This window comes from Microbacterium sp. RG1, assembly GCF_005347485.1.
GTDB classification, from domain to species: domain Bacteria; phylum Actinomycetota; class Actinomycetes; order Actinomycetales; family Microbacteriaceae; genus Microbacterium; species Microbacterium binotii_A.
In genome coordinates, this window is sequence record NZ_CP034121.1 from 570,390 (window position 1) to 625,272 (window position 54,883).

At 70.1% G+C, this 54,883-nt stretch carries 59 protein-coding genes (2 of these 59 only partly in view); 38 read left to right on the top strand and 21 right to left on the bottom strand.

From position 1 onward, the window contains the following. The 5 genes from EHF32_RS02630 to EHF32_RS02650 form a co-directional block, all read right to left on the bottom strand. Positions 1 to 81: the beginning of a response regulator transcription factor gene (locus EHF32_RS02630; protein WP_137416679.1), read on the bottom strand. 573 nt of this gene lie to the left of the window's left edge; 81 of the gene's 654 nt are visible here — the first part of the coding sequence; its start codon is at positions 79 to 81; its stop codon lies beyond the left edge, outside the window. Continuing rightward, positions 78 to 1,187: a sensor histidine kinase gene (locus EHF32_RS02635; protein ID WP_137416680.1), complete on the bottom strand. Its 1,110-nt coding sequence runs from the start codon at positions 1,185 to 1,187 to the stop codon at positions 78 to 80. The genes EHF32_RS02630 and EHF32_RS02635 overlap by 4 nt, the downstream gene beginning before the upstream one ends. Beyond that, positions 1,184 to 1,726: a hypothetical protein gene (locus EHF32_RS02640; RefSeq protein ID WP_192900682.1), complete on the bottom strand. Its 543-nt coding sequence runs from the start codon at positions 1,724 to 1,726 to the stop codon at positions 1,184 to 1,186. Before EHF32_RS02640 ends, EHF32_RS02635 begins: the two co-directional genes overlap by 4 nt. A gap of 72 nt (positions 1,727 to 1,798) precedes the next feature. Next, on the bottom strand, positions 1,799 to 2,551 hold the full coding sequence (locus tag EHF32_RS02645) for an ABC transporter permease (protein WP_137416681.1): 753 nt from the start codon (positions 2,549 to 2,551) through the stop codon (positions 1,799 to 1,801). 1 nt (position 2,552) lies between these two features. Then, positions 2,553 to 3,476, bottom strand: coding sequence for an ATP-binding cassette domain-containing protein (locus EHF32_RS02650; RefSeq protein WP_137416682.1), 924 nt, complete (start codon positions 3,474 to 3,476; stop codon positions 2,553 to 2,555). 82 nt (positions 3,477 to 3,558) lie between these two features. Here EHF32_RS02650 and EHF32_RS02655 point away from each other — a divergent pair, with 82 nt between their 5' ends. The 5 genes from EHF32_RS02655 (at position 3,559) to EHF32_RS02670 (ending at position 8,735) form a co-directional block, all read left to right on the top strand. Beyond that, positions 3,559 to 4,221: a TetR/AcrR family transcriptional regulator gene (locus tag EHF32_RS02655; RefSeq protein WP_161594054.1), complete on the top strand. Its 663-nt coding sequence runs from the start codon at positions 3,559 to 3,561 to the stop codon at positions 4,219 to 4,221. Continuing rightward, entirely contained in the window at positions 4,211 to 4,726 is a 516-nt protein-coding gene (locus EHF32_RS15710; protein ID WP_161594055.1) for a hypothetical protein, read from the top strand. The genes EHF32_RS02655 and EHF32_RS15710 overlap by 11 nt, the downstream gene beginning before the upstream one ends. A gap of 49 nt (positions 4,727 to 4,775) precedes the next feature. Beyond that, on the top strand, positions 4,776 to 5,897 hold the full coding sequence (locus EHF32_RS02660) for a VanZ family protein (protein WP_161594056.1): 1,122 nt from the start codon (positions 4,776 to 4,778) through the stop codon (positions 5,895 to 5,897). Between the two features lie 145 nt (positions 5,898 to 6,042). Then, the gene (locus EHF32_RS02665) at positions 6,043 to 7,659 is read left to right on the top strand and encodes a sensor histidine kinase (protein WP_137416685.1); all 1,617 of its coding nucleotides are present in this window, start codon (positions 6,043 to 6,045) and stop codon (positions 7,657 to 7,659) included. 95 nt (positions 7,660 to 7,754) lie between these two features. Next, positions 7,755 to 8,735 (top strand): phosphotransferase family protein, encoded by a 981-nt coding sequence (locus tag EHF32_RS02670; RefSeq protein ID WP_238343827.1) that lies wholly within the window; start codon positions 7,755 to 7,757, stop codon positions 8,733 to 8,735. A 42-nt stretch (positions 8,736 to 8,777) separates the two neighbouring features. Here the strand turns inward: EHF32_RS02670 and EHF32_RS02675 are convergent, their stop codons facing one another. From EHF32_RS02675 to EHF32_RS02685, 3 genes are read right to left on the bottom strand one after another with little or no spacing between them, the layout of a single operon-like run. After that, a complete protein-coding gene (locus EHF32_RS02675; protein WP_137416687.1) occupies positions 8,778 to 9,647 on the bottom strand; it encodes an alpha/beta fold hydrolase in 870 nt (289 codons plus the stop codon). Next, positions 9,644 to 9,868: a putative acetyltransferase gene (locus EHF32_RS02680; RefSeq protein ID WP_137416688.1), complete on the bottom strand. Its 225-nt coding sequence runs from the start codon at positions 9,866 to 9,868 to the stop codon at positions 9,644 to 9,646. Before EHF32_RS02680 ends, EHF32_RS02675 begins: the two co-directional genes overlap by 4 nt. Then, positions 9,862 to 11,343, bottom strand: a complete 1,482-nt coding sequence (locus EHF32_RS02685; RefSeq protein ID WP_137416689.1) for an SDR family oxidoreductase — start codon at positions 11,341 to 11,343, stop codon at positions 9,862 to 9,864. Before EHF32_RS02685 ends, EHF32_RS02680 begins: the two co-directional genes overlap by 7 nt. A gap of 47 nt (positions 11,344 to 11,390) precedes the next feature. Here EHF32_RS02685 and EHF32_RS02690 point away from each other — a divergent pair, with 47 nt between their 5' ends. Continuing rightward, the gene (locus tag EHF32_RS02690; RefSeq protein ID WP_137416690.1) at positions 11,391 to 11,789 is read left to right on the top strand and encodes an NUDIX hydrolase; all 399 of its coding nucleotides are present in this window, start codon (positions 11,391 to 11,393) and stop codon (positions 11,787 to 11,789) included. Positions 11,790 to 11,835: 46 nt separating this feature from the next. Here the strand turns inward: EHF32_RS02690 and gnd are convergent, their stop codons facing one another. Further along, a complete protein-coding gene (gene gnd / locus EHF32_RS02695) occupies positions 11,836 to 12,897 on the bottom strand; it encodes a phosphogluconate dehydrogenase (NAD(+)-dependent, decarboxylating) (protein WP_137416691.1) in 1,062 nt (353 codons plus the stop codon). A 104-nt stretch (positions 12,898 to 13,001) separates the two neighbouring features. Further along, the gene (locus EHF32_RS02700) at positions 13,002 to 13,436 is read right to left on the bottom strand and encodes a ribonucleotide reductase stimulatory protein (RefSeq protein WP_137416692.1); all 435 of its coding nucleotides are present in this window, start codon (positions 13,434 to 13,436) and stop codon (positions 13,002 to 13,004) included. Between the two features lie 82 nt (positions 13,437 to 13,518). On the opposite strand from EHF32_RS02700, the gene EHF32_RS02705 reads away from it, so the two are divergent. Together EHF32_RS02705 and EHF32_RS02710 are read left to right on the top strand one after the other, a co-directional pair. Further along, entirely contained in the window at positions 13,519 to 14,190 is a 672-nt protein-coding gene (locus tag EHF32_RS02705; protein WP_137416693.1) for a GTP cyclohydrolase II, read from the top strand. A gap of 59 nt (positions 14,191 to 14,249) precedes the next feature. Next, positions 14,250 to 14,678, top strand: coding sequence for a MarR family winged helix-turn-helix transcriptional regulator (locus tag EHF32_RS02710; RefSeq protein WP_238343774.1), 429 nt, complete (start codon positions 14,250 to 14,252; stop codon positions 14,676 to 14,678). Here the strand turns inward: EHF32_RS02710 and EHF32_RS02715 are convergent. Beyond that, a complete protein-coding gene (locus EHF32_RS02715) occupies positions 14,675 to 15,229 on the bottom strand; it encodes a hypothetical protein (protein ID WP_137416695.1) in 555 nt (184 codons plus the stop codon). The genes EHF32_RS02710 and EHF32_RS02715 overlap by 4 nt on opposite strands. After that, the gene (locus EHF32_RS02720) at positions 15,226 to 15,687 is read right to left on the bottom strand and encodes a hypothetical protein (protein ID WP_137416696.1); all 462 of its coding nucleotides are present in this window, start codon (positions 15,685 to 15,687) and stop codon (positions 15,226 to 15,228) included. The genes EHF32_RS02715 and EHF32_RS02720 overlap by 4 nt, the downstream gene beginning before the upstream one ends. 83 nt (positions 15,688 to 15,770) lie before the next feature. Here EHF32_RS02720 and EHF32_RS02725 point away from each other — a divergent pair, with 83 nt between their 5' ends. The 7 genes from EHF32_RS02725 to EHF32_RS02755 all read left to right on the top strand — a co-directional run bounded on the left by EHF32_RS02725 (position 15,771) and on the right by EHF32_RS02755 (position 20,885). Then, the gene (locus tag EHF32_RS02725; protein ID WP_137416697.1) at positions 15,771 to 16,796 is read left to right on the top strand and encodes an FUSC family protein; all 1,026 of its coding nucleotides are present in this window, start codon (positions 15,771 to 15,773) and stop codon (positions 16,794 to 16,796) included. Between the two features lie 10 nt (positions 16,797 to 16,806). After that, a complete protein-coding gene (locus tag EHF32_RS02730; RefSeq protein ID WP_137416698.1) occupies positions 16,807 to 17,799 on the top strand; it encodes an aldo/keto reductase in 993 nt (330 codons plus the stop codon). Next, on the top strand, positions 17,796 to 18,203 hold the full coding sequence (locus tag EHF32_RS02735; protein ID WP_161594057.1) for a DUF2809 domain-containing protein: 408 nt from the start codon (positions 17,796 to 17,798) through the stop codon (positions 18,201 to 18,203). Before EHF32_RS02730 ends, EHF32_RS02735 begins: the two co-directional genes overlap by 4 nt. Before the next feature lie 11 nt (positions 18,204 to 18,214). Then, positions 18,215 to 18,994, top strand: coding sequence for a glycosyltransferase family A protein (locus EHF32_RS02740; protein WP_238343775.1), 780 nt, complete (start codon positions 18,215 to 18,217; stop codon positions 18,992 to 18,994). Further along, positions 18,994 to 19,293 (top strand): DUF1905 domain-containing protein, encoded by a 300-nt coding sequence (locus tag EHF32_RS02745; RefSeq protein ID WP_137416700.1) that lies wholly within the window; start codon positions 18,994 to 18,996, stop codon positions 19,291 to 19,293. Before EHF32_RS02740 ends, EHF32_RS02745 begins: the two co-directional genes overlap by 1 nt. A gap of 1 nt (position 19,294) precedes the next feature. After that, positions 19,295 to 19,774, top strand: coding sequence for a prepilin peptidase (locus EHF32_RS02750; RefSeq protein WP_137416701.1), 480 nt, complete (start codon positions 19,295 to 19,297; stop codon positions 19,772 to 19,774). Between the two features lie 61 nt (positions 19,775 to 19,835). Further along, positions 19,836 to 20,885 carry a YihY/virulence factor BrkB family protein gene (locus tag EHF32_RS02755; RefSeq protein ID WP_137416702.1) on the top strand — a complete coding sequence of 350 codons (1,050 nt, stop codon included), beginning with the start codon at positions 19,836 to 19,838 and terminating at the stop codon, positions 20,883 to 20,885. Here the strand turns inward: EHF32_RS02755 and EHF32_RS02760 are convergent. Beyond that, complete coding sequence (locus EHF32_RS02760) at positions 20,873 to 21,604, bottom strand: glutamine amidotransferase (RefSeq protein WP_137416703.1); 732 nt, start codon at positions 21,602 to 21,604, stop codon at positions 20,873 to 20,875. The two genes, EHF32_RS02755 and EHF32_RS02760, sit on opposite strands and share 13 nt — an antisense overlap. A gap of 66 nt (positions 21,605 to 21,670) precedes the next feature. Between EHF32_RS02760 and EHF32_RS02765 the strand changes: the two genes are divergently transcribed. Both EHF32_RS02765 and EHF32_RS02770 read left to right on the top strand, forming a co-directional pair. Next, positions 21,671 to 21,889, top strand: a complete 219-nt coding sequence (locus tag EHF32_RS02765; protein WP_137416704.1) for a response regulator — start codon at positions 21,671 to 21,673, stop codon at positions 21,887 to 21,889. Next, positions 21,886 to 22,512 (top strand): CYTH domain-containing protein, encoded by a 627-nt coding sequence (locus EHF32_RS02770; protein WP_137416705.1) that lies wholly within the window; start codon positions 21,886 to 21,888, stop codon positions 22,510 to 22,512. Before EHF32_RS02765 ends, EHF32_RS02770 begins: the two co-directional genes overlap by 4 nt. Before the next feature lie 59 nt (positions 22,513 to 22,571). On the opposite strand, the gene lpdA is transcribed toward EHF32_RS02770, so the two are convergent. Both lpdA and EHF32_RS02780 read right to left on the bottom strand, forming a co-directional pair. Beyond that, a complete protein-coding gene (gene lpdA, locus EHF32_RS02775; RefSeq protein WP_137416706.1) occupies positions 22,572 to 23,972 on the bottom strand; it encodes a dihydrolipoyl dehydrogenase in 1,401 nt (466 codons plus the stop codon). Between the two features lie 9 nt (positions 23,973 to 23,981). After that, positions 23,982 to 24,647 (bottom strand): copper resistance CopC family protein, encoded by a 666-nt coding sequence (locus EHF32_RS02780; protein ID WP_238343776.1) that lies wholly within the window; start codon positions 24,645 to 24,647, stop codon positions 23,982 to 23,984. Positions 24,648 to 24,795: 148 nt separating this feature from the next. Between EHF32_RS02780 and EHF32_RS02785 the strand changes: the two genes are divergently transcribed. The 3 genes from EHF32_RS02785 to EHF32_RS02795 all read left to right on the top strand — a co-directional run bounded on the left by EHF32_RS02785 (position 24,796) and on the right by EHF32_RS02795 (position 26,619). Continuing rightward, entirely contained in the window at positions 24,796 to 25,284 is a 489-nt protein-coding gene (locus EHF32_RS02785; RefSeq protein ID WP_137416707.1) for an FHA domain-containing protein, read from the top strand. Further along, positions 25,284 to 25,976, top strand: coding sequence for a transcriptional regulator FtsR (ftsR, locus tag EHF32_RS02790; RefSeq protein WP_137416708.1), 693 nt, complete (start codon positions 25,284 to 25,286; stop codon positions 25,974 to 25,976). Before EHF32_RS02785 ends, ftsR begins: the two co-directional genes overlap by 1 nt. A 97-nt stretch (positions 25,977 to 26,073) precedes the next feature. Next, a complete protein-coding gene (locus EHF32_RS02795; RefSeq protein WP_137416709.1) occupies positions 26,074 to 26,619 on the top strand; it encodes a MerR family transcriptional regulator in 546 nt (181 codons plus the stop codon). A 93-nt stretch (positions 26,620 to 26,712) separates the two neighbouring features. Here EHF32_RS02795 and EHF32_RS02800 read toward each other — a convergent pair whose 3' ends face one another. Beyond that, entirely contained in the window at positions 26,713 to 27,525 is an 813-nt protein-coding gene (locus EHF32_RS02800; RefSeq protein ID WP_137416710.1) for a ParA family protein, read from the bottom strand. 111 nt (positions 27,526 to 27,636) lie between these two features. Here EHF32_RS02800 and EHF32_RS02805 point away from each other — a divergent pair, with 111 nt between their 5' ends. The 3 genes from EHF32_RS02805 to def are packed head-to-tail and all read left to right on the top strand — an operon-like array spanning position 27,637 to position 33,051. After that, positions 27,637 to 31,044 carry a pyruvate carboxylase gene (locus EHF32_RS02805; RefSeq protein ID WP_137416711.1) on the top strand — a complete coding sequence of 1,136 codons (3,408 nt, stop codon included), beginning with the start codon at positions 27,637 to 27,639 and terminating at the stop codon, positions 31,042 to 31,044. 49 nt (positions 31,045 to 31,093) lie between these two features. Further along, the gene (locus EHF32_RS02810; protein WP_137416712.1) at positions 31,094 to 32,563 is read left to right on the top strand and encodes a MinD/ParA family ATP-binding protein; all 1,470 of its coding nucleotides are present in this window, start codon (positions 31,094 to 31,096) and stop codon (positions 32,561 to 32,563) included. After that, a complete protein-coding gene (def, locus tag EHF32_RS02815; protein WP_137416713.1) occupies positions 32,560 to 33,051 on the top strand; it encodes a peptide deformylase in 492 nt (163 codons plus the stop codon). Before EHF32_RS02810 ends, def begins: the two co-directional genes overlap by 4 nt. A gap of 54 nt (positions 33,052 to 33,105) precedes the next feature. On the opposite strand, the gene EHF32_RS02820 is transcribed toward def, so the two are convergent. Next, entirely contained in the window at positions 33,106 to 34,941 is a 1,836-nt protein-coding gene (locus EHF32_RS02820) for an AMP-dependent synthetase/ligase (protein WP_137416714.1), read from the bottom strand. A 171-nt stretch (positions 34,942 to 35,112) separates the two neighbouring features. Here EHF32_RS02820 and EHF32_RS02825 point away from each other — a divergent pair, with 171 nt between their 5' ends. The 3 genes from EHF32_RS02825 to EHF32_RS02835 are packed head-to-tail and all read left to right on the top strand — an operon-like array spanning position 35,113 to position 38,130. Then, positions 35,113 to 36,063, top strand: coding sequence for an ROK family glucokinase (locus tag EHF32_RS02825; protein WP_137416715.1), 951 nt, complete (start codon positions 35,113 to 35,115; stop codon positions 36,061 to 36,063). A gap of 2 nt (positions 36,064 to 36,065) precedes the next feature. Next, positions 36,066 to 36,788 (top strand): lysophospholipid acyltransferase family protein, encoded by a 723-nt coding sequence (locus EHF32_RS02830; RefSeq protein ID WP_137416716.1) that lies wholly within the window; start codon positions 36,066 to 36,068, stop codon positions 36,786 to 36,788. Between the two features lie 4 nt (positions 36,789 to 36,792). Further along, the gene (locus tag EHF32_RS02835; RefSeq protein WP_137416717.1) at positions 36,793 to 38,130 is read left to right on the top strand and encodes a class II 3-deoxy-7-phosphoheptulonate synthase; all 1,338 of its coding nucleotides are present in this window, start codon (positions 36,793 to 36,795) and stop codon (positions 38,128 to 38,130) included. A gap of 64 nt (positions 38,131 to 38,194) precedes the next feature. Here EHF32_RS02835 and pknB read toward each other — a convergent pair whose 3' ends face one another. Together pknB and EHF32_RS02845 are read right to left on the bottom strand one after the other, a co-directional pair. Then, a complete protein-coding gene (gene pknB / locus EHF32_RS02840) occupies positions 38,195 to 40,126 on the bottom strand; it encodes a Stk1 family PASTA domain-containing Ser/Thr kinase (protein ID WP_137416718.1) in 1,932 nt (643 codons plus the stop codon). A 68-nt stretch (positions 40,127 to 40,194) separates the two neighbouring features. Then, a complete protein-coding gene (locus tag EHF32_RS02845) occupies positions 40,195 to 41,151 on the bottom strand; it encodes a LysM peptidoglycan-binding domain-containing protein (RefSeq protein WP_137416719.1) in 957 nt (318 codons plus the stop codon). 153 nt (positions 41,152 to 41,304) lie between these two features. Between EHF32_RS02845 and EHF32_RS02850 the strand changes: the two genes are divergently transcribed. Next, positions 41,305 to 41,649 (top strand): Rv2175c family DNA-binding protein, encoded by a 345-nt coding sequence (locus EHF32_RS02850; protein ID WP_137416720.1) that lies wholly within the window; start codon positions 41,305 to 41,307, stop codon positions 41,647 to 41,649. 12 nt (positions 41,650 to 41,661) lie between these two features. Here the strand turns inward: EHF32_RS02850 and EHF32_RS02855 are convergent, their stop codons facing one another. Continuing rightward, positions 41,662 to 42,750 (bottom strand): polyprenyl synthetase family protein, encoded by a 1,089-nt coding sequence (locus EHF32_RS02855; protein ID WP_192900683.1) that lies wholly within the window; start codon positions 42,748 to 42,750, stop codon positions 41,662 to 41,664. A gap of 65 nt (positions 42,751 to 42,815) precedes the next feature. Between EHF32_RS02855 and EHF32_RS02860 the strand changes: the two genes are divergently transcribed. From EHF32_RS02860 to EHF32_RS02905, 10 genes are all read left to right on the top strand, one after another. After that, a complete protein-coding gene (locus EHF32_RS02860; RefSeq protein ID WP_137416721.1) occupies positions 42,816 to 43,181 on the top strand; it encodes a DUF3040 domain-containing protein in 366 nt (121 codons plus the stop codon). Between the two features lie 165 nt (positions 43,182 to 43,346). After that, complete coding sequence (mraZ, locus tag EHF32_RS02865) at positions 43,347 to 43,778, top strand: division/cell wall cluster transcriptional repressor MraZ (RefSeq protein WP_137416722.1); 432 nt, start codon at positions 43,347 to 43,349, stop codon at positions 43,776 to 43,778. A gap of 100 nt (positions 43,779 to 43,878) precedes the next feature. Continuing rightward, positions 43,879 to 44,832, top strand: a complete 954-nt coding sequence (gene rsmH, locus EHF32_RS02870) for a 16S rRNA (cytosine(1402)-N(4))-methyltransferase RsmH (RefSeq protein WP_137416723.1) — start codon at positions 43,879 to 43,881, stop codon at positions 44,830 to 44,832. After that, positions 44,829 to 45,437: a hypothetical protein gene (locus EHF32_RS02875; protein ID WP_137416724.1), complete on the top strand. Its 609-nt coding sequence runs from the start codon at positions 44,829 to 44,831 to the stop codon at positions 45,435 to 45,437. Before rsmH ends, EHF32_RS02875 begins: the two co-directional genes overlap by 4 nt. Before the next feature lie 4 nt (positions 45,438 to 45,441). Next, complete coding sequence (locus EHF32_RS02880; RefSeq protein WP_137416725.1) at positions 45,442 to 47,223, top strand: peptidoglycan D,D-transpeptidase FtsI family protein; 1,782 nt, start codon at positions 45,442 to 45,444, stop codon at positions 47,221 to 47,223. A 17-nt stretch (positions 47,224 to 47,240) separates the two neighbouring features. After that, positions 47,241 to 48,653: a UDP-N-acetylmuramoyl-tripeptide--D-alanyl-D-alanine ligase gene (locus tag EHF32_RS02885; protein WP_137416726.1), complete on the top strand. Its 1,413-nt coding sequence runs from the start codon at positions 47,241 to 47,243 to the stop codon at positions 48,651 to 48,653. Continuing rightward, positions 48,650 to 49,759, top strand: a complete 1,110-nt coding sequence (gene mraY, locus EHF32_RS02890) for a phospho-N-acetylmuramoyl-pentapeptide-transferase (protein WP_137416727.1) — start codon at positions 48,650 to 48,652, stop codon at positions 49,757 to 49,759. Before EHF32_RS02885 ends, mraY begins: the two co-directional genes overlap by 4 nt. Beyond that, on the top strand, positions 49,741 to 51,300 hold the full coding sequence (gene murD, locus EHF32_RS02895) for a UDP-N-acetylmuramoyl-L-alanine--D-glutamate ligase (RefSeq protein ID WP_137416728.1): 1,560 nt from the start codon (positions 49,741 to 49,743) through the stop codon (positions 51,298 to 51,300). The genes mraY and murD overlap by 19 nt, the downstream gene beginning before the upstream one ends. Beyond that, the gene (gene ftsW, locus EHF32_RS02900) at positions 51,251 to 52,495 is read left to right on the top strand and encodes a putative lipid II flippase FtsW (RefSeq protein WP_137416729.1); all 1,245 of its coding nucleotides are present in this window, start codon (positions 51,251 to 51,253) and stop codon (positions 52,493 to 52,495) included. Before murD ends, ftsW begins: the two co-directional genes overlap by 50 nt. Next, entirely contained in the window at positions 52,492 to 53,562 is a 1,071-nt protein-coding gene (locus EHF32_RS02905) for a UDP-N-acetylglucosamine--N-acetylmuramyl-(pentapeptide) pyrophosphoryl-undecaprenol N-acetylglucosamine transferase (RefSeq protein WP_137416730.1), read from the top strand. Before ftsW ends, EHF32_RS02905 begins: the two co-directional genes overlap by 4 nt. A 7-nt stretch (positions 53,563 to 53,569) precedes the next feature. Here the strand turns inward: EHF32_RS02905 and EHF32_RS02910 are convergent, their stop codons facing one another. After that, positions 53,570 to 53,935, bottom strand: a complete 366-nt coding sequence (locus tag EHF32_RS02910) for a GntR family transcriptional regulator (RefSeq protein WP_137416731.1) — start codon at positions 53,933 to 53,935, stop codon at positions 53,570 to 53,572. Positions 53,936 to 54,039: 104 nt separating this feature from the next. On the opposite strand from EHF32_RS02910, the gene murC reads away from it, so the two are divergent. Continuing rightward, positions 54,040 to 54,883: the 5' portion of a UDP-N-acetylmuramate--L-alanine ligase gene (gene murC, locus EHF32_RS02915; RefSeq protein WP_137416732.1), read on the top strand. Its footprint extends 563 nt past the window's final position; the window shows 844 of its 1,407 coding nt (coding positions 1–844); it begins with the start codon at positions 54,040 to 54,042; the stop codon falls past the right edge of the window.

Genomic DNA, 54,883 nt, shown 5'->3' on the forward strand with positions numbered 1-54,883 from the left:
CAGGCCGAGGATCGTCACGAGACCGTCCCTCACGATCGCCTGGTCATCGGCGACGAGCACTCTGATGGGCTGAGGATTCACCGGCGCACCTCCATCCGCACCTGGAAGCGCGATCCGTCCTGGCCGATGTCGACCCGACCGCCTCGAGGGAGCGCGTCGACGCGCTCACGCATCCCGCGCAAGCCGAACCCGCCCGGGGAAGCCCCGCTCGCGGTGGCCACGTCATTGGCGACCGCCAGCAGCACGCGATCGGTGCTCCATCGGATGCGGACATCGACCGGATGCCCGGGAGCATGGCGCCGCGCGTTGCTGAGGGCTTCCTGCGCGGCCCGCACCAGGGCCGCCGCCTGAGCGTCGGACGTCTCCCACGGTGTTCCGTCCGTCTCGAAGGTCGCGGATCCGCCGAGCGAGCGATGCGTGCGAAGCAGTTCTTCGACGGCATCCATGACCTCGCCGGGTCGCTCGTGTCCATCGCGTTCGGCACCGCTGCGCAACGCCGCGACCGCCCGCCTCGCCTCGTCCAGACCCTCGCCCGCCAGCCGTCGGGCGCTCCGCGAGCGTACGAGCGCGGCATCCGTTTCCCCGCGCTCGATGAGCGCCTCGGTCGCGTCGAGCTGCAGGACGAGTCCGCCGAGCGTGTGCGCGAGGACGTCGTGCAGATCGCGGGCGAGGGCTGCCCGAGCGGCCTGCTCCGCGGCCTCCTGCTGCTGCTGTCGTAATGTCGCCTCCTGCCGGAGGAGGCGGCGCGTCTGGCGCCGGCTCGCACCGGCCAGCGAGGCGATGACGATGCCGCCGCCGAAGGCCAGCAGGGTGGGCACGCCGGGTGCCTGCCCGATCGAGCCGACCGCCATCAACGCCGGCGCTGCGATGGAGCCCGCGATCGCGGCCCACGCAGGCACGGCGTCATCGGCCCACAGCAGGAGCACGGCGACCACGACGGGGGTGAAGGTGATCCCTCCGGTGGGGATGACGGCGACGGATGCGGCCGCAAGCGCGACGCCCGCGAGTGCTGCGGCTGCTCGCTCGGTGCCGCGCAGCAGCGCCCCGCCCAGCCAGGCGAGCACCGCGAGCACCCCGATCCACGTCCACACGTCGACCGGACGCGGAGCGGCGAACAGCCAGAACGTCACCAGGGCCGCCCCGACCAGATGCAGCGCCGCCCTCGCCGACCCGCGCCCCGTGTTCATGACCCCATCATGGACCGCGCGGTCGGTGCCGCAGTATCCGAGCCGCCGCCGACGAGTCGTCGCGTCCGAGACTCGAGCACCAGCACCCGCATCGCCCGGTTGGCGGCGAGCAGGAGCAGGATGGCCCCCGTGGAGGAGGCGACGAACGCGCCGTTCGCCGCCGCGGCGAGATCGATCCCGACCCGGCTGACGATCACGATCAGCCACAGCGCCATGCCCCACCATCCGGTTCGGGACTCGAGCGATGCGCCCTCCGTTCGGACGGAGGGTTGCGCGACGATGGGGCGGATGCGGGCGATGCGCCCCATGGCCGCGCCGACGCCGAGAGAGATCGCCGCCTCGACCGTCAACGCGATGACGTCGAGGGTCGTGATGCGATCGACGGTCTGGGCGAGGACGACGGCCCCGGCGATGCCGAGCAGGATCGGCATCCGCCACATCCGGCCGGAGCGGATGGGGCGCCACGTTGACTGGCGGTACCCCAACCAGACGATGAGGGCGAGAAGGAGCAGGGCGTTCAGGATGGTGGAGAGGGTCATGACGCCAGCGTCGTCGCACGCGCGGCGCTGGACGACCACCCACGGGTGGAAGCCGGGTGGAGATCGTGTGCGTCAGGCGTCGCGCACGCGAAGCGTCGTCACGGCCGCCGCCGTCATCCAGACGGTGAACACGGCCATCACCGCCAGGCCGAGAAGTGGCGGGATGCCGGAGCCGGCCACCGTGTACGACGCCTGCCCCGCGGTCGTCGGCCACAAGGTTCCAGCGAACCGACCCACGATTCCCGGAAGACCCGGTGCGAGCGCGGGTACCAAGAGTGCGACGGACACGACGATCGCCAGCGCGCCCGAGGAGCTGCGGGTGAGAGTGCCGAACGCCAGTCCGAGCACGGCCGACAGGACGAGATAGACGATGGCGCACGCGAGGGCGCGCACGGTGTCGCCGTCGTTCGTGCTCGCTGTCGGCAGGCCGGTCGCGGCGAGCGCCGCCTGACCCGCGGTGAAGCTCGCCGCCACTGTGGTGACGGCCACGACCGCGGTGATGGAGGCCGTCACGAGAGCCTTCGCGGTGAACAGTCGGGTGCGCCGTGGCGCGATGGCGAGGGTGCTGGTGATTTGCCCCGACGCGTACTCGCTGGTGACGGCTTGCGCCCCGAGCATCGCCATGAGCAGCTGCCCGACGAGGATCCCCTTGAAGCTGACGCCGACAGGGTCGAAGTCTGCGGGCAGCTCTCTCTGCCAGTCGGCGCTCAATCCGCTGATGCCCAGCAGGCTCACGAGTGCGGTGACGACGATCGTGGCCGCGGCGAGGAGCCAGGTGCTTCGCACGCTCCGCGTCTTGATCCACTCCGATGCGAACAGGTTCATCTCAGGCCGCCTTCCGGTCGAGGGTGGTCATGCGCAGGAAGGCGTCCTCGAGGGAGTCGCGTACGAGAGTCAGTTCGGACACCTCTACGCCTGCGGTGGCGGCGAGGTGGCCGACCTGATCGGGCGAGGCGTCGCGCACGCGGAGCGCGTCGGGATGCGCCGGATCCGGAGCCGTCGACAGGCGCGCGCTCCTGAGGGCCCGGGTGAGACCCGCGGCGTCCGGTGTGCGCACACGCACCCAGGCCGTCGTCCGGGAGTCGATGAACGACGTCAGCGGCTCGTCGGCGATGAGCGTCCCGCGATGGATGACGATCAGATGGTCGGCTGTCACTTCCATCTCGCCCATGAGGTGGCTCGAGAAGAGCACCGTGCGCCCCTCGGCGGCGAGTCGGCGCATGAGTGCGCGCGCCCAGCGGATGCCCTCGGGGTCGAGTCCATTGAGCGGTTCGTCGAAGATCACAATCCCCGGATCTCCGATCAGGGCCGTCGCGATTCCCAGGCGCTGCTTCATGCCCAACGAGAACTCTCCGGCGGGTCGGCCGCCGGCGTCGGCGAGTCCGACCATCTCGAGGGTCTCGTCGACGCGCGATCGAGGAATGCCGGCGGCGCGGGCCGCCGCCCAGAGGTGTTCGCGGGCGGAACGCCGCGGGTGGACGGAGCGCGCATCGAGCATCGCGCCCACCACACGCGCGGGGTGCGGCAGCTCGGCCGCGCGGAGACCGCCGATGGTCGCTGCCCCGGAGGACGGACGATCCAGCCCGAGGAACATGCGCAGGGTGGTGGACTTGCCGGCGCCGTTCGGGCCGAGGAAGCCGGTCACGACGCCCGGCCTTACCTCGAACGACAGGCCGTCGACGGCGGTGATCGCGCCGTGGCGCTTGGTGAGGGCGTATGCCTGGAGCGAGAGAGGAGAGCTGATGGCCATGAATCGCACACTACACCGTGTGGTGTAGTTGCTACACCGACCGGTGTAGAGTTGACGGCGTCGTCACAGGAAGGGGATGCCGATGCCCGACGTGCAGGTCAAGCCGGTCCGGGAGGGGCAGGCGCACAAACGCTCCGCGATCCTGACCGCCGCCCGCGAACTCTTCGTGCGGGACGGCGTCGAGCGCACCAGCATGGATGCGGTGGCGGCGCGGGCGGGCGTGTCCAAGCGCACCGTGTACGACTATTACGGCGACAAACGGCGACTCCTCCTGGGCGTCGTGGAACAGGCCGGGGAGGCGGCTCTGATCACGCTCCGCCGGCTGATCGAGCGTCATCTTCCACCGGTGCTCACCGACGCCGACCGCGCCGCGACCGAGCGCGCGCTCGTCTCCTTCGCCCTCGACCTCGGCCGCTCACAGCTCGCCGCCTCCGACTACGCCGCCGCCGTGCGGCTCATCACCGAGAACGAGGCGCTGCTTCCGGAGCTCGACGATCACCCGCTGGAGACCGCGCACAACCGGGCGCTCGCCGAACGCCTCGACCTGCTGTCGCGAGCCGGCCTCCTCGAGGCCCCGGATCCCGAACTCGCCGCCGATCACTTCCATGCGCTGACGACCCTCCGGGTTCTGAACGAGCCCGGACGACGACGTGCTCAGCTCGACCGCGTGGACCGGATCATGATCGACGGCGCGCACGCCTTCCTGCGCGCCTATGCGCCCAGCGGGGGCGGACATGACCGATGACCGAGAGGATGACGCTCAGATCCGCGTCAGGCGCGCCGCATCCCTCAAGGAACGGATCTACGTGGCCTTCACCGCCCTCGCGGTGATCATCGCGCTGCGTGCCCATGATGAGCATCCGGATGCGGCTCTCGCGCTCGGTACGCTCGCGATCACCGTCGCCGCGACCGTCTGCGCGGTCTATGTCGCCGATCTGCTCAGCCACATGGTGGTGCATTCGCGGGTGCCGGGGCGATCCGAACACCGGCACATGGTGGCGAGCACTCTGGGTGCGGCGACCGTCGCGCTTCCGTCTCTCGCGTGCATCGGGCTCGCGGCGCTCGGGCTCTACGAGGCCTCGACGGGTCTGCTGGCCGCGATGCTCATCACGACAGCGACGCTCGTCGCGATCGGCCTGCTCGCGGTGCGACGGCTCGCCGTCCCCCGGATGCAGCGCATCGCGATCCTCGCCGGGGAGGCGGTGCTCGCGATCGGGGTCATCGCTCTGGAGCTGCTCTCGCACGGCTGAGTGCGACGCACGCCTGGAGGCAGCCGGCGTGGCTCCTAGGATGGATTGGATGACCGGGTGGACGTGGCAGGCGTGGTTCGGCCTCATCGGAGGCTCGCTGATCTTCTTCGCCGTCCTCGGGCCGATGCTGCTGATTCAGATCCGTCGTTACGGCCGGCTCTCGTTCCCGAGGCTCCTGGGTGCCGCGGCGACCAGCGTCTACGCGGTGGCACTCGTCGCCTACACGCTTCTGCCGCTGCCTGACGTCGCGGCGAACTGCGGGGTGAGCGGCGCCGGTATCGAGCTCATCCCCGGGCACTCCGTGGGCGACATCCTGCGAGAGACGCAGGGGCTGTCGTTCGTCTCCGCCCTGACGAGTCGTGCCACGCTCCAGGTCGCGTTGAACGTCGCGCTCTTCGTTCCGTTCGGCATCATCGCGCGTCGCTACTGGAACCGCGGACCCGTCGTGTCGATCATGCTCGGCGCCGCGCTGTCGCTGCTGATCGAGACCACCCAGTTGACCGGAATCTGGGGACTGTACGACTGCGCGTATCGCGTCGCCGACGTCGACGACCTGATCACGAACACCGCCGGTGCCGCGATCGGCGTAGCCCTGGCCCCATTCCTGCTGTCCTGGATGCCGAGCTCCGGCACGTTGCGCCGAGACCGTTCTCTGCCGCGACCCGTCACCGTGTGGCGACGGTGGTTCGGGATGGTTCTCGACGCCGTCGCCGTCAACGTGGTGAGCGGACTGCTCTCGCTGACGCTCATCGTTCCTCAGCTGGCGTTCACCGGCGGGCGTGCGCCCTCGGATGCGGCCGCGATCGCGAGTGTGGTCTTCGTCGGCGTGGGAACCGTCGCGCTCGTCGTCGTACTGCCCGCGGTCCTGGGCAGGGGAGCCTCCATCGGACAGCGGCTCGTGTGGTTGACGCCGTCGTGGCCGCCGGATCGCTCCGGCCGGTGGCGGCGACTGCACCGCGCATCGGTCGTGGCGCTGCCCTACACGATCGCCACCGTTCTCGATCAGCTGCCGCACGCGGATGCAGGAGCTCTGCAGACCGTGGTCGGTCTCATCGGCATCGTCAGCGGCGTCATCGTGCTCATCGACGTGGCGTCGGTGCCCTTCAGCCGGGGACGCCGCGGTCTGTCGTCGATTGTCGCCGGCGCCGAGCTGCGCGATGCGAGAGCCTGACCCCGGGGTTCTCGGGCGCTGTCGTGAGAGCGGTCCCGGCGGCTACCTTTGACGAGTCCCTGGTGTTTCGGGCATCCCGGAGGGGCGCCTCTCCCGTCGTGACAGGGCATCTCGTCATCGGCCCACCCGAGGAGCGCAGAACCCCATGACCGACTTCATCGTCGATCTCGTGGCCAAGTCCTTGCTGTGGCTGCAGGGGCTGGTGCTTGCGGGCCTCGTCTCGTGTCTCATCGTGTACGACGTCCAGTTCGCGCGGACGCTACCGGTCGCGCTCTGGATCCTGGTCGCGCTCCTGCTCGCGGCGGGTTGGCTCGCGGCGGTGCTGGCGCGCCGGAAGCCGCGCACCTCGGTTGTCGCCGCGACGCTGATTGTCAACGTCGGCGTGTTCGTTGGTCTGCGGCAGGAACTCCTGCCGCAGACCTCGCTCACCGTCTTCGTGGTGGCCGTGCCGTTGTTGGGCATGGCGTTGCTTCCCCGTCCCTGGCCGACGATATCGGTCTTGTTGATGGTGCTCTTCGTGGTCGTCCCGTGCGTGATCACCGGGGTATGGCCGACGACCCTCGCGGATGTGTTCTTCGACTACGGAACGCTGGTGGCGCTGGTCCTCGTCATCGTCGTCGCCGCCCTCGGTGCCCGGGCCCTGCGCCGCCACGCCGCCCGGCTCTCGGCCGCGCACCGGGCACGGGAGCAGGCCCTCTCGCGTGTCACCGATGGCAAGATGCTCGTCGATGCCGTGATCGGGACTGTGCCGACCGCCATCGCCGTCTACGACCCCGAAGGGGCGCTGCTGCTCGCCAACCCTCGCGCTCACGAAGTCGCCTGCCACGAGGGGTACGAGCTCGCAAGCCCGGCTGAGCCGATCAATTCCGGCGGCGTCTTCGCTGCCGATCGCACGACCCCGCTGCGACGCCGGGATCGGATGCTGCAGGCCGTGGTCGACGGCACCGAACTCGCACCGACGCTCGCCTGGGTCGGACCCCCGGGGCATCAGCGCGCCTACATCCGCTCGTCGTCGAAGATCGCGCGCCCGGACGGCTCTGCGCTCGGCACGCTCGTCGTCGCGGAAGACGTCACCGAGGTGCTGCACTCCGAGCAGATGCGGCATGACTTCCTGCACACCGTGTCGCACGAGTTGCGCACGCCGATGACGCCGCTGATCGGTCATCTGGACCTGCTGAGCGAGCGGGTCGCGGAGACCGACCCCGGTGCCCAGGAGCGGATCGACACCATCATGCGCAGCGTCGATCGGATCATGACGCGCGTGTCGGAGCTGCTGACCGCAGCCGACATCCGCATGGAGCTGCAGCTCAAGCCGACCGATGTCGCCGGTCTCGTCGGTGAATGCGTGCGCGACGCGCGCCCCGCCGCGGCGAAGCGCGACCTCACGATCCGTGCCGAGGTCGCCGATGCCGCAGTCGCCCTGGCGGATGCGGGCCGCATCCGCCAGGCCGTGTCGGAACTGCTCGGCAACGCCGTGAAGTTCGCCGTCGAGGGCACCGAAGTGCTCGCGCGGTGCGATCGCGTCGACGACGAGATCCGGATCCGCGTCAGCGACGAGGGCCCCGGTATGAGCGAGGTCGAACAACACCGGGCGTTCGACCGCTTCTACCGCGCACCGATGGCGCATCGAGACGCCGTGCAGGGATTCGGGCTGGGGCTGTCCGTCGTGCACAACATCGTGACCGCGCACGCGGGGGTGGCCTCGCTCGCACCAAGCGCCGCCGGCGGAACGGAAGTCACGATCCGCATCCCGGCCCTCTGACCGGCACGGCACCGTCGCGGACGCTAGCGTGAGAGGGCCGTGCGTCTCGCCGATGCCGCTCACTCCTTCCGAAAGGTCCGCCGTCCGTGACACCGATGTCGCTCACGCCCGCCCAGCTCGCCGCCCTTCTCGCACCCCTCGGCGAGATCGCGCACACCACACCGCTGACCGGCGGGATGTTCGCCACCACGACGGCGGTGGCGCTGACCGACGGCGCCCGCGTCATCGTGAAGGCGTCCCCGACCGATGTGCGCAGGCTCTGCCGTTACGAGTACGGGATCGCCGCATCCGAGGCGCTCGTCTACGGGATGCTCGCGGGGCGAGCTCCCGTGCCGGAGGTCCTGTCGACCGACTTCACCCGATCGATCGTCGACGCCGACATCGTCGTGACCCGTCACCTCCCGGGGCGTGTGTGGAACGATCTCGACCTCGACGCGGCAGCCACCGCTCGCGCGCGCCATGCCCTGGGGGCTCTGATGGCCGAGCTGCACCGCGTCCCCGCGCCCGCGTTCGGCTACCCGGCGCCGGAGACGGGCATGCGGCGCGATGACTGGCGCTCGGCGGTCACAGCCATGTTCGACGGCATCCTCCAGGATGCGGCGGAGTCCGGCACCACGCTTCCGGCGCGCCGGGTGCGGGATGTGCTCGCGCGCCACGGTCACGTCCTCGACGCGGTCACCGCTCCGGTCGTCGTGCACAACGATCTGTGGCCGGCGAACATCTTCCTCGACGACGATCTGCGCATCGTCGGCCTGATCGACGCCGAACGGACGGTCTGGGGCGATCCGCTTTTCGATCTGGTCGGGGCGAATCAGATGGCCGAGGAAGGCGCCGAGGAGCAGATCACCGCGGGCAACGTCGAGGCCGGGGGAGTGCTCGCCGATGAGCTCGCCTCCCCGACAGGGCCGCTCCGGCTCGCCCTGTACCGGCTGTACTACACGCTGATCCTCGCCACGGAGATCGACATCCGTGGGTTCGAGGGCGACGGGATTCCCGAATACCGGGCTTCGGTCGCCGGCCTGCTCGGCGACGCACTGGAGCAGCTGGAGGCGGCGGAGCCGGTCGGCGCCCTGTGAGCGGCTGATGCTCCGCGCGGATCGCGGAAGGGCGGCTCGCCCTCATCCCTCCTGCGTCAGCCCGGCCCGATCGAGCGCCCGGAAGACCTCGGCGGCCACGAGATCCGGCTGGTCGAAGGGCACATTGTGTCCCGAGCGTGGCGCCGGCACGAGACGGCCGCCGAGTAGCTGCGCCGTCGTGGCGTGCGCCCGGTTGATCTCCCGCCGCTGCGCTCGTTCGCGCAGACCGGCACGCGTGCCCGTGATCACCGTCGCGCCCATCCCGGCGAGCGCACCGCCGTGAGCGGCGTCATCGCGCAGGGCGCGCAGGGACGGTAGGAACTGGGCGAGTTCGGGAGGCATCGTCCGGTCCAGGGTGGCGAGGTCGCGACGCAGCTCCGCCCTCACCGCCGCCGGCTGCCCGCGGAGGGCGTGGCGCCGCAGGAGCGCGATGCCGGCGCGTGCCCTCAGGGAGGAGAAGCGGGGCGGACGCGATGTCATCCGTTCGGCCAGCTCGGGGGCGAAGTAGGAGGCGATGTGCTCGTCGGTCTGATCGACGAGCACGAGAGCGCGCACGTCGAGGACACGCCGCGCGGCGAGCGTGCGCACGATCGGACCTCCCCAGCTGTGCCCGACCAGGATGAGTGGCGTCGACACGGTCGTCAGCAGGGTCTCAAGATCGTCGGCGAGTCGCTCGAGCGTGCGCGGAGCCGCATCCGCATCGCTTGCGCCGATCCCTGCCCGGTCGTAGCAGATCGTCCTCGCGACGCGCGAGACGGCGGGAAGCACGCGGCCCCACGCGGCGCTCGAGAAACCCATCCCGGATTCGAAGACCACGGTCGATCGGCCCGAGCCCGCGCGTCGGAGGATGAGTGAGCGGCCGTCGGGCAGACGGAGCGTGTCCGGCGCTCCGAGCGGATGTCCGCCGCTCATGCGCCGGACGCGGGACGGCGGATGCGCGGGGCCGGTGCCGGCGGCACCGGCTTCGCGGCGACGATGTCGACGCGGCGGATGTGCTCAACGCCGCGTTTGCCGTCGACAACCACCGTCTCCTCGTCGGCGCTGAGCAGCTCGCCGAGCGCATCCGTGGCCTGCCCGGTCGGGAGCAGATAGCGCACGACGACGCGCGAGCCGGGCTCGGGGAGTCTCACCATGCGCCGGGGGCGTAGTCCTTGAGGAACACGCCGAAGAGGTCTTCGCCGGCCTCGCCGCGCACGATCGGGTCGTACACGCGCGCCGCTCCGTCGACGAGATCCAGCGGGGCGTGGAACCCTTCCTCGGCGAGGCGGACCTTCGTGGGATGCGGCCGCTCGTCCGTGATCCACCCGGTGTCGACGCTCGTCATGAGGATGCGGTCGCTCTCGAACATCTCGCGCGCGCTCGTGCGGGTCAGCATGTTGACGGCGGCCTTGGCCATGTTCGTGTGCGGATGCCCGGGGCCTTTGTAGCCGCGGTTGAACACGCCCTCCATGGCGCTGACGTTCACGATGTACGTGCGACGGGCGCTGCTGGCCGCCAGCGAGGGGCGAAGCTTCGAGATGAGCAGGAACGGCGCTGTCGTGTTGGCCAGCTGCACCTCGAGCATCTCGAGCGGATCGACGTCCTCCACCCGCTGCGTCCAGGAGTTGACGTGGTCGAGGTCGGGGATGAGCCCGCCCGCGTCGATCGCCGTGCCCGCTGCCAGGCGCTCGAGCGAGCTGGAGCCGGCCGCCATGGCCTGTTCCGTCAGCTCCTCGGCGCGGGCGGCGGCGGCCGCGAGGATCGGGTGCGCGCTCACCGAGCGTTCGAGAGCCTGCGGATGCTGGTCGTTCGTGTGCCCGAAGGTGACCAGTTCGGGAAGCGGCCCGTCGGGCAGCGGCGCCAGCTCCGCATCGACGAGCGGCTGGTAGGCGCCGGGGGAGCGTCGCACGGTCTGGGTCGCGTTGTTGATGAGGATGTCCAGCGTCCCCGCCGCCGCCACATCCTCGGCGAGTCCGATCACCTGGGCGGGGTCGCGCAGATCGATGCCCACGATCTTCAGGCGGTCGATCCAGTCCGCCGCATCCGGAAGGCTGCTGAAGCGGCGCACCGCGTCACGGGGGAAGCGCGTGGTGATCGTGGTGTGCGCGCCGTCGCGCAGCAGTCGCAGCGCGATGTACATCCCGATCTTCGCCCGGCCGCCGGTCAGCAGCGCCCGCTTGCCGGTGAGGTCGGTGCGCGCGTCGCGCTTCGCATGGCTCATCGCGGCGCATTCGGGGCAGAGCTGGTGATAGAACGCGTCGACGACCGTGTACGGCTTCTTGCAGATGTAGCAACCGCGGGCCTTGAGGAGGGTCCCGGCGGTCGGGGTCGTGGTCGACGTGCTGATCGGGATGCCGCGCGTCTCGTCGTCGATGCGATCGGGCGCGCCCGTCGCCGTCGCGTGCACCACCGCGCGGTCCGCGGCGGCGATCGCATCGCGGATCTCGCGGCGGCGCACCTTCTTGGTGGCTTTGAACATCGCCGCCGTCGCACGCCGGACCGTGACGTAGTCGGGGTGGGTCTGGTCCACCTGCGCGAGCTCCTCCAGCACACGCAGCGTGGTGGCGAGATCGTCGGGATCGATGCCGCTGGGCTGCGGATCGGTGTGGGCAGAAGTCGCGTCGGGCACACGAGATTCTACGTCGCGCGCCTGTGCGGGGCTGTTAGCGTGCCAGGGTGACCCTTGCAGAGCCCCGCCGCATCCATGTGTCCGCCGCGGTGATCCGCGACGCCGACGGCAGGCTCCTTCTCGTTCGTAAGAGCGGAACGACCGCGTTCATGCAGCCCGGCGGCAAGCCGGAGCACGGTGAGGACGCCGCCATGACGCTCGTCCGCGAGATCCGGGAAGAGCTGGGACTCCGGCTGGACGCCGCGGACCTCGAGCCGCTGGGTTCGTTCGCGGCGGCGGCCGCCAACGAACCGGGATTCGAGGTCGTCGCCGAGGTGTTCGCCGCCGACATCCGGGACCAGACGCCGGTCGCGGCGGCCGAGATCGCCGAACTGCGCTGGGTCGGGTCCGACGAGGTCGACCAACTGGAGGTCGCGCCTCTCGCGCGGAAGTACTTCCTGAGCTGAGCCTCGTCGGTCACCCGCGGCGAGCGGGCGACCGACGAGGCGAATCTCACGCCTGGGAGCTGTCGGCCTTCTGCCCTCCGGCTTCGAGCACGTCACCGGCGGGCAGCTCCTGGTGGCCGCCGAACTGCAGTCGCATCGCGGAGAGCACCTGGTTGGCGAAGTGATCCTCGCCGCGCGAGGCGAAGCGTTCGAACAGGGATGCGGCGAGCACCGGCGCGGGCACGCCGGTGTCGACGGCCGCCTTCACGGTCCAGCGTCCCTCACCCGAGTCGGACACCCGTCCGGCCAGGCCGTCGAGCGTCGGGTTCGCCTCGAGCGCCGCCGCGGTCAGATCCAGCAGCCACGACGAGATGACCGATCCACGGCGCCAGAGTTCGGACACCTTCGCGGTGTCGATGTCGAACTGGTAGAACTCGGGCTCCTCCAGCGGGGCGACCTCGGCGGAGTGGCTGGCCTCGCGCGTTCCCGCATCCGCGTTGTGGAGGATGTTGAGTCCTTCGGCGAGCGCGGCCATGATGCCGTACTCGATGCCGTTGTGCACCATCTTCACGAAGTGGCCGGCGCCGGAGGGGCCGCAGTGGAGATATCCGCGCTCCTCGGGGGCGAGCTCGCCGGAGCGTCCGGGGGTGCGCTCGACGTCGCCGACGCCGGGCGCGATCGTCTTGAGGATCGGTTCGATGTGGGCGAATGCCTCATCGGGTCCGCCGACCATGAGGCAGTAGCCGCGCTCGAGGCCGAACACGCCGCCGCTCGTGCCCACGTCGACGTAGTGGATGCCGGTGTCCTTGAGAGCAGCGGCGCGGCGGACGTCGTCGCGGTAGTTCGAGTTGCCTCCGTCGATGATGATGTCGCCGGGCTCGAGCACCTCGGCGAGCTGGTCGACGACGCCGCCCGTCAGGCCCGCGGGGATCATGAGCCACACCGTGCGCGGGGTCTGGAGCTGGGAGGCGAGCTCCGCGAGCGAACCCGCTCCCATCGCGCCCTCGGACTCGAGGCCGGCGACCGCATCCTGGTTGACGTCGTAGACCACGCAGTCGTGGCCGTCCTTCATGAGTCGGCGCACGATGTTCGCGCCCATTCGACCCAGTCCGATCATCGCGAGCTGCATGGTGTTCCTCGTTCTCTTCCGGCGAGCGCGCCGGCGGCGGCCGGCTCTATCGAGAGTCTAGGGACGCGGACGAGGGCGGGCGCCGATCGCGCGTCGAATGCGCGTCAGTCGTTCGCCGAATCGAGTGCCGCGTCGATGTCGCGCAGGATCTCGGCGCAGCGCGCGACGTCCTCGGGTGTTCCGGAGAGCTCGAACTCGAACAGGACGGGGCGCCCGCTGATCGCGGCGAGCTCCCGCGCCGCCGCCTGGTAGTGGGCACCGAAGTTCCGATTGCCCGACCCGATGATGCCGACCAGCCGGCGGCGGTTGACCGCGGAGCGCAGGAAGGCGCGTACGGGTGCGGGCAGGGTCACCTCGTCGGCGTTGCCCGCCTTGTAAGAGGGAGTCAGCAGTATCCAGCGGCCCGGAGCCTCGCCTCGCCGCACCTCCGGGTCGGCCAGGTCCCTCACGTCGCGGCCATCGCGAGCGGCCAACTGCTCGGCGAAGCGCCGTGTGAGGTTGGACACCGAGGAGTAGTAGTAGACCGGGATCTGGGCCATGTCCCCAGTGTCACCCCGGACGCGGATGCGGCTTTCTCACGGCGCCGGGAATACTCCGCCGGCCACCGGGATTGAGCACCATATGGTTGAGAATTCACACATCTCCGCGGTCCCGGTTCCGGCGGCGGAGATCCGGGTTCAGGTGCGGGTGCCGCTCCGCTTCTCGGACGGCTACGCGACAGGTGCGGACGTGCTGACGTTCGACGGGCTCGTCGACGGCAAGGAGCACCTGCTGCTCGGTCTCGGCGACTGGCGGAGTGCGCTCGAACGCAGCGCGGACGGCGGGGAGGCGCCGCTCGTGCGCCCGCACAGCGAGTGCCTGACCGGCGACGTGTTCGGCTCCGAACGGTGCGACTGCGGTCCGCAGTTGCGCGAAGCGGTCGAGCGGATCGCGGCCGACGGCGGCTTCCTGCTCTATCTCCGCCAGGAGGGGCGGGGCATCGGCCTGTACGCCAAGCTCGACGCCTACGCACTGCAGGATGCGGGCCTGGACACCTACGAGGCGAACCTGGCGCTCGGGCGGGGCGAGGACGAGCGCGACTACACCGCCGCCGCGCAGATGCTCCGGACCGTCGGAGCGGAGCGCATCCGGCTGCTCAGCAACAACCCCGACAAGGCGGCGCAGCTCGAGGACCTGGGGATCGAGGTCACCGACCGCGTGCGCACGGCTGTGCATCTGTCGGCATCGAACGCGCGCTACCTGGCTGCCAAGCGCGACCACACCGCGCACGCCATCGACCTGCCCGCGGCGTGATGGCGACGGCGGCCCGATCCGACGCGGCGCGGCCGACGCGGACGCTGACGGAGGACGAGATGACGACCTGGCTTCCGCTCATCCGGCTCGTGCAGCTCCTGCCGCAGGCACTCGATCGCCGACTGCGCGACGAAGGCGGCATCAACCACGCGCACTACGCGATCCTCGTGACCCTCGCCGGGGGTTTCGCGCAGCCGGCCACGATGACCGACCTCGCCCGCATCGCCGGTCTCAGCCGGTCACGGCTCAGCCACGCCATCGACGCCCTCGAACGCCGAGGCTGGGTCGAGCGCACCACGTGCGGCAGCGACGGGCGCACCCAGTCCGCCCGGTTGACCGACGCCGGCTGGGACATCCTGCGCCAGGCGGCACCCGCCCACGTCGAGCAGATCCGCTCGTTGGTTCTCGACCGCCTCGACGATTCGGAGCGCATTGCTCTCGCCAGGATCGCCGCGAAGCTCGTGCCCGGCGTCGAGGAGGCTCTCTAACCGCGCCGGGCGGCCTCGACGCCGCACTTCCACCCGGGCGCCGAGCAGTCGGACGGCGGATGCTCGTCGATACCGGCTCGCGTCAGGAGCCAGGCGATCAGGGAGTTCGAGTTCCACATGTCGCCGATCCCGAAGACGTCCCGGCCCCAGACATGGCGGGGCGCGTTCGCCGCATCCATGATGATCGCGTCGGTCACGACCTCACTCGTCTCGTGGATGCGGGGTGGTGTCGGGGCGAACGCGAGGTCCGGAACGGTGCCGTCGCGCCAGCAGCGGATCTCGTATCGGAAGCACACGCTCAGCCCCAGCGCCGGTAGCCCGACCGGGCCCGTTCCGACGACGCCGCGTGCTGTTCGCGGCCCGCTCCACGCCGGTGCCATCTCGATGACGGAGCGCCCCCGACGATCGGTGATCTCGATGGCGGCGTGGAGGAGGGGGCGCGGCGCGTGGCCCTCGCGTGCCGCCGTCATCCGCTCCCACGACCCGCTCGCACGGCTCACCAGCCATCCGCCCGCGCCGACCGGTATCCACCAGACGGCGAGGGTGCTCACGGCGCGCTCCGGCACGCTCTCGCCACCGCGAGCGAGACCGGGACGTGGCCGAGCGCGAGGGCGCCGCTCGCGACGGCGAGCCAGGGGGCATGGAGCCACACGGCTGTCAGGGCGAAGACCAGTACGGGGAGGACGGCCATCGGAACCGGGATCACACCCCACGGCGCGTACAGCTCGCGCTTGTCGGCGCCGCGGGTGACGAGCACCACCCACCTTCCGACGTAGAGCGAGACCAGGAGAGCCACGAGGACCGCCCACGGCCGGCTTCGCGTGCCGGAGCCCGGAGCGAGGACTGCGGCCCCGAGGCAGCCGATCTGCCCGAGCCGCTCGAGCACGGTCGACACACGGAGAGCGAGGCGGCGCGGCGGATCCGGGAGCGTGCCGGGCAGCCGCAGCAGGAGGAGGTTCGGCAGCAGGACGAGTGCCGCGACGACGATTCCGGCCACCGACACGCTCATGGCCGCACCGTATCGGCGTCTTCGCACGCGGTGGGGCGCCGGCAGCCGGGAATTGTCACCGCCGCCCGGCGTAGCCTGGAAGGATGCGTGAGCGGATGCGGGAGGCGGGTGTCCGCTTCATGACGGTGGCGCCGCACCAGGGCGAACATCGTGTCGCCGCGCGGGTCGCCGTCTCCGTTGCGGTCCCGCTGCTGGTGCTCTGGTCGATCGGCCGGCTCGACCTGAGCGTCTATGCGAGTTTCGGCGCCTTCGCATCGCTCTACGGTCGACTCGACGGCTATCGCGACCGCATCCTCATGCAACTCGCTGCGGGCGCCGTCCAGGTGACGGCTATGGTTCTCGGAACGACGCTCTCCGTCATCGACGCACCGGATGCGGTGCGCGTCGTGGTCGTCGCGGCGCTCGCCGCCGGCGTCACGCTGATCGCGCACGCGTACCGGTGGCATCCGCCGGGCGCGTTGTTCGCGGTGTTCGCCGCCGGAGCGTGCGCGACGCTCCCGGCGAGCGGGCGCACGCTCGCCGAAGGCGCGGTGGTCGGTGCCGGCGGCGCCGCGTTCGCGGTGGCGGTGACAGTACTGATCGCGCTGTTCCGCCGCGGCCTCCCAGGGGCGTCCGCGACGAAGCCGGATGCCCGGCGAAGCGTCGCCGCAGAGATGGCAGTGACGGTCGGTGTGGGTTCGGTCCTGGCCGGAATCGTCGGGCTCGCGCTGGTGGGCACCCACTGGTACTGGGCGATGGTCGCCGCCGTGGCCGCACTCGGGGGAGCGAGCACGACCGCCCGGATCGTGCGGGGCGCCCAGCGGCTGATCGGCACCTGTGTCGGCATCCTGCTGGCGGCAGCGCTTCTCATGTTGCCGCTGCCGCCGCTGGCGGTGCTCGCGGTCGCCATCGCCCTGCAGGTGTGCGCGGAGCTGTTCGTCGGACGCAACTACGGACTCGCGATGGTGTTCATCACCCCGCTCGCCCTGTTGATGATCGAACTCGCCGTGCCCGTCGACCCGGGTCCGCTCCTGCGCGACCGACTGCTGGACACGCTGCTCGGCGTGGCCGTGGGAACGGCGGTCGCTGTCGTCTCCGCGACGGTTCGCCGGCGACGGGCGGGGGCCTAGGCTGGTGCGCATGCAGCAGCGTCCGCTTGGCAACACCGGTAGATCGGTCTCCGCACTGGGACTGGGCACGTGGCAGTTGGGAGCGGACTGGGGTGACGTCGGCGAAGCCGACGCGCTGGCGGTGCTGGGAACGGCGGCGGATGCCGGCGTCACCCTCTTCGACACCGCCGACGTCTACGGCGACGGACGTTCCGAGCAGCTGATCGGCAGGTTCCTCCGCGAGCGGGGCGAGCATGGGATCACGGTCGCGACGAAGATGGGGCGGCGTCTGCCGCAGGAGAAGGCGAACTACTCGCCCGAGAACTTCCGCGCGTGGACAGAGCGTTCCCGTCGCAATCTCGGCGTCGAGACGCTCGATCTGGTGCAGCTGCACTGCCCGCCCTCCAGCGTGATCGACGACGCGTCGACCTACGACGAGTTGGACCGGCTCGTCGACGACGGTGCCATCGCGGCGTACGGCGTGTCCGTGGAGACGAGCGCCCAGGCGCTCAGCGCGATCTCCCGACCCGGGGTCACGAACGTCCAGATCATCCTCAATCCCTTCCGGCTGAAACCCCTCGACGAGGTGCTGCCCGCCGCGGCGGATGCGGGCGTCGCCGTGTTCGCGCGCGTGCCGCTGGCATCCGGTCTGCTCAGCGGCCGCTACACGAGCCAGACGCGTTTCGCGGCGAACGACCACCGCAGCTACAACCGTCAGGGCGAAGCCTTCGACCGCGGCGAGACGTTCTCCGGCGTCGACTACGAGACCGGGCTCGCCGCGGCTCACGAACTCGCCGCCGCGCTGGGGGAGGGCGTCTCGCTCCCCGCTGCGGTGCTCGCGTGGATCGCGGCGCTGCCCGGCGTCACGAGCGTCATCCCCGGCGCGCGCACGAGCGCGCAGGCGCAGTCCAACGCGGACGCCGCGACGCTCCTCGACGGCGGATTCGATCTGGACGCCTTCGACGCCGTCGTCCGCGACGTGTACGACCGACGCCTGCGGGCCGACATCCACCCGCACTGGTGACCGCCGGCCGCCGGCGTCTCGTGGCGGCGGCGGCCGCCGCGGTCACGATCGTGGTCGGGCTCGGTGTGCACCGGTTCGCGCCGGACGGCGCGGTGAGCGACGTGGCGGGAGACGCGCTGTACGCGCTGCTGGTGTACCTGCTCGCCGTCGTGGTCATCCCGCGGCGCGCCGTCTGGGTGCCGGCGCTCGTCGCCTGGGTGTGGTGCACGGCGATCGAGCTGTTCCAGCTCACCGGTCTGCCGCTCGCATGGGGTGGCGCTTGCCCGCCGATCATGCTCGTGCTCGGCACCGTGTTCGACGCCCGCGACCTCGTCGTCTACACGGCGACCGTGCTCGCCGCAGCCACGGCCGACCGGCTCCTCGGCGCGGCGCTCGGTCGAGCGCGCGCCCGGCGCGGAGCATGAGGGGTATGGGGATGCGGATCGCTGTGGTCATCCCGTGCCGCGACGACGCCGAGATGCTCGCGGCGTGTCTGCGCGCGCTCGCCCGGCAGCAGCGTCCGGCGGACCGGATCATCGTGGTCGACAACGCGAGCAGCGACGACTCCGCGGCGGTGGCGCGCTCCGCGGGCGCCGAGGTCATCGTCGAGTCCGTCGTCGGTATCTGGCCCGCCGCCGCCGCGGGGTACGACGCCGCCTCGACGGATGCCGATGTGATCGCGAGGCTGGATGCGGACTCGCGCCCCCATCCGGACTGGCTGCTGCGCATCGAGCGCGCCTTCGCCGCCGACGCGGGTCTGGGGGTGCTCACCGGGGGCGCCGAGTTCTACGGGTCCACCCGCCTCGTGCACTACCTGGGCGAGCATTGGTACATCGGCGGTGGGCGCTTCTGGGTCAACCTCTGGCTCGGCATACCGCTGGTGTTCGGATCCAACTTCGCGATGCGCACCGGCGTCTGGGCGCGCGTGCGCGACCAGGTGCGCCGCGACGATGCCCGTGTCCACGACGATCTGGACCTGACGATCCACCTCCGCCGCTCCGACGGCGTGCGCTGGGACCGGCAGTTGCGCATGCCCGTCTCCTCGCGCCCCCTCGTGCACCCGCGCGGGCTGGCAGAGCGACTGGGCAAGGTCCTCACCACCTTCGCCGCGAGCTGGCCGCGCGGTCGGTTTCGCGCCGCGGTCCGTCCGCCGGTGCGATCGCGGCGCTTGGGGAAAGGCTCCGACGTGAAGGGTTCCGGTCCTACGCTGGGCTGATGCACTTCACGTTCCGGGCTCCGCTGTTCCGCTGGGAGGCGCGCCGGGACGCCGACTGGTTCTTCGTCGCGCTGCCCCAGGATGCGAGCGAGATGATCCGCGAGGTGCCGCGTCCGCCGAGCGGCTTCGGGGCGGTGCGCGTGGCGGTCGAGGTCGCCGGCGTCTCCTGGCGCACATCCATCTTCCCGGGTGCGGCCGGCGGCACGTATCACCTGCCGGTCAAGCGCGCCGTGCGCGAGGCGGCCGCAGCGGGCGAGGGCGATGAGATCGCGGTCGAGTTGACGGTCCTGGACGCGTGAGATGAACCCCGCGGGACTCGCGCTGGCGCTCGCCTACGGCGGGCTCGCGGTCCTGAGCGTGGTGCTGGCGGTGATCGATGTGCGCACGCACCGGCTTCCGAACCCGCTCGTGCTGCCGGCGTATCCGTTCCTCCTCGCGGCGCTGGCTCTTGCGTCCGTCGGACGAGGAGACCTGGTCCCGTTCCTGCAGGCGGTCGCGGGTGGCGCGATCGCGTTCGTCTTCTACCTCCTGCTGCGTCTCGTGCAGCCGCGGGGAATGGGCGGCGGCGACGTGAAACTGGCGGGCGTGCTCGGAATCGCACTCGGGTATCTCGGCTGGGACGCGCTGCTGCTGGGGCTGTTCGCCGGGTTCCTGCTCGGAGGCCTCTTCAGCGTGGGGTTGCTGCTCTCGCGTCGCGGCACCCGCCGCACCCGCATCCCCTTCGGTCCGTGGATGCTGCTGGGCGCTTGGGTCGTCATCGGCCTCATCTCCCTGACCTAAGCATGCGCGCGACCCCTGTCAACCGAGCGGCACAGAGCTGCGCGGACGCTAGCCTGGCGCGATGAGCAGCACATCAGCCTCCCCGCAGCCGCTCCTCGCCCGCGCGACGGCCTGGGCGCTGCGCAGGACCCTGGTCCGCGCTTTCCTGCGCTACAGCGAGCGCCGCGGTGCGCAGCTCGCCGACAGCGTCACGTACCGCGCGTTGTTCAGCATCTTCGCCGCCGTGCTGCTCGGCTTCTCGATCGCCGCCCTGTGGTTGGCGGGCAATCCGGCGGCTCTGAGCTCTCTCGCGGATGCGGTGAACTCCGCGGTTCCCGGGCTCGTCGGAACCGACGGGGACGGCCTGATCGATCTCTCTGCGATAGAGGCTCCCGCAGGTCTGACGATCGCGGGCGTGATCTCGCTCGTCGGTCTGGTCGGAGCGGCGATCGGCGCGATCGGTTCGTTGCGCGTGGCCGTGCGCACGATCGCCGACACCTCCGGCGAGGACGTGTTCTTCCTGTGGGTGCTGCTGCGCAACCTCGGCCTCGCCGTCGCGATCGCCGTCCTGCTCGTGCTGTCGGCCGCGGCCACGTTCGTCGGGTCGCTGTCGGTGACGACGGTTCTGTCGTGGCTCGGGGTGGCGGAGGATTCCACCGCGGCGCAGATCGGCACCCGCACCGTCGGTGTGCTGGTCGTCTTCGTGCTCGATGCGCTCGTGGTGCTCCTGATGTTCTGGACGATGTCGGGTGTCAAGGCGCCCCGTCGCGCGCTGCTGGCGGGTGCGGCGGTGGGCGGGGCCGGGCTGACCGTGCTGCAGGAGCTGTCGGGGCTGTTCGTGGGGGGAGCGAGCTCGAATCCGCTTCTGACGTCGTTCGCTTCCATCGTCGCCCTCCTGCTGTGGGTGAACCTGTCCGCTCAGGTGATGTTGATCTCCGCATCGGTCATCGTCACGATCACGCGCGAGGCGGACGACCGCATGCGGGAGCGTTTCGGAGCATCCACCTTCGCCGAGCGCCGCCGGCAACGAGCCGAGGATGCGGCGCGCATCGCCGCCGACGAACTCCAGCGCGCCCAGGCGGCCGTCCAGGCGGAGCAGGACAAGGTCCTGGAGAAGGCTCAGCGCGCGTAACGCTCGACGAACGTCCGCAGCATCCGAGACGGATGGATGACCGGGGCCCGCCGCACGGCGGCGAGAGTTGCGTCGAGCTCGCCGTCGGCGAAGTAGCCGTAACCGGCATAGGCGCGGATGCGGGTGGAGATTCCCGCCACGTCGAGCTCGGGATGGAACTGCGTCGCATAGACGTTCGCCCCGACACGGAAGGCCTGCACCGGACACGCGGGAGAGCCGGCCAGCAGCGTCACATGCTCCGGCAACCGACGCACCGCCTCCTTGTGGCCGACGAACGCCTCGAAGGTGTCGGGCATCCCCGCGAAGAGCGGATCTTCGCGGCCCGCGACGGTGAGGGAGACCGGGACGACGGAGATCGGTTCGGAGTACGTCCGATCGATCGTCGCGCCCTGATGCACGCCGAGGGTTCCGATCCCATAGCAGGCGCCAAGGAACGGCACGTCGCGGGCGACGACGTCGTCGAGCAGGGCCGACATCTCGCGTTCCACGCGCACTTGCACCGACGACTTCCGCGCGGGCGGATCCGAGGCGTTGAAAGGGCCGCCGCCGACGATGATGCCGGAGAGCTCGTCGAGGTCGAGATGGGGCATCGGCTCCGCCTCGAGTCGCACCCGTCGGAGCTCGGCGGGTGCGAGGCCCGAGTACCGGAGCATGAGCGCGTACTCCTCGTCGGCGGGGACGTCCTCGGCCCGGGTCGCGAGCAGTACGAAGGGTTTCACGTCGGGATTCTAGGCCACCGTGCGCGCCGGGCGGGCGGCGTCGTCGCGAGGTCTAGGCTGGGCGGCATGGCTATCGCACGACTGACCGGAGGCCCCCTCGACGGGCAGGTCATCCCTCTGGAAGAAGGCGTCGACGACGCGCTCATCGTCCCCTACGGCGAGGGGCAGCTTGTCTACCAGCGTCAGGCGGCCGACGCCGACGCCGACGGCCCGCAGCAGGAGGTCTTCGCCTTCGTCGAGACGACCGAACCGGTCAATCCCGACGAAGAAGACCGCAACGAGTGAGCGCACCCCACGAGCCGACCCGCTCGGTCGAGATCGAGCGCACCTACGACGCGGACGCCGACACGCCGCTGCCCGACTGGTCGACCCTGCCCGACGTGGCGAGCGTCGATGCGGCCGAGCAGCGCGACCTCGACGCGCGGTACTTCGACACTCCCGCCCTCGACCTCGCCCGTGCGAAGGTGGCCGTCCGCCGCCGGACGGGCGGCCACGACGCCGGTTGGCACGTGAAGTCGAGCGCCCCCGAGGGCCGTCACGAATGGGGCTGGCCGATCGTCGACGAGGAGTTGATGGTGCCGGATGCGGTCGCGGACGCGGTCGCGAACTGGGCGTCGGGTCCCTTCGTGCAGATCGCCCGCATCCGCAACAACCGCACGGCGTACCTGCTCCGCGACGCCCACGGTGGAGTGGTCGCGGAGGTGGTGGACGATCGCGTGCGCGCGAGCCAGGCCGCGACGGATGCCGAGAGGGCGTGGCGGGAGTGGGAGGTGGAGCTCGGACCGGCCGCTCCGGCCGACCCCGAGTGGCGGGCGAGGTTCTTCGCCGCGGCCGACGCACTGGTCACCGCCGCGGGCGGCACGGTGTCGGCATCCGATTCCAAACTCGGTCGCGCTCTCGGGCGCTGAGCCCTGAACGCAGAAGGCGCCCTCCTCGCGGAGGGCGCCTTCTGCGTGAGATCCGAGGATCAGAAGTTGATCATGTGTCCCGCGAGGCCGTGGAACGCCTCCTGCAGCGCCTCGGACAGCGTGGGGTGCGTGTGCACGTTACGCGCCAGTTCGAGTGCGGTGAGGTCCCACTTCTGGGCCAGCGTCAGCTCCGGCAGCAGCTCCGACACGTCCGGTCCGATCATGTGGCCGCCGAGCAGTTCGAGGTGCTCCGCGTCCGCGATCAGCTTGACGAACCCGACGGGCTCGCCGAGTCCGTGCGCCTTGCCGTTGGCCATGAACGGGAACGTCGCGACCTTGATCTCGCGACCGGTCTCGCGCGCCTGCGCCTCGGTGAGGCCGAAGGATGCGACCTGCGGCGAGCAGAACGTCGCCCGGGGCATCATCCGGTAGTCGCCGAGCGCCATGGTCTCCGCCTTGCCGATCGTCTCGGCCGCAACGACACCCTGCGCCTCGGCGACGTGGGCGAGCTGCAGCTTGGCGGTGACGTCGCCGATGGCGTAGATGTGCGGCACGTTCGTGCGCATGTAGTCGTCGATCGCGATGGCGCCGCGGTCGGTGAGGGCGACGCCGGTCTTCTCGAGTCCGAAGCCCTCGACGCGCGGGGCGAAGCCGATCGACATGAGCACCTTGTCGGACTCGATCGAGCTCTGCGCGCCGCTCTTGTTGTCGGTGTAGGTCACGGTGACCTTGTCGCCGGAGTCGACGACCGACTCGACCTTGGTGGAGGTCAGGATGTCGATGCCGTAGTTGCGGTACTGCTTCTGGATCTCCTTCGACACGTCGGCGTCCTCGTTGGGAAGCGCACGGTCGAGGAACTCGATGATCGTGACCTTCACGCCGTAGTTCGACATGACGTACGCGAACTCCATGCCGATCGCGCCGGCACCGACGATGACGATCGAGGACGGGAGCTCGCGGGAGAGGATCTGCTCCTCGTAGGTGACGACGTTCTCGCTGAGGGTCACGCCCGGAAGCAGACGCACCGTGGAGCCCGTGGCGATGATGACATTGTCGAAGGTCACGCGCTCGGTCGAGCCGTCGCTCTTCGCGACGTCGATCGAGTGGTCGTCGACGAAGGTCCCGCGGCCGTCGTACTCGGTGACCTTGTTCTTCTTCATCAGGTAGTGGATGCCCTTGACACGGCCCTCCGCCACCTCACGGCTGCGGTCGAACGCCACGCCGTAGTCGAAGTTCACCTCACCGGTGATGCCGAACAGCTTGGCCTTGTGGGCGAAGGTGTGGGCGAGCTCCGCGTTCTTGAGAAGCGCCTTGGAGGGGATGCAGCCGACGTTGAGGCAGACACCGCCCCAGTACTTCTCTTCGATGACGGCGGTGGAGAGGCCGAGCTGTGCGCTGCGCACGGCCGCGACGTACCCGCCGGGGCCCGCGCCGAGGATGACGACGTCGTAATGAGGCATGCGTCCAGCCTATCGCTCGGTGGAGTTCGAACGGCCTGCCGTCCGCTCGCTCGCGGCCTGCTTCTGCTGGCGCGCCCTGGCCCCCAGAAGCCACACCACGAGGCCGATCGCGATGAGCACGACCACGGCTCCCACGACCCAGGGCCAGATCGGCGCGGACTGGTCGGAGGTGGGGGTCGGTGTGGTGAGGGTCGTCATCTCCGGCTCCGGCGTGGCGGTGGCCTCCGGCGTCGCGTCGGCGGTCTCGGTCGGGGTCGGAGTCGCCACCGGGGCCGCGTCGGACGTGAACGCGAACTCGCCGGCGATCGGGTGGCCGTCGCTGGAGACGACGCGCCAGGCCACCGAGATGGCGCCGCTGGCGGAACCTGTCAGCGGCTGGGTGACGACGTTGGCGCTGACGGTGGGCGCCCCGTCCGTCAGCGAGGCGCCGGAGGCGTCGGTGACCTGGACGACGGTGGTGGACGCGTCGGAGAGCAGGTCCCCGCTGAAGGTGAGGGTGAGCGCCGCGGGAAGCGCGTCGACCGTGGAACCCGACGCGGGGTCCGAGGAGACGAGCTCGTCGTGGGCGAACGCGGGCGCTGTGCCCAGCAGCACCCCGCCCGAAGCGATCAGAAGCGTGGCGAGAGCGGCGACGAGTGCGCGCACGGGACGGCGGCGAGAGGTCTGGGAAGTCACGGCGACGAGCCTATCGCCGCGTGCTTTCGACCGGCTGTGCGTCACGGGACGCGGGATCGCGGGGATGCATGCCGCGCGAAGAATCCGCTCCGGTCCGCGATGTCGGGCAGAGGGTCCGATCGGTTAGGCTGGGTGAGAGGAGGACGACGTGGACGAGCAGTACAGGCCCCGCCCGGACAGCATCCGTCGCGAGAGCGACCGAGCCGTGCCGGCGCACGACACCACGCAGACCTTCGGGCACGACTCGGACCTGTCGTTCGTGCCGTTCGGAAGCGAGCTGAGCGAACCCGAGCTCGAGGCGATCGAGGCACTCCCTTCGGGTGCCGCATTGTTCATCGTGCGCTCCGGGCCCACCGCGGGAGCCCGCTACCTGCTGGACACCGATGTCACGACGGTCGGCCGGCATCCGGACGCCGACATCTTCTTCGACGACGTCACGGTCTCTCGCCGTCATGCCGAGATCACCCGTGTCGGGCGTGCGTTCGAGATCGTCGACCAGCGTTCGCTCAACGGCACCTACGTCAACGGCGAGCGCGTCGACCGCGACACGCTCAGCAACGGCGCAGAGGTGCGCATCGGCAAGTTCCGACTCAACTTCTTCGTCTCGCCCGCAGACCTTCCGGCAGTCGAAGGCTGATGGCGGCGGTCTCCGCCCGCGGCCGCAGTGAGGCCACGGGCCTGCTCAGCATCGGTCAGGTGCTTGCGCGGCTGACCCCCGAATTCCCCGCGCTGACCTCGTCGAAGCTGCGCTTCCTCGAGGTGCAGGGCATCGTCACACCGCGACGCACCGAGACCGGCTACCGCAAGTTCACGCCGAAAGACCTCGAGCGACTGCGTCTGGCGCTCACTCTGCAGCGCGATCACTACCTGCCGCTCGTGGTCATCCGCGAGTACCTCGACGACCTGGATGCGGGGCGCGATCCCGCATCTCCCGCGGGCGGCGTGCCGCGATCGATCGTCCCCGCCGCGCGTCGCTACCGCCGTGACGAGTTGCTGCGGACGGCGGGGGCCGGGACCCAGCTGCTCAACGACGCACTGAGCACAGGACTCATCGTCGGCGGAGAGACCTACGACGAGCAGGCGCTCGCGATGCTGCGTGCGCTCGTCGCCCTCGACCGTCACGGCATCGAACCGCGCCACCTGCGTGCGGTCAAGCAGAGCGCCGATCGTGATGTCTCGCTGGTGGAATCGGCGCTCGCACCGCTGCGTCGCCGCACGGACGCGACTTCGCGCGGACGCGCTGCGGAGACCGCTCCCGAGCTCGCCCGGCGCATCGCCGACGTTCGCGAGGCGCTCGTGCGCGCCTCGCTCGAGCGGCTCGACGGATGATCGCGCGACACGCCGAATCTTCGAGGCGGATGTCATTGCCGGAGGGGAAGGCCTCCTCTAGCGTGGGAGTAACCCGCGACACGAAGGAGGCGCCCGCATGACCGCTGGCGAACCGCTCGGCGAGATCCCCCTCGCTGCCGACCTCCTCTTCACCGACGGTCTGCCGCAGATGGACGACGAGGTCGGATATCGCGGCGCAGTCGCAGCGCGCGCTGCGGGCATCACCTACCGCCAGCTCGACTACTGGGCGCGGACCGAGCTCGTCGAGCCCACGGTCCGCGGTGCGTCGGGGTCGGGATCGCAGCGTCTGTACGGTTTCCGCGACATCCTCGTGCTCAAGCTCGTCAAGCGTCTGCTCGACACCGGCATCTCGCTGCAGCAGATCCGCACCGCGGTCGAGCAGCTGCGGGTCGCCGGCATCCGTGACCTCACCGGAACGACTCTCATGAGCGACGGTGCGTCGGTGTATCTCTGCACGTCCAACGACGAGGTCATCGACCTCGTCAGCCGCGGCCAGGGTGTCTTCGGCATCGCCGTCGGGAAGGTCCTGCGCGAGGTCGAGTCCACGCTCGTCTCCTTCGATCCGCAGGTGCCGGATCCCTCCGACGAGCTCGCTGCTCGACGCACGCGCCGCACGGCCTGAGATCCGGCCGCCTTCACCGCGTGGGCAGCGCGGTGGTTGCTCGGCATGTGAAAAGAGCCGCCGACCCGCAGGTCGACGGCTCTCGCACGAGAGTCACTGCGCGGGCGCGTCCTCGGGGGTCGCGATACGCCCTGTGCGCATGATCCGGTCCAGCAGTGCATCGAAGTCGGCCGCGAGCTCCTGAGCCGAGTCGCCGGGCCAGATGTGCAGGGGCTTCGCCGCACCCTGTGCCTGCTGCAGCGAGGTGCGCTCGGGCAGTTGGGGGGAGAGCACGAGCGGACCGAACATGTCGCGCAGCTCCTTGATGCGGAACTGGTGCTCGATGGACTGGGGCCGAACGCGGTTCACGACGATGCCCAAGGGCTGAAGCCGCGGCGAGAGACCGCGGCGGATCTCCTCGATCGCGCGGAGGGCGCGGTCGGCGGCGGCGACGGAGAACAGGCCCGGCTCCGTGATCACGACGACCCGGTCGCTGGCCGCCCAGGCCGTTCGGGTGAGCGCGTTCAAGGACGGCGCGCAGTCGATGAGGACGAGGTCGTAGTCCGCCTCGACCGTGGCGAGGGCCTCTTCGAGCTTCCAGACATCGCGCACGCTCGGGTGCGGTCCGTCGAAGTTGATGGCGGACGGGCTGCCGATCATGACGTCGATCGTGCCCGGGTGCACCTTCGTCCAGCCGCTGGAGGTGATCGCCTGCTTGACGACCTTGTCCTTGGGGTTGGCGAGGACGTCGGCCACGTTGAGGCGGCCGGCGACCTGGATGTCCATGCCGGTGGAGACATCGGACTGCGGGTCGAGGTCCACCACGAGGGTCCGCACGCCGCGCGCGAAGGCCGCCGAGGCGAGACCGAGTGTCACGGTCGTCTTGCCGACGCCGCCTTTGAGGGAACTGACGGAAAGGACGTGCACGCTTCCCTACGTTACCGTCCCCTAGGCTGTGAGCACACTCAACGATGTGTGAGGCGGCGAACCCGGCCGCCGGACGCCCCCCCCCCGCCTCACGACGGATGCGAGGTCCCCATGTTCCGGAAGATCCTGGTCGCCAACCGCGGCGAGATCGCGATCCGCGCCTTCCGCGCGGCATTCGAAGTCGGGGCCCGCACGGTCGCCATCTATCCCTACGAGGACAGGTTCTCCCTGCACCGACTGAAGGCAGACGAGGCCTACCAGATCGGCACCAGGGGAGCCCCGGTGCGGGCGTACCTCGACGTCGAGGAGATCATCCGCGTCGCGGTCGAGTCCGGGGCGGACGCCATCTATCCGGGTTACGGCTTCCTCTCCGAGAACCCGGAGCTCGCCGCCCGCGCGGCCCAGGAGGGGATCGCCTTCATCGGTCCGCCGGCCCGGGTGCTCGCGATGGCCGGCAACAAGGTCACCGCCAAGCAGCACGCGCGGGATGCGGGTGTGCCGGTGCTCCGCTCGAGCGAGGCGTCCGACGACGTCGATGCGCTCCTCGCGGCGGCGGAGGAGATCGGATTCCCGCTGTTCGCGAAGGCCGTCGCCGGCGGCGGTGGGCGAGGGATGCGCCGCGTCGACACCGTGGCCGAGCTCGGCCCCGCGCTGGCCGAGGCGATGCGCGAGGCGCAGAGCGCCTTCGGTGACCCGCGGATGTTCCTGGAGCAGGCCGTGCAGCGGCCGCGACACATCGAGGTTCAGGTGCTCGCCGACGGGTCGGGGCAGACCGTCCATCTGTACGAGCGCGACTGCTCGGTGCAGCGCCGCCACCAGAAGGTCATCGAGATCGCGCCGGCGCCCAACCTCGACGACAGCGTGCGCGCCGACCTGCACCGCTACGCCGTCGCCTTCGCCCGCTCGATCGGCTACGAGAACGCCGGCACGGTGGAGTTCCTCCTGGAGACCGCCGGCCCTCGCACCGGCGAGGTCGTCTTCATCGAGATGAATCCCCGCATCCAGGTCGAGCACACCGTCACCGAGGAGGTCACGGACGTCGACCTCGTGCAGGCCCAGATGCGGATCGCCGCAGGAGCCACGCTGGCAGAACTGGGTCTCACACAGCCCGAGATCCCGCTGCGCGGCGCTGCGCTGCAGTGCCGGCTGACGACCGAGGACCCGACGCAGGGCTTCCGCCCCGACACCGGCAAGATCACGACGTACCGGTCGCCGGGTGGCGCGGGGATCCGGCTCGACGGCGGAACAACGGCGGCGGGTTCGCAGATCAGTCCGCACTTCGACTCGATGCTCGCCAAGCTGACGTGTCGCGGTCGCGACTTCCCGGCGGCCGTGGCCAGGGCGCGCCGCGCGCTGGCGGAGTTCCGCATCCGCGGCGTCTCGACCAACATCCCGTTCCTGCAGGCCGTGCTGGACGACCCGGCGTTCGCGGCCGGGGACATCAGCACCTCCTTCATCGACGAACGTCCCGAACTGCTGCGCGGCCGCGAGTCGAAGGACCGCGGTTCGAAGATCTTGAACTGGCTCGTCGACGTCACGGTCAACCAACCGCACGGCACGAGGCCGGTGACGGCGTCGCCGACGGCGAAGCTCCCGCACCTCGACCTGCGCGAGCCCGCGCCGGCGGGCTCCCGGCAGCGCCTGCAGGAGCTGGGGCCGGCCGGGTTCGCGGCCGATCTGCGCGCCCAGACGCGGCTCGCGGTCACCGACACGACGTTCCGCGACGCGCACCAGTCGCTGCTGGCCACGCGGGTGCGCACGAAGGATCTCGCCACCGTCGCCCCCTACGTCGCCCGGCTGACCCCGCAACTCCTCTCCGTGGAGGCCTGGGGCGGCGCCACGTACGACGTCGCGCTGCGCTTCCTCGGCGAGGACCCCTGGGAGCGCCTCGATGCACTGCGCCAGGGCCTGCCCAACATCGCGATCCAGATGCTGCTGCGCGGGCGCAACACGGTCGGCTACACGCCGTACCCGACGGCGGTGACCGACGCTTTCGTCGCGGAGGCCGCCGCATCCGGGGTCGACATCTTCCGTATCTTCGACGCTCTCAACGACGTGACACAGATGCGCCCGGCAATCGACGCCGTGCTCGCCACGGGAACGGCCGTCGCCGAGGCCGCGCTCTGCTACACCGGCGACATGCTCGATCCGGGCGAGGATCTGTACACGCTCGACTACTACCTGCGTCTGGCCGACGAGATGGTCTCCGCCGGAGCGCACATCATCGGCATCAAGGACATGGCGGGCCTGCTGCGTCCGGCCGCCGGAGCTCGCCTGGTCAGCGCACTCCGGGAGCGCTTCGACGTTCCCGTCCACGTACACACCCACGACACGGCCGGCGGCCAGCTGGCGACGCTCCTCGCTGTCAGCGCGGCAGGAGCCGACGCGGTGGATGCCGCGGCCGCGCCGATGTCGGGCACCACGAGCCAGCCGTCGCTCTCGGCGCTGGTGGCCGCCCTCGCCCACACCGAGCGCGACACCGGCATCCCCCTCGCCGCCGTCGCCGACCTCGAGCCCTACTGGGAAGCGGTGCGTCACCTCTACCACCCCTTCGAGTCCGGACTGCCCGGCCCGACGGGACGCGTGTACCGGCACGAGATCCCCGGCGGCCAGCTGTCGAATCTGCGTCAGCAAGCCATCGCCCTCGGGCTGGCGGAGGACTTCGAGCTGATCGAGGACATGTACGCCGCGGCGAACGACATCCTCGGACGCGTTCCCAAGGTGACCCCGTCATCGAAGGTCGTCGGCGACCTCGCGCTGCATCTGGCCGCGGTCCGGGCCGACCCCGCCGACTTCGCGGAGAACCCGCAGAACTACGACATCCCCGACTCCGTCGTGTCGTTCATGGCGGGTCAGCTGGGCGACCTGCCGGGCGGATGGCCCGAGCCGTTCCGCACGAAGGTGCTCGCCGGCCGCACGGTCGCCGACGCCTCGGGAGCCCTCGACGAAGCGGATTCGGCGGCGTTGGTCGAGCCGGGCGCAACCCGGCGCACGACCCTCAACCGGCTGCTGTTCCCCGGCCCCACCCGCACGTTCCACGAGGCCCGCGACGCCTACGGCGATCTGGCCGTGCTCGACACGGCGGACTATCTGTACGGATTGATCCCCGGCGGCGAGCACGTCGTGGAGATCGAACGCGGCGTGCAGCTGTGGGTCGGTCTCGAGGCCATCGGTGAGCCCGATGACAAGGGCATGCGCACCGTCATGACGACCCTCAACGGTCAGCTGCGACCGGTCTTCGTGAGGGACCGCTCCATCGCGGTGGAGGCTGCCCCTGCGGAGAAGGCCGACACGTCCAAGGCCGGTCAGATCGCCGCGCCGTTCTCCGGTGTCGTCACGCTCAAGGTGACACCGGGGGCGAGGGTGCGGGCGGGAGAGGCGGTCGCATCGATCGAGGCGATGAAGATGGAGGCGGCCATCACGAGCCCCATCGACGGCGTCGTCGACAGGCTCGCGATCGGGTCGACCCAGCAGGTCGAAGCGGGCGACCTTTTGGTCGTCGTCAAAGGCGCGCATTAGCCTGAGGTGGGCGCCGGCTCTGCGGCGGCCCGTTGGGAGTACCTAAGCCATGCCTGATCGTGACGATCAGATGACCGGCCACGACGACGACATCCTGGACCAACCGGTCCGCGTCGACGCGGCCGGCATCGACATCCTCGGAACCCAGACCGCGCAGGTCGCGGTGACTCTGCCGGTCGCCGATGACGACGACGGACTCGACGACGACGTCGTCGCCGACGAGACGGTCCCCGCGGCCGAGCCCGTCGTCATCGCCACGTTGGAGGACACGGGCGAGTTCTCGCCCGTGCGCACCGTCGACCTGGACGTCCATGATGCGGAGATCGAGTCTCCCGTGACCGACGAGCCTCCGGTCGCGGTGGTGCGCGCGCCCGAACCCGCCGCGGCCACCCCGACTACGCGGGTGCGTGTTCCCGTGGCGGCGGGCGAGCCGGTGCCGGCGCCGGCGGCGACGCCTGCTCCGCCCGCGACGGCTGTGCCCACGGTCGCGACGCGATCCGAGCCGGCACCCGTGGACGCCACGCCCGCCCCCGTCACGCTCGCGGCACGACGCGTCGATCAGGAGGAGTCGAAGCGCGAGAGCGCCGATCTGCTGACGGCCGATCGCCTGTTGGAGACCGACCGTCTGCCCAGACGCGAGCCCGAGGGTGCGTGGCCGAACCTGGTCTACACGCTCAGCCGCGGACGGGTGCGCCTCGGCGACAGCCGCCGCTCGCGCGAGCGGCGCGCGCTCGATGAGCGGATCGCCGCGCCCCTGGACGGCGGTGCACGCTTCGTAGCTGTGCTCTCGCGCAAGGGCGGTGTCGGCAAGACCACCGTGACCGCTCTGCTCGGCATGGCGCTGGCGGACGCCCGCGACGACCGGGTCATCGCGCTGGACGCGAACCCCGACCGCGGCACGCTCGCCGAGCGCGTGGGTCGCCCCAGCGGCAAGACCGTGCGCGATCTCGCTACCCATGCCGCCCCGATCCATGGATTCAACGAGATCTCGGCGATCGTGGCGCGCGACGACACCCGCCTGGACGTCCTGGCCTCCGACACCGATCCCCATGTGTCAGAGGCGTTCGACGACGCGGACTACCGCGAGGTCGCCGCTCTCGCCGCGCACTACTACTCCATCGTGCTGACCGACACGGGCACCGGCATCGTGCACTCGGTGATGGATGCGACGCTGGAAGCCGCCGATTCGCTCGTCATCGTGTCCGGACTCAGCGTCGATGAGGCGCGTCTGGCATCCGAGACGCTCACCTGGCTGGAGACGAACGGCTACACGGCTCTGGCGCGTTCGGCGGTCGTCGTGCTGAACGCGTCGCGCCCGGGGGCGCCGCTTGTGCGTCTGGACGAGCTGGAGGAGCACTTCCGCTCGCGTGTGCGTCAGGTCGTGCGCGTGCCCTATGACGCGCGCATCGCCACGGGCAGCGCGATCTCCTTCCGCGACCTCCAGCCGGCGACGCGTGCCGCGGCGCGTCAGCTCGCCGCCGTCGCCGTCGAGGGTCTGCGCGCGGCGGCGGCATCATGACGGTACGCGCCATCCGACTCTTCGGGGACCCCGTGCTCAAGAGCCGCGCGAGCGAGATCACCGACATCGACGAGGGCGTGCGGGCGCTCGTGCGCGACCTCGTCGAGACCGTCGAGCTGCCGGGCCGGGCCGGGGTGGCCGCCCCGCAGATCGGTGTGGGCCTGCGAGCGTTCAGCTACAACGTCGACGGCGAGATCGGGTACATCCTGAACCCGGTGCTCGTCGAGGTCTCGGGGGAGCCGCAGCTGACGGGCGAGGGATGCCTCTCCGTGCCGGGTCTCTGGCACGACGTCTCCCGCTACCCGCACGCGAAGGTCGTCGGGGTGGATCTCGACGGCAACGAACTCGTGTTGGAGGGCGACGGCCTCATGGCGCAGGCGCTGCAGCACGAGACCGACCATCTCGACGGGATGCTGTACCTGGACCGGCTCGACAAGGAGCGCCGACGTGTGGCCTTGCGCGAGGTGCGCGAGAGCGACTGGTTCTGACGCACGGAGAAGGGGCCCGCATCCGATATCGGATGCGGGCCCCTTCTCCGTGCGTCAGGGCAGCGGGACGTTCTGGGTGGTCTCCTCGGGAGCCCGGTACAGCTGCTCGACGTCGTCGGCGAAGTCCGCGAGGATCACATTGCGCTTGATCGACAGCTTCGGCGTGAGGTGGCCGCTGGCCTCCGTCCACTCCGTGGGCAGGATGACGAACTTGCGGATCGACTCCGCGCGGGAGACGCCGGCGTTGGCCTTGTCGATGGCCTGCTGCACCTCGGCCCGGACGGCGGGGTCATGAGCCGCCTGGGCGAGGGTGAGGTCCTTGGGGCGGCCGTTGTTCTCCAGCCAGGTCGGCAGCATCTCGGGGTCGAGGGTGACCAGAGCCGAGATGAACGGCTTCTGATCGCCCACGACGACGACCTGTCCGATGATCGGGTTGGCACGGATCGGATCCTCGAGGGCGGCGGGCGCGACGTTCTTGCCGCCCGCCGTCACGATGATCTCCTTCTTGCGGCCGGTGATCGTCAGGTAGCCGTCCTCGTCGAGCGAACCGAGGTCCCCGGTCTTGAACCAGTCGCCGTCGAACGCCGCGGCCGTCGCCTCAGGGTTGTGCCAGTACTCCTTGAACACGTTCACGCCGCGGACCTGGATCTCGCCGTCCTCGGCGAGCCGGATGCCGACACCGGGGATCGCGGGGCCGACGGTGCCGATCTTGGACCGTGTGGCGAGATTCACCGTGGCGGGCGCGGTGGTCTCGGTCAGGCCGTAACCCTCGAGGATGTGCACGCCGAGACTGTGGAAGAAGTGGCCGAGGCGCGGACCGAGGGGCGCGGAACCGGAGACGGCGTAGCGAACCTGGCCTCCCATCGCGTCGCGCAGTTTGCTGTAGACGAGCTTGTCGAACAGGGCGAACTTGATCTTCATCCCCAGCGGGATGCGTCGTCCGTCCTGGAGGTAGGCGGAGTGATCGATCGCGACCTGCGCGGCCGCGCGGAAGATCTTGCCCTTGCCGCCGGCCTCCGCCTTCTGCTCGGCCGAGTTGTAGACCTTCTCGAACACCCGCGGGACGGCGAGCAGGAAGGTCGGCTTGAAGGAGCCGAGAGCGGCCAGCAGTTGCTTCGTGTCGGGCTGGTGGCCCGTCTTCACACCCGCGTGGATGTTGAGGATCGAGATGAAGCGCGCGAACACGTGCGCCGTCGTGATGAACAGGACGGTGGATGCGCCGGGGGTGTTGACGACCTCCTTCAGCGAGGTCGCGGAGTTGCGCGCGAGCTCGACGAAGTTGCCGTGCGTCAGCACGCATCCCTTGGGCCTGCCGGTCGATCCCGATGTGTAGATGAGGGTGGCGATGTCGGCGGATTCGGCGAGAGCACGCCGGCGCTCGATCTCCTCGCCGGGCACGGCGGAACCGGCCGTGACCATCGTGTCCAGGTCGCCGGCGAACATCTGCCACGAGGAGCGCACGAGCGGGAGCTTGTCGCGCACCTCGGCGAGGCGGGCCGCGTGCTCGGCCGTCTCGACGAGGCAGGCTACCGCGCCGGAGTCGGACAGGATCCACTCGATCTGGCTGGGCGAGCTCGTCTCGTAGATCGGCACCATGACCGCGCCCGCGTAGAAGAGCGCGAAGTCGACCAGGGTCCAGTCGTAGGTCGTGCGGGCCAGGAAGCCCACCTTGTCGCCGGGCGCCACACCCGCCGAGACGAAGCCCTTGGCGAGCGCGACGACCTGGCGCTCGAACTCCCGCCCCGTGATGTCGCGCCAACCGTCTCCGTCGGGTACGGCGAACAGGGGGCGGTCGGGAGTCGCGCGCACGCGCTCCACGAGCAGGTCGCTCACGTTGGCGTGCGGGTCGGCGGGGACGATCGCGGGCACTTCGAACACTGTTGCGCTCATGTCGGCAGCTCCTTCGGTACCGGACGGGTTGCTATGAGACGCAAGTCTACGCATGCGTGGAACTGAGTCCCACCGTTGCGAGCGTCGCGAGGACTTGTTCCGGCCCTGCGGAAGGCGATCTGCCGTGCGCCGACTAAGCTTCTGGAGGCCTTACCGGACGAAGGGACGACAGTGTTCGCAGTGGGAATCGACATCGGCGGAACGAAGATCGCCGGTGGCGTGGTCGACGAGCACGGCACCATCGTCCGCAGGGCGCGTGTCGCGACGCCCGCCGATGTGGCGGGCATCGAGGCCGCCGTGGCGCAGATGATCACGGAACTGTCTGCGGGTGAGCAGCTCGTGGCCGGTGTCGCGGCCGCGGGCTTCATCGACCGGGAGCGTTCGACGGTCTACTTCGCCCCCAACATCGCCTGGCGCGACGAGCCGCTGCGCGAGCGCATCGAACAGCGCACCGGCGCGCGCGTGCACATCGAGAACGACGCCAACGCGGCAGGCTGGGCGGAGTACCGCTTCGGTGCCGGCGAGGATCTGCGCGACGTCGTCATGCTGACTCTCGGCACCGGCGTCGGGGGCGCCGTCGTGGTCGACGGCAATCTTCTCTCCGGTGGCCACGGCGTGGCTGCGGAGCTCGGGCACATGCGCCTCGTCCCCGAGGGGCGCACGTGCGGATGCGGTCAGCGCGGGTGCCTCGAGGTGTACGGCTCGGGTCGTGCTCTCCAGCTCGAGGCGCGGGAGATCGCCGTGGACGCGGAGTTCGGCATCGGTGCGCGCCTCGCGGCGGCGTCCCGCGAGGAGGGCGGGCTCACCGGTTCCGCCATTTCGCGCCTCGTCCAGGACGGCGACCCCGGCGCGCTCGAGGCGCTTCGCCGGATCGCCGTCGCCGTCGGCACGGCGTGCGGCGGTCTCGCCGCCATCCTCGACCCGGAGCGCTTCGTGATCGGTGGGGGAGTGTCCCAGCTCGGCGATGTGCTGCTCGAGCCGATGCGGGAGGCTTTCGCCGCCGCGATGCCCGCGTATGGTTATCGTCCGGTCGCCGATTTCCAGGTGGCCCGTCTCACGAACGATGCCGGCGTGATCGGTGTCGCGGATCTGGCTCGACGCCGGGCGGTCGCAGGGGGCTGACAATGTTCTACTGGCTGATGAAGTACATCGTGATCGGACCGATCGTGAAGGCGATCTTCCGGCCGTGGATCGTGGGCCGGCGCAACATCCCCGCAAACGGCGCGGCCATCCTCGCCAGCAACCACCTCTCCTTCGCCGACTCGATCTTCCTGCCGCTGATGATCGACCGGCCGATGACCTTCCTCGCCAAGAGCGACTACTTCACCGGCCGCGGCATCAAGGGCTGGGCCACACGCGTGTTCTTCAAGGCGACGGGGCAGATCCCGATCGATCGCTCCGGGGGCAAGGCCTCGGAGGGCTCGCTCAACACAGGCCTGCAGGTGCTCGGGCGGGGTGACCTGCTCGGCATCTACCCGGAGGGCACCCGCAGCCCCGATGGACGCCTGTACCGCGGGCGCACGGGCATCGCGCGCATGGCGCTGGAGGCCCGCGTCCCCGTCATCCCGGTCGTGATGGTGGACACCGACACGGTCATGCCGATCGGCCAGCGTCTTCCGCGTATCGGCCGCGTCGGCATCGTGATCGGCGAGCCGCTGGATTTCTCCCGGTTCGCGGGAATGGAGGGCGACCGTTACGTTCTCCGCTCCGTCACCGATGAGATCATGGTCGCCCTGCAGCGCCTGGGCGCGCAGCGTTACGACGACGTCTACGCCTCCACGGTCAAGGACCGGCTGGCGACGTCCTCGTCGCACGGGCTCGACACGCCCGCGGCGTCGCTAGACTGAGCGAATGCCCCACAGCTTGGACCCGCTCGATCACTGGCGCTCACTGCCGATCAAGCAGCAGCCCTCCTGGCCCGACGCCGACGCTGTCGCGGCCGTCTCGGCCGAACTCGCCACCCTTCCGCCGCTCGTCTTCGCGGGGGAGGTCGACCGTCTTCGCGACCGCCTCGCAACCGCGGCTTCAGGGCGAGCCTTCCTCCTGCAGGGCGGTGACTGCGCTGAGACGTTCGCCGGTGCCACGGCCGAGCAGATCCGCAACCGCATCAAGACACTGCTGCAGATGGCGGTGGTGCTGACGTACGGTGCGTCGATGCCGGTCGTGAAGATGGGGCGTATGGCGGGACAGTTCGCCAAGCCGCGCTCGAGCGACACCGAGACGCGTGGCGACGTCACACTGCCGGCGTACCGCGGCGACATCGTGAACGGCTACGACTTCACGGAGGGCTCGCGTACCGCCGATCCCCGACGGCTCGAGAAGGCCTACCACACGGCCGCCTCGACGCTGAACCTCATCCGCGCGTTCACGCAGGGCGGCTTCGCCGATCTCCGCGAGGTCCACAGCTGGAACCGCGGCTTCGCCGAGAACCCGGCCAACCAGCGCTACGAGGGCCTGGCGGCGGAGATCGATCGCGCCATCAAGTTCATGGAGGCGGCGGGAGCCGACTTCGACGAGCTGCGCCACGTCGAGTTCTACACCGGCCACGAGGGCCTGCTCATGGACTACGAGCGGCCGCTGACCCGCATCGACTCCCGCACGGGGACGCCGTACAACACGTCGGCTCACTTCCTGTGGATCGGGGAGCGCACGCGCGATCTCGATGGCGCCCACGTCGACTACTTCTCGAAGATCCGCAACCCCATCGGCGTGAAGCTCGGTCCGTCGACGACCCCCGAGACCGCGCTGGCGCTCATCGACAAGCTCGACCCCGAGCGGGAGCCCGGCCGCCTCACCTTCATCACCCGGATGGGTGCGGGCAAGATCCGCGACGCGCTGCCGCCGCTGCTGGAGGCCGTGAAGGATGCGGGTGCCACGCCGCTGTGGGTCACCGACCCGATGCACGGCAACGGCATCACGACGCCCACCGGTTACAAGACGCGTCGCTTCGACGACGTGGTCGACGAGGTGCGCGGCTTCTTCGAGGCCCACCGCGCCACGGGCACCCACCCGGGCGGCATCCACGTCGAGCTCACCGGCGACGACGTGACGGAGTGCCTGGGCGGTTCGGAGATGATCGATGAGGCGACCCTCGCGACCCGTTACGAGAGCCTGTGCGACCCGCGCCTGAACCACATGCAGAGCCTGGAGCTCGCCTTCCTCGTGGCGGAGGAGCTCGAGAAGCGCTGAGCTCGAACGTCGAGAGCCGCCCCGCATCCCTGCGGGGCGGCTCTCGCGTTACGTACGGGGGCGCTTACCCTGACGCCCGGATCTGCACCGTGGTACCCGGCAACTGCATCGACTGCGCCTCGGGCTTCGTTGAGTCTGCAGTGAAGAGGTCCCACAGGAGTTCGGGAACATTCGACGTTGCGTTGAAACCGGCTGATTCGAGGCGTTTGACGGCCTCTCGCACGCTCAGCCCCTTGACGTCCGGCACCGCTATGGGTTTTGGGCCGTCGGACACGATGAGTGTCACGGTCTCTCCGGGGCGCCAGTTGCCGCCACTCGGGTTGTCGCCGATCGCGATCACACGGCCCTTGTCAACGCTGTCGGAGTACTGCGTCGGGCGGTCCGAGGAAACCTCGAGGCCGACGCTCTTGAGAGTCTTCTCGGCATCGCTCGGGTTCATCCCGGCGACGTCGGGTACCGGGCCGCGGGAGACGGTGAAACTCGCGCCGTCCCCCTCGCGCAGGGTGCAGCCGTTCGAGCAATCGATCGCGTCGCCGCCGGCGGCAGGGGTGACGGCCGCGGCGACGACGGTGCCGTCGGCCGCGTCGGTGAACACGTACTGCGGATCGCCGACGGAGACGCGCACCTGCTGCATCGCGGCGGTCGCCGCATCCAGTGTCATGCCGGCCAACGCGCCGACGTCGTGCGGCTGCGGTCCTTGGGACACCACCACCCGAACGAGCGATTCCTTCTCGACGCGTTCACCGCTTCCGGGCTCGGTGCGGATCACGGCGCCCGCGGCGACGTCGAAGCTGTACTCGTCCGCCCGTTCGACCTGCAGGCCCCGATCGACGATCTCGGCCTGGGCGGCTTCGAAGCTCTGCCCCTCCAGCGCGGGTACGGCCACCAGCGAGCCGGGGCCGGAGCCGAACCACCAGCCGATTCCACCCGCGAGCGCTGCCAGCAGCACGACGAGTGTCAGCAGCCATGCACCCTTGACCGATCGTCGACGCGCGCGCCGGCGCAGCAGCGTGGCGTTGTCGACGTCTTCGGCGACGGCCGTGGGCCCGGTGGCTCCGAGCGGAAGGGCCTTGGTCAGTTCGCCGGAGTCCAGGCGGTCGTCGCTCACGGCCGTGCCGACCGCGAGCGTGCGCGCGACCTGCGGCGCGATCCCGAGCTCGCGCTCGATCGCGCGCAGACGCTGCAGCATCTGATCCGCGTCCACCGGCCGGGCGTCGGGGGAGCGCTCGGTCGCCCACAGCACCAGCTCGTCGAGCTGCTCCGGCACCGCCGGGTTCTTCACGCTCGGGCGGGGAACCGAATCGGTGGCGTGCTGGTAGGCGATCTGCATGGGCTGCTCGCCCTTGTAGGGCTGCTCGCCGGTGAGCATCTCGTAGAGCAGGATGCCGAGGGCGTAGATGTCGCTGCGGGCATCGGCGCTGCCGCGGGTGACCAGCTCGGGTGCGAGGTACGCGATCGTTCCGAGCAGCATCTGCCCGCTCGCCGTGTTCGCGGTCGTGGCGCGGGCGAGGCCGAAGTCGCCGATCTTGATGCGCCCGTCCTCGGCGAGGAGCACGTTCTCGGGCTTGACGTCGCGGTGCACGATGCCGGCGCGGTGCGCGGCGGCCAGACCGGAGAGCACCGCATCCATGATCGTGATGGTCTGCGGAACCGGGATGCGGCGCTGCTCCTTCATGAGCTCGCGCAGGGTGATGCCCGGCAGGTATTCCATGACGAGATACGCCATGTCGCTGTCCTGACCCTGGTCGAACACGTTGACCACGTGCGGGTCGGCGAGACGGGCGGCCGCCCGGGCCTCCTGGATGAAGCGACTCTGGAAGACGGTGTCGTCGCTGAGGTGGCCGTGCATGACCTTCAGGGCCACGCGTCGTTCCAGGCGCAGATCGGTCGCGACGTAGACGGTCGCCATACCGCCGCGGGCGATGCGAGAGCGCACGCGGTATCGGCCGTCGACGAGACGGCCGATCAGCGGGTCGGTGCGCTGGCTCGTGCTCACGGTGAGAGTCTACGGAGCGGTCGCTGTGAGCTCCGGCAGCGGCTCACCGCTGATCCCGCCCTCGTGGGTCACCCGAGGGCGGCCAGCCAGGCGAGAGAAGGCTGCTCCCACCGGGCATAACGATCCGGATACGCCGAGATCTGCACGGCCTGCGCCGCATCCGCGTAGGCCATCGACTCCCACCCGGGGATGTCGAGGAGGCCGCGCGTCCGGTTGCCGTTGGGGTCGGCGGGACCGCCGAAGAACGCGCGGGTGGCGCGTTCCGCGTCGCGCACCTCCTCGATCGTGCCCCATCCGGTGGAGGGGCGCTGCTGGAACAGGCCCTGCGAATCGCGGTCGCCCCAGTCGAGGTTGCGCAGCCACGACTCCTGCATGGCGGTGCCCAGTGCGATGGCGATCCCGCGCTCGGGCACGCCCATCTCGCGCCCGACACGGATGATGGTGCGTGCGTTCTGAGCCTGCTCGGCGTCCAGTTCCAGGCCGGCCGGAGCCACGGCGGCCGGTGCCGGTGCGGCGGCCGGCGCTGAGGCGGCCGGCACGGTGACCGTCTGACCCGGGTAGATGATCGAGTCCCAGGTGAGACCGTTGGCGGCGAGCACCGCCGCCGCCGTCGAGCCGTGACGCCCGGCGATGCCGCTGATCGTGTCGCCCGCGACCACCGTGTAGGACGTGCCGGCGGTCGCGGGTGCGGGCGCGGGTGCCGGAGCCGGCGCGGCCGCGATGGGAGCGACGAGAGACAGCACCTGACCGGGCCGGATGAGCGAGTTCTCCCACGACAGCCCGTTCCACGAGAGAACGTCGGCCGTGGCGAGTCCGTAGCGCGCAGCGATCGCAGCGACCGATTCGCCGGACGCGACGGTGTGGGTGGCGGGCGGCGGGGTCTGGACAGGGCGGGGAACGCCCTGTCGCGACGGTTCCACCGTCGCCGCGTGCGCGGGCGTGGCCATGAGGGTGAGCGCGACCGTGCTCACGAGGGCGGAGGCGCCGATGACGGCGCGCGGGTGGGGGGAGACGTCCACCAACATGGTCGTCCTCTCTTTCACATCCGGGGGTTCCGCCACCCTGACACGCGTGTGTACGGAGGTCAACGGAAGTGACGGCTGTGACAGATGAGATCTCTCCCATCTTTCGACACGCACTCGGCGCGGTGCGCGGTGCGCGGATGAGAACATGGACGGGTGAGTTCCGACACCCCTGTCCCCACCGAATGGCTTGCGCTGCCCGATCTGGTCGAGCTGACCGGTGAGTCGCTGAGCCGCGTCCGGCGTCTGCTCGACGAGGGCTATCTCATCGGCTCGCGTCGTGAGGGTTCGTTCCGCGTGCCCAGCGTGTTCCTCGTCGACGGAGTGCCGCTGTCGTCGCTGCGCGGCACGATCTTCGCGCTGCGGGATGCGGGACTGACGGACGATGAGGCCATCGACTGGCTCCTCGCCTTCGAGGACTCGATCGGGCAGGCGCCGATCACATCGCTGCTTCAGGGGCGCAAGAGCGAAGTGCGCCGCGTCGCCCGGGCTCTCGGCTGAGCGCCGTCGCCGTCAGGAGCGCCGCTGGGTCGCCGCCCGGGCGAGATCGCGCAGCTCGCTGACCGTCGCGTTCGCCAGCGGAGCGGCCGACAGCGCACGATCCGCCTCGTGCACATAGGCGGTGATCAGCCGCTCGACGCGGTCGACGGCACCGCTGTCGATGATCGTTCGCTGCAGCGCGCCGATCTGCTGTGTGTCGAGGCCCGGATCGCCCAAGAGCTCGTCCAGGGTGCGACGCGGGCCCGGCCCGAGCGCCTCGCGCGCGTAGGCGATGAGTACCGTGCGCTTTCCTTCGCGCAGATCGTCGCCGGACGGCTTGCCGGTCTCGGCGGCGTCGCCGAAGACTCCGAGGACATCGTCGCGAAGCTGGAACGCCATGCCGACCGGATGTCCGAACGCGCTCAGCGCGTCGAGTTGTGTGCGATCGGCGCCGGCCAGGGCCGCTCCGATCCGCAGCGGCTGCTCCACGCTGTAGCGGGCGGACTTGAGCGAGGCCACACGCAGCGCACGATCGGCGTGCGTCGTGTCGTCGGCCACCGCGAAGGCCGATTCCTCGGCGATGTCGAGGTATTGCCCGATGGTGACGTCGCGCCGCATCCGGGCGTACTCGGCGCGCGCCGCGGCCGCATGGTCCGTCAGCGCGAGCCCCTCCTCGAGGAGGTCGTCGCTGAAGGCCACGAGCAGATCCCCGCCGAGGAGGGCAGCCGAACGGCCGAAGCCGGCGGCGTCGCCCGCCCATGACCGCGCGGAGTGCTGCGCCTGGAGGGCGCGGTGCATGGCGGGGCGTCCGCGGCGGGTGTCGGAGTTGTCGATCAGGTCGTCGTGGACGAGGGCCGCTGCCTGGAAGATCTCCAACGCGGCAGCCGTCGCGACGACCGCGTCGGGCGGCGTCGCTCCGGGTGCGACGCGCTCGGCGACGGCCCGCCATCCCGTCACGCAGAACCGCGCGCGCAGGCGCTTGCCGCCGGTGACGGTGTCGCGCACATCCTCGACGAAAGCCAGAGCGTCGGGTCCCATCGCCCGCGCGGCCTGCTCCTGCGATCCGAAGAACGTATCCAGTCGCTGGGAAACCGCTTCGATCGCGTCCGTGGTCCTCGACACGGGCCTAGCCTAGTTCGACAGGCGGCGCGTAGAATCCAAGCATCGCCGTGACCCTAGGGGGACGAATGCCTCTCTCCGAACAAGAGCAGCGCCTGCTCGACGAGATGGAACGCCATCTCATGAGCAATGACGCCGACGTCGTCAGCGCCCCGCAGGGCGGCCGCGCGCTCAGCTACCGCAACATCGTGTACGGGACGATCCTCGTGCTCGTGGGGCTGGGTGGGCTGATCGTCGGACTCTCCACGCAGTTGATCGTGGTGGGCGTCATCGGCTTCATCGTCATGCTCGGCGGCGTCATCTTCGCGCTCACCCCCTCGAAGACCGCTCGTCCCAGCGCCGCACCCCGTCCCGGCGGCTCGCCCTCGCGGCCCTCAGCAGGATTCATGGACCGCATGAACGACCGATGGGACCGCCGCCAAGAAGGCCGCTGACCCACCGCTTCTCACAAAGCGCCGACCCTTCGGGGTCGGCGCTTTTTTCGTGCCCGGGGAGCGTCCGCCCAGATACGCCGCCGAATGTGTAGTGAAGTGGAGGGAAGTGGAGTAAAGTGGTGATCACCTCACACGTGGGCCGGACGAAGGAGGGGGGATGCGCGAATGCTGCTCGGCACGCACACCCCCAAGCTCGACGACAAAGGGCGGGTCATCCTCCCGGCCAAGTTCCGCGACGACCTCGGCGGTGGCGTCGTGATCACCCGTGGCCAAGATCGCTGTCTCTACGTCTTCGCGGCCGAGGAGTTCGAGAAGGTGCACGAGCGCATCCGCGAGGCGCCTCTCACCAACAAGCAGGCGCGCGACTTCCTGCGCATGTTCCTCTCGGGCGCGAGCGCCGAGAAGCCGGACGGCCAAAACCGCATCACGATCCCGCCGGCGCTGCGCACCTACGCCGGTCTCGAGCGCGAGCTCGTCGTCACCGGCGTCGGCGCACACGCGGAGATCTGGGATGCCGAGGCCTGGAACTCCTACGCCGAGAGCAACGAAGAGACGTATTCCGAGATGGAGCAGGAGGTGATCCCGGGCCTGTTCTGAGCCCTCGACCCCGATTCCCAGCCGCTCGAGCCCTGACGCACTTCCCCGGTGTCAGGTCGGAGCGGATGGGGATCAGGATCGAGGGACCCGGCCCCGCATCATGGACTTCCGCGACATCCACACCCCGGTCCTGCTCGAGCGCTGCGTCGAGCTTCTGGCGCCCGCTCTCGATCGCGAGGGCGCCGTCTTCGTCGACGCGACCCTCGGCATGGGAGGTCACAGCGAGGCGTTCCTCGAGCGGTTCGACGGACTCCGGCTGATCGGCCTCGATCGTGACACCGACGCCCTGCGCATCGCGGGGGAGAGGCTGGCCCGGTTCGGCGACCGGACGACCCTCGTGCACACCGTCTACGACGGCGTCCGAGCCGCCGTCGCGTCGGCGGGCGTCGACCGCATCGACGGCATCCTCTTCGATCTGGGCGTCTCGTCGCTTCAGTTGGACGAGGCCGAGCGCGGCTTCGCCTACGCCAAGGATGCGCCGCTGGACATGCGCATGGACCAGTCATCCGGTGCGACCGCCGCGGACGTGCTCGCCACCTACGGAGAAGGCGATCTTCGTCGGATCTTCGAGCGCTACGGCGAGGAGAAGCTCGCGGCTCGCTATGCGCGCGCGATCATCGCCGCCCGCCAGACGGAGCCCGTCGTCCGCTCGGGCCGGCTCGTCGAGATCCTCGACGCCGCCACACCCGCGGCGCTGCGCAACGCGGGTCACCCGGCCAAGCGGGTGTTCCAGGCGCTGCGCATCGAAGTGAACGCGGAGCTCGCCGCCCTCGAGCAGGCGCTTCCCGCGGCCCTCGAGCTGCTCGCGGTGGGCGGTCGCATCGTCGTGCTCAGCTACCAGTCGCTCGAGGACCGCTTCGTCAAGCGCGAACTCGCCCGCGCGAGCAGCTCCACCGCTCCCGCCGGCCTGCCCGTGGAGCTGCCCGAGCACGCGCCCCAGTTCCGCCTGCTGGTCAAGGGGGCCGAACTCGCCTCCGACGCCGAGCGCGAGTCGAATCCGCGCGCCACCCCGGTACGACTTCGTGCCGCCGAACGAGTCCGGGAGATCGTATGAGCACCACCGCGAGCGCAGCCTGGGCGATCGAGCCTCTCGAGCAGCGACCCGATACCGGACGCCGGACGGAGCGCACCCTGCGCCCCGTCGAGGCACCCGCCCGGCGACGTCGGCCCCGCCTGGTGTACGGCATCATCGCCGTCGCGGGTGCGCTCGCCATCGCGGGTGCGCAGATGGTGCTGTCGGTCCTGTCGACGCAGAGCTCCTTCGAGCTCGCGAGCCTCACCCAGCAGCAGCGCGACCTCACGGTGCAGAAGCAGATCCTCTACGACCAGGTCGCCGGCCTCAGCTCCCCCCAGTACCTCGCCGCGAACGCGGCAGCGCTGGGCATGGTCATCAACGAGTCCCCGAGCTACCTCCGCCTCAGCGACGGCGCGGTGCTCGGTGCGCAGCAGGCATCCGTCTACACCTCGACGATCGACCCGCTGGGGCGCGGCGCCGTGTCGAACGCGCTCATCACCCAGACTCCGCTCGTCACCGCGCCGGATGCCACGATCAACGGTGTCCAGGCGCCGCCGGCGACCGAGACCGAGACGGGCGCGGGTACCGATCCGGCGACACCCCCCGCACTGACCGACGGACTGCCCACCCCTGCCACACACTGAGACCATGACGACGAGAAGCACGCGAACCCCCCGTCGCCGCACCGTCATCGCCCTGGCCGTGGTGCTGGCCGTCCTCGTCGCCTTCGTGGTGCGTCTGGTCGACATCCAGGTCGTGAACGCGGGAGAGCACATCGACGACTCCCTGCGCATCGCCATGGGCGGCAAGACCACCCTGTACGGCACGCGCGGATCGATCGTCGACGAGAACGGCAACGTCCTCGCGGGAAGCATCCTCACTTACGACGCGGAGTTGGACCCCAGCAACGTGGGACCGATCGAGCGCAAGGACGCCGCGGGCGACGAGGTCGAGGTGGATTGGCCCACCGTCGCGGGCGAGATCGCCCAGATCACCGGTCAAAGCGCCGAGGACGTGCAGAAGATCGTCGCGGACGCTCTCGCCGTCAACCCGAAGTCCCAATACGCATCGCTCAAGAACGGGCTCTCGACCGAGAAGTACCAGCAGCTGCTGGATCTGCGCATCCCCTACCTGACGATGCGACCGCATCCCGCCAGGACGTATCCCGACGGCGCCGTCGCCGGCAACCTCGTCGGCTTCGTGGGCTCGGACGGAGAGCCGCTCGAAGGACTGGAGTCCGCCCAGGACTCGTGTCTCGCACCGACCGAGGGCGAGCGCGTCTTCCAACGGGGCAAGGACGGCGTGATCATCCCCGGCACGGAGCAGGTCACACCTGCCGTCGACGGTGGCACGCTCACCCTCACGATCGACCGAGACCTGCAGTACTACCTGCAGCAGCTGATCGCGGAGCAGGCGACCAATCAGGGTGCTCAGCACGGGCAGATCATGGTCGTGGAGGCCAAGACGGGCAAGATCCGCGCGGCAGCCGAGTGGCCCACTGTCGACCCGAACAACGTCTCGGCGACCGCGCCGGAGGATCGCTCCAGCCGGATCTTCCGCGGCACGTTCGAGCCCGGTTCGACGTTCAAGGCCCTGTCGGCGGCGACAGTGATCGACGCGGGCGTCGCGACGCCGACCTCGACGGTCACCGCCTCCGGTCGCGAGACCTTCCCCAACGGCGCCCGCGTGCAGGACGCGATCCCGCACGGGGCGTTGAACTACACGCTCGCGGGTGTGCTCATCGACTCCTCGAACGTCGGCATCTCGAAGTTCGCCGAGATGGTCCCCGCCCAGACGCGCTACGACTACCTGCAGAAGTTCGGCATCGGCCAGATCAGCGGCGTGAACTTCCCCGGCGAGGCGAAGGGCACGCTGCGTCCCGTCGACCAGTGGGACAACCAGACCTTCTACAACACCTCGTTCGGTCAGGGCGTCGCAACCACCCTGCCGCAGCTGATGGGCGCGTACCAGGCGATCGCGAACGACGGCACCAAGATCCCGCTCTCGCTCGTCGAATCGTGCACGACGGCGGACGGGACGGTCCAGGACTCGGATGCCGGCGCGAGCACGCAGGTCGTGAGTGCGAGCACGGCGAGCCAGGTGCGCGAGCTGCTCGAGAACGTCGCGGTCCAGGGAGGCAACGCCAAGGCCACCGCGATCAGCGGCTACCGGGTGGGGCTGAAGACCGGAACCGGTGAGATCTCCGATGGCTCGGGCTACAAGAGCGGCGTCTACTTCACGACCATGATCGGTATGGCGCCCGTGGACGACCCGCAGTACATCGTCGCCGTCACCCTCGATCAGCCCACTGCGGTACGCTCGTCTGCGGCCAACGCTGCGGCCTTCCAGAAGGCGATGACCCAGGTGCTGAAGACCTACCGGGTCCTGCCCTCCGACTCGCAGCCCGAGCTGCTGCCGAAGATCGGCTGAGCGGCGCCCTCCAGGACATGATCGCACTCACACTCTCCCGCATCGCCGAGATCCTCGGCGGCACTCTGCTCCCCGCCGGCTCGGACGATGCCGGCACCGTCGTCTCCGGCGACGTCGACACCGACTCGCGTCAGATGCGCCCGGGCGGCATCTTCGTAGCGAAGCCCGGCGAAGTGACCGACGGGCATCTGTTCGTCGACGCGGCCGTCTCCCTCGGCGCCGTCCTCGCGATCGTCGAGCGCCCGGTCGACACCTCGGTGTCCCAGATCGTCGTGCCCGACGCCGTCGCCGCTCTCGCGGACCTCGCGCGCGCCGTCGTCGCCGAAGTGCGCGCCGGCGGGCGCCTGCGGATCGTGGGGATCACCGGCTCCAACGGCAAGACGACCACCAAGAACCTGCTCGCCCGCATCCTGGAGCCGGAGGGCGAGACCGTCGCTCCCCGCGCCTCGTTCAACAACGAGGTCGGCGCCCCGCTCACGATGCTGCGCGTCAGCCACGACACGCGCTTCCTGGTGAGCGAATTCGGTGCGAGCGCTCCCGGCGCGATCGCACACCTGGCAGGGCTCGTCGAACCCGACATGGGCGTCGTGCTGATGGTGGGCATGGCTCACGCCGGCGGATTCGGCGGTATCGAGGCCACCTTCCACGCCAAGAGCGAGCTCGTGCGGGCGCTGCGCCCGGGCGGACTCGCCGTGCTCAACGTCGACGACGCGCGCGTACGGGCCATGGCCCCCATCGCGGCCGAACAGTCCGCCGGTGTGCGCTGGTTCGGTCTCGGCGAGGATGCCGCCGTGCGCGGCAGCGACGTCGAGGTCACCGCGTCCGGCACCCGGTTCGTCCTCACGATCGACGGGGAGAGCCGCCTGGTGGCGCTGCGCGTCCTCGGCGCCCACCACGTGATGAACGCCCTCGCCGCGGCAGCGGCCGCGACCGCCCTCGGGGTCGCGATCGACGATGTCGTGACCCGCCTGGAGTCGGTGGAGCTCGCCGAGCGGTGGCGCATGCAACCGCTGGGCTCCGATCGCGTGCGCATCATCAACGACGCCTACAACGCGAGCCCCGACTCGATGGTCGCGGCACTGCGCACCCTGGCGCAGATCACCGCGCCGGAGGAGCGGATGGTCGCCGTCCTCGGCGCGATGAGCGAACTCGGCGAGTACGCGGGGGAGGAGCACGATCGCATCGGCGAGCTCGCCGTCCGTCTGCGCATCCCGCGCATCGTCATCATCGGTCAGGCCGCGCGGCGCATGTACCTCGCCGCGGTCGCCGAGGGCTCGTGGAGCGACGAGGCCGTGTTCTTCGACGACGCGGATGCCGCATACAGCTACCTCATGGGGGAACTGCGAGACGGCGACCGCGTGCTCGTGAAGTCCTCCAACTCCGCCGGGCTCCGCTTCCTCGGCGACCGTCTGGGAGAATCGTTCTCGTGAGATCACTCCTGACAGCCGCCGCGATCTCGCTCGCCTTCACCCTGTTCCTGACGCCCGTCTTCCTGCGGCTGTTCCGGGCGTGGGGGTGGGGTCAGGTGATCCGCACCCCGGAGAACGAGCACAACCCGAGTCACGGCGCGAAGCGCGGCACGGTCACGATGGGCGGCACGATCTTCATCGTGGGCAGCCTCGTCGGCTACTTCATCGGCACCTACGCGGGCGGCAACCCGCCCACGATCTCCGGTCTGCTCGTCATCTGGATGATGGTCGGCTTCGGCGTCGTCGGATTCATCGACGATTTCATGAAGGTGCGTCGCCAGAACAGCCTCGGACTCTCCGGCTGGCGCAAGATCATCGGCCAGATCCTGGTCGTCGTCCCGTTCGGCATCGTCGGACTGAGCTTCCCGAACAGCGACGGACAGACGCCGGCGAGCCCCTTCGTCTCACTGTTCCGCGACATCCCGGTGCTCTCCTTCATGGCGCTGGGTGCCGTCGTCGGATGGGTGCTCTATCTGGCGTGGATCGCCTTCCTCGGCGTCGCCGCGTCGAACTCGGTCAACGTCGCCGACGGTCTCGACGGCCTCGCCGCCGGCTCCGGAATCTTCGTCACGAGCGCTCTGGCCCTCATCTCCTTCTGGCAGTTCAAGCAACCGTGCGACCTCGACGCGATCAGCCGCGGACTGCAGGACGCCTGCTATCAGACCCGCGACCCCTTCGATCTCGCGATCATCGCCGCGTCCTTCATCGGCGCGCTCGTCGGCTTCCTCTGGTGGAACGCACCCAAGGCGCGCGTCTTCATGGGCGACGTGGGCTCGATGTCGATCGGCGGTGTGATCGTCGCTCTCGCGATCCTCAGCCGCACCGAGATCCTGCTCGCGGTCATCGCCGGTGTCTACGTCATCGCATCGGGATCCGTCATCCTGCAGCGGTTCTATTTCAAGCTCACGCGCGGCAAGCGCCTGTTCCTGATGAGCCCTCTCCACCACCATCTCGAGATGCGCGGCTGGCCCGAGATCACGATCGTGGTGCGGATGTGGATCATCGCTGGCCTGCTGGCGCTGACGGGTGTCGGCCTCTTCTACGTGGAATGGCTCGTGCGATCGTGACCGACGCTCGTCTGGACACCCTGAACAGCTGGCACGCCGACTGGAAGGGGCTGCGCGTCGTCGTGCTCGGCCTGTCGATGACCGGATTCTCGGTCGCCGACACCCTGGCTGAACTCGGCGCCGACGTGCTCGTGGTCAGCGAGAGCGCCGACGAGGAGTACGCGCGGCTGCTGCCGGTCATCGGCGCGGGTCTTTGGACCGGCCCGCTGGAGACGGTTCCGGAGGCGCTGGTCGCGCACCGCCCCGACCTCGTCGTGGCCTCGCCCGGCTTCGCGCCGCATCACCCGGTCATCTCCTGGACCCGCTCCGAGGGCATCGCGCTCTGGGGCGACCTGGAGTTGGCTTGGCGTGTGCGCGACAAGGTGCGACGCCCGGACGGCTCCCCGCACGAGTGGATCCTCGTCACGGGCACCAACGGCAAGACGACGACCACGCGACTGACCGCGACGATGCTGCAGACCGCGGGTTACCGCGTCGCGCCCGTCGGCAACATCGGAGTGCCGGTGCTGGATGCGGTGCGCGACCCCGCCGGCTTCGACGTTCTCGTCGTCGAGGTGTCCAGTCATCAGCTCTGGTACCTCTCGCTGCAGGCGGGGCCCGAGCCCGTGTCGCCGTGGGCCAGCGTGTGCCTCAACCTGGCCGACGACCACCTGCAGTGGCACGGGTCGTTCGCCGCGTACCGTGACGCGAAGGCCGTCGTCTACTCCCACACGCGCATGGCCTGCGTCTACAACAAGGCCGATGAGGCCACGCGGCTGATGGTCGAGGAGGCCGACGTCGTGGACGGCGCGCGCGCCATCGGCTTCGACCTCGGGATGCCGGGGCCCAGCGACCTCGGCGTCGTGGAGGGCATTCTCGTCGATCGGGCCTTCCTCGACGACCGCCGCAACAGCGCCCTCGAGCTCACGACTGTCGAGGAGCTCTCCCGCCAGCAGCTCGCCGCGCCCCATATGGTCGCCAATGTGCTCGCCGCCGCGGCGCTCGCCCGGTCGGTCGGTGCCGAGCCCGCCGCGATCCGTGAGGCGCTCGCCCGGTTCCGGCTCGACCCCCACCGCATCGAGATCGTCGCCACCTCGGCGGGCGTGACCTGGGTCGATGACTCCAAGGCCACGAACCCGCACGCCGCCGCCTCTTCGCTCGCGGCATACCCCGGCGCCATCTGGATCGTCGGCGGTCAACTGAAGGGCGTGGACGTCTCGGATCTCGTCGCCACGCGCGGCGTCCTGGCGAAAGCCGCCGTCGTCATCGGCGTCGACCGCACCGAGGTGCTGGCGGCGTTCGCGCGACACGCGCCCGCGGTTCCCGTCTTCGAGGTCGTTGACACGGAGACTGAAGACGTCATGGCGCAGGTCGTCGAGCTGGCGACGGAGATCGCGCACGACGGGGACGTGGTTCTGCTCGCCCCCGCCGCCGCATCCTTCGATCAGTTCACGTCCTATGCGGACCGCGGGACGCGCTTCGCGGAAGCCGTGCGCACGAGGATCGGAAGGGATGCGGGTGGTCGACACGACGAGGACCAGGCCCCTCCCGCAGGAGCCTGAGCCCGCGAAGCGGGGACTGGCCGCACGGGTCTCTCTCGGACGCGTCTTCGCTCCGGTTCCGAGCGAGTTCCTCCTCATCGCGTCGACGGCGCTGATCCTCACCGGCTTCGGGCTCGTGATGGTGCTCTCCGCCACGTCGGCGACGAGCGAGGACGCGGGCGGCGGACCCTACGACGCCGTGATCAAACAGGGCGTGTTCGCCCTGATCGGCATCCCGCTCATGTTCCTGGCGTCTCGCATGCCCCTGCGGTTCTGGAAGCGCATGGCATGGCCGGCTCTCATCGGGGCGACGGTCTTCCAGCTGCTCGTGTTCACTCCGCTGGGCATCACGAACGACGGCAATCAGAACTGGATCCGCATCGCCGGCCTGCAGGCGCAGCCGTCGGAGTTCCTGAAGGTCACGCTCGCGATCTGGCTGGGATACATCCTCTATCGCAAGCGCACACTACTGGCCGACTGGCGCCACGTCTTCATCCCCGCCGTTCCGGTGGGCATCGCCGTCATCGGCACGGTCATGGCCGGTCACGACCTCGGGACCGCGATCATCCTCGTGCTCATCATGCTCGCGGGTCTGTTCTTCTCCGGTGTGAAGCTGCGGGTCTTCCTGCTTCCGCTCCTGCTCTTCGCGGGCGGGGTCGCCTACTTCGCGATCTCGAGCCCGGACCGCATGCGTCGGTACATGAGCTTCCTCTCCAACGACTGCCTCGCCGACTACTACGGCGACTGCTACCAGCCGCTGCACGGCATCTGGGGTCTGGCTGGGGGAGGCGTGTTCGGTGTGGGCCTGGGCAACTCGAAAGAGAAGTACAGCTGGCTGCCCGCGGCCGCGAACGACTACATCTTCGCGATCGTCGGCGAGGAGCTGGGGCTCATCGGCTGCATCGTCGTGCTCATCCTCTTCGCGATCTTCGCCGTCGGCGCGTTCCACATCGTGCGCAAGACCGACGATCCGTTCGTGCGGATCGCGGCCGGCGCCATCACCGTCTGGATCATCGGCCAGGCGTTGCTCAACATCGGCGTCGTGCTGCGACTTCTGCCCGTCTTCGGCGTCCCCTTACCGTTCCTCTCGCAGGGCGGGACCTCGCTCATGTCCGTGCTCATAGCCTGCGGTGTTCTGCTCTCGTTCGCGCGCACCATCCCGCCCCGGGCGCGCTCAGCGGCATCCCCGTCGCCTCGTGGCACAATCACCCGGTGACGACGTATCTCCTCGCCGGCGGCGGCACCGCCGGCCACGTGAATCCCCTGCTCGCGGTCGCCGATGGGCTCCGCGAGCGCGAGCCGGATGCGCAGATCCTCGTGCTGGGCACTCGCGAAGGGCTCGAGTCCCGCCTGGTCCCGGCGCGCGGCTACGAGCTTCTCATCGTCGACAAGGTTCCCTTCCCGCGCCGTCCGAACGCCGCCGCCCTGCGCTTTCCCGCCCGTTGGCGGCGTGCCGTGGCGCAGGTGCGCGGCTACATCCGCGAGCGCGGCGTCGACGTCGTGGTCGGGTTCGGCGGGTACGCCGCGGCTCCCGCGTACGTCGCCGCTCGGCGCGCGGGTGTTCCCGTGGTCGTCCACGAGGCGAACGCGAAGCCCGGTCTGGCGAACGTCCTCGGGGCGCGTCGCGCCGCCGCCGTAGGGGTGGCTTTCGAGGGGACGCCGCTGCGCCGCTCCGAGGTCGTCGGGATGCCGTTGCGCCGAGAGATCGTGTCGCTCGACACCGCAGCGCTGCGGCCTCAGGCCGCCGCCTCGTTCGGCCTCGACCCCGCGCGTCCCACCCTTCTCGTCTTCGGCGGTTCGCTCGGCGCACAGCGGCTGAACGACGCGTTCGGCGCCGCCTACGAGGACGTGCTCGCCGCGGGCTGGCAACTGCTGCACATCACCGGGGAGCGCTCGGAGCTCCCCGACCCGGCGGTGCGCGGCTACGTCGTGCGACGTTACATCGACCGGATGGACTACGCCTTCGCGGTCGCCGATGCGATCGTCTCCCGCTCGGGAGCGGCGACGGTCAGCGAGATCAGCGCGCTCGGCATCCCCGCCGTGTACGTGCCGTATGCGGTCGGCAACGGCGAGCAGAGCCTGAATGCCGCATCCGCCGTCGCCGCGGGAGCGGCGGTACTGATCCCGGATGCCGACCTGGACGCCGACCGTGTGCGCTCCGAGATCCTGCCGCTCATCTCGGATCGCTCCCGCATCGCACGGATGCGGGAGGCATCGGTCGGCGTCGGCACGCGCCATGGCACGGAGAACGTCATCGCGCTGATCGACCGCGCGCGGGCCTGAACCGGACTCAGCGCATCGCGCTCAGTGCGTCGGTCACGAGCGTGACCGCGTCCTCCTCGGTGATGCCGAGCGAACGGACGTGTGCGGCGTACGCCGTCGCGGCCCGCTGGGCCTGGCCGCGCAGCGGATCCTCCGCGAACGACACGAACGTCCCCGCACGCCCTCGCGTCTCGATCACGCCGTCGGCCTCGAGCTCCTTGTACGCGCGCGCCACCGTCCCGGGCGCCACGCCGAGCCGGTCGGCGAGCGCTCGCACGGTGGGCAGCTTCGCGCCCGGGGCGAGCGAGCCCGCGGAGATCGCGCTGACGATCTGCGAGCGCAACTGCGCGTAGGGCGGTTCGGCAAGAGTCGCGTCGACGTTCAGCGAGAGCATGCTCTCCTTCGTAGCGTCGGCGCAGAGCGTCGTCAATGCGGACCGGCTCCGTCCGCGCGCGCCGGAGCCGTGCTCGGACGGGGCGAACGTAGACTTTGACGGTCATGATCAGACCCGACCTGAGCCTTCCCCTGCCCGCCGACATCACGGCGGCCCATTTCATCGGCATCGGCGGATCCGGGATGTCCGGACTCGCGAAGATGTTCCTCGAGCGCGGCATCCGCGTGTCCGGGTCGGACCGCGCCGACTCCCGCGCGCTGCGTGAGCTCGCCGCGGCCGGCGCCGACGTGCACGTGGGGCACGACGCCGCCCACCTCGGGGATGCGGACACGGTGGTGCACACCGGCGCCATCTGGCCGGAGAACCCGGAATTCGTCACGGCCAAGGAGCGCGGTCTGAGCGTCATCCACCGCTCGCAGGCGTTGCATTGGCTCATCGGGTCCCGCCCGCTGGTGGCCGTCGCGGGGGCGCACGGCAAGACAACCTCGACCGGGATGATCGTCACAGCGTTGCAGTCGCTCGGCGCCGACCCGAATTACGTCAACGGCGGCGTCATCGCACAACTCGGAACATCCAGCGGCTCTGGCGCGGACGACCTCTTCGTCATCGAGGCGGACGAGTCCGACGGCACGTTCCTGCTGTACGACACCTCGGTCGCGCTCATCACGAACGTCGACCCCGATCACCTCGATCACTGGGGAAGTCGTGAGGCTTTCTTCGACGGCTTCGTCCGCTTCGCCGACGAGGCCTCCGAGGCCGTCGTGATCTCATCCGACGACCCCGGTGCCCGTGACGTGCGCGCCCGCATCCGGCACGAGAACGTGCTGAGCTTCGGCGCAGACGAGAGCGCGGATGTGCGCGCGACCGACATCGACGCCGCGGCAGCGGTGTCGTTCACCGTGAGCTTCGAGGGGCAGTCTGAGCGTGTGTCGCTCTCCGTTCCGGGCG

Bases quoted from the DNA above. Each gene is read 5' to 3' on its own strand.
- EHF32_RS02635 (WP_137416680.1), bottom strand. From the start codon at position 1,187: ATGAACACGGGGCGCGGGTCGGCGAGGGCGGCGCTGCATCTGGTCGGG.
- EHF32_RS02640 (WP_192900682.1), bottom strand. From the start codon at position 1,726: ATGACCCTCTCCACCATCCTGAACGCCCTGCTCCTTCTCGCCCTCATC.
- EHF32_RS02645 (WP_137416681.1), bottom strand. From the start codon at position 2,551: ATGAACCTGTTCGCATCGGAGTGGATCAAGACGCGGAGCGTGCGAAGC.
- EHF32_RS02650 (WP_137416682.1), bottom strand. From the start codon at position 3,476: ATGGCCATCAGCTCTCCTCTCTCGCTCCAGGCATACGCCCTCACCAAG.
- EHF32_RS02655 (WP_161594054.1), top strand. From the start codon at position 3,559: ATGCCCGACGTGCAGGTCAAGCCGGTCCGGGAGGGGCAGGCGCACAAA.
- EHF32_RS15710 (WP_161594055.1), top strand. From the start codon at position 4,211: ATGACCGATGACCGAGAGGATGACGCTCAGATCCGCGTCAGGCGCGCC.
- EHF32_RS02660 (WP_161594056.1), top strand. From the start codon at position 4,776: ATGACCGGGTGGACGTGGCAGGCGTGGTTCGGCCTCATCGGAGGCTCG.
- EHF32_RS02665 (WP_137416685.1), top strand. From the start codon at position 6,043: ATGACCGACTTCATCGTCGATCTCGTGGCCAAGTCCTTGCTGTGGCTG.
- EHF32_RS02670 (WP_238343827.1), top strand. From the start codon at position 7,755: ATGTCGCTCACGCCCGCCCAGCTCGCCGCCCTTCTCGCACCCCTCGGC.
- EHF32_RS02675 (WP_137416687.1), bottom strand. From the start codon at position 9,647: ATGAGCGGCGGACATCCGCTCGGAGCGCCGGACACGCTCCGTCTGCCC.
- EHF32_RS02680 (WP_137416688.1), bottom strand. From the start codon at position 9,868: ATGGTGAGACTCCCCGAGCCCGGCTCGCGCGTCGTCGTGCGCTATCTG.
- gnd (WP_137416691.1), bottom strand. From the start codon at position 12,897: ATGCAGCTCGCGATGATCGGACTGGGTCGAATGGGCGCGAACATCGTG.
- EHF32_RS02700 (WP_137416692.1), bottom strand. From the start codon at position 13,436: ATGGCCCAGATCCCGGTCTACTACTACTCCTCGGTGTCCAACCTCACA.
- EHF32_RS02705 (WP_137416693.1), top strand. From the start codon at position 13,519: ATGGTTGAGAATTCACACATCTCCGCGGTCCCGGTTCCGGCGGCGGAG.
- EHF32_RS02710 (WP_238343774.1), top strand. From the start codon at position 14,250: ATGACGACCTGGCTTCCGCTCATCCGGCTCGTGCAGCTCCTGCCGCAG.
- EHF32_RS02720 (WP_137416696.1), bottom strand. From the start codon at position 15,687: ATGAGCGTGTCGGTGGCCGGAATCGTCGTCGCGGCACTCGTCCTGCTG.
- EHF32_RS02725 (WP_137416697.1), top strand. From the start codon at position 15,771: ATGCGTGAGCGGATGCGGGAGGCGGGTGTCCGCTTCATGACGGTGGCG.
- EHF32_RS02730 (WP_137416698.1), top strand. From the start codon at position 16,807: ATGCAGCAGCGTCCGCTTGGCAACACCGGTAGATCGGTCTCCGCACTG.
- EHF32_RS02740 (WP_238343775.1), top strand. From the start codon at position 18,215: ATGCGGATCGCTGTGGTCATCCCGTGCCGCGACGACGCCGAGATGCTC.
- EHF32_RS02745 (WP_137416700.1), top strand. From the start codon at position 18,994: ATGCACTTCACGTTCCGGGCTCCGCTGTTCCGCTGGGAGGCGCGCCGG.
- EHF32_RS02750 (WP_137416701.1), top strand. From the start codon at position 19,295: ATGAACCCCGCGGGACTCGCGCTGGCGCTCGCCTACGGCGGGCTCGCG.
- EHF32_RS02755 (WP_137416702.1), top strand. From the start codon at position 19,836: ATGAGCAGCACATCAGCCTCCCCGCAGCCGCTCCTCGCCCGCGCGACG.
- EHF32_RS02765 (WP_137416704.1), top strand. From the start codon at position 21,671: ATGGCTATCGCACGACTGACCGGAGGCCCCCTCGACGGGCAGGTCATC.
- lpdA (WP_137416706.1), bottom strand. From the start codon at position 23,972: ATGCCTCATTACGACGTCGTCATCCTCGGCGCGGGCCCCGGCGGGTAC.
- ftsR (WP_137416708.1), top strand. From the start codon at position 25,284: ATGGCGGCGGTCTCCGCCCGCGGCCGCAGTGAGGCCACGGGCCTGCTC.
- EHF32_RS02795 (WP_137416709.1), top strand. From the start codon at position 26,074: ATGACCGCTGGCGAACCGCTCGGCGAGATCCCCCTCGCTGCCGACCTC.
- EHF32_RS02805 (WP_137416711.1), top strand. From the start codon at position 27,637: ATGTTCCGGAAGATCCTGGTCGCCAACCGCGGCGAGATCGCGATCCGC.
- EHF32_RS02810 (WP_137416712.1), top strand. From the start codon at position 31,094: ATGCCTGATCGTGACGATCAGATGACCGGCCACGACGACGACATCCTG.
- def (WP_137416713.1), top strand. From the start codon at position 32,560: ATGACGGTACGCGCCATCCGACTCTTCGGGGACCCCGTGCTCAAGAGC.
- EHF32_RS02820 (WP_137416714.1), bottom strand. From the start codon at position 34,941: ATGAGCGCAACAGTGTTCGAAGTGCCCGCGATCGTCCCCGCCGACCCG.
- EHF32_RS02830 (WP_137416716.1), top strand. From the start codon at position 36,066: ATGTTCTACTGGCTGATGAAGTACATCGTGATCGGACCGATCGTGAAG.
- EHF32_RS02835 (WP_137416717.1), top strand. From the start codon at position 36,793: ATGCCCCACAGCTTGGACCCGCTCGATCACTGGCGCTCACTGCCGATC.
- EHF32_RS02845 (WP_137416719.1), bottom strand. From the start codon at position 41,151: ATGTTGGTGGACGTCTCCCCCCACCCGCGCGCCGTCATCGGCGCCTCC.
- EHF32_RS02860 (WP_137416721.1), top strand. From the start codon at position 42,816: ATGCCTCTCTCCGAACAAGAGCAGCGCCTGCTCGACGAGATGGAACGC.
- mraZ (WP_137416722.1), top strand. From the start codon at position 43,347: ATGCTGCTCGGCACGCACACCCCCAAGCTCGACGACAAAGGGCGGGTC.
- rsmH (WP_137416723.1), top strand. From the start codon at position 43,879: ATGGACTTCCGCGACATCCACACCCCGGTCCTGCTCGAGCGCTGCGTC.
- EHF32_RS02875 (WP_137416724.1), top strand. From the start codon at position 44,829: ATGAGCACCACCGCGAGCGCAGCCTGGGCGATCGAGCCTCTCGAGCAG.
- EHF32_RS02880 (WP_137416725.1), top strand. From the start codon at position 45,442: ATGACGACGAGAAGCACGCGAACCCCCCGTCGCCGCACCGTCATCGCC.
- EHF32_RS02885 (WP_137416726.1), top strand. From the start codon at position 47,241: ATGATCGCACTCACACTCTCCCGCATCGCCGAGATCCTCGGCGGCACT.
- murD (WP_137416728.1), top strand. From the start codon at position 49,741: ATGGCTCGTGCGATCGTGACCGACGCTCGTCTGGACACCCTGAACAGC.
- ftsW (WP_137416729.1), top strand. From the start codon at position 51,251: ATGCGGGTGGTCGACACGACGAGGACCAGGCCCCTCCCGCAGGAGCCT.
- EHF32_RS02910 (WP_137416731.1), bottom strand. From the start codon at position 53,935: ATGCTCTCGCTGAACGTCGACGCGACTCTTGCCGAACCGCCCTACGCG.